Below are 57,671 nucleotides of genomic sequence, written 5' to 3' on the forward strand. Positions count from 1 at the left end.
GCCAGGGCGGACGCGAGAGGTAGCGTTCGGAGATGGCCACGGCCCCTGCGGGACCTCGCCATGATGGCCAGAAAAAACTGGGTGTCCTCTCTATCCACCACTGGCAGAGGCAAACGTCAGGAGTTGCGTTCGGAGATTGCCACGCCCCCCGGGGCCTCGCTCTAACGGGCAATAGAATGATGCTATCGAGGTCCGAGCCCTTTTCCCGCTGGTTTTCGCGTGTCGTTCAGGCGGAACCCGGATTCCTCGCAATGGTCCATCGGTATGTGTTCGGGGCAGGGGATCCGGCAGGCCGACAAACACCGGCTGTCAGCGCATCAAGTCGGAAGGACGGTGGACGTGATACGGAACAGGATCTGCGCATGCCCCATGGTTCTGGTGGCCGTGGCGCTTCTCGTGTTCGGCCTGAGCGGCAACGCGGCCGCCGGGGAACGGGAGGCCGAGATCGTGCAACTGGTGGAAGGCCTGGACGAGGACGAGCTCATCGTCTTTGAGCCGGACGACGCCCAGTACACCGTGACGGTCTTTACCGACGTCAACTGCCCTTATTGCCGCGAGTTCCATCAGCAAATCGACGATTACCTCTTATGGGACATCCGCATTCGCTATGCGGCGTTCCCCGTCATCGGCAACGCCTTCGAGCAGATGGAGGCGTTGTGGTGCAGCGACGACCGGCAGGATGCCATCACCCGGGCCAAGCTGGGCGAGACCATAAAGGCGGAAGACTGCCCGAACCCCGTGGCCGATCATCTGGCCATCGCCCGGGAGCAGCGGTTCCGGGGCACCCCCACCATCATCACCCCTCAGGGCCGGATCAGGTACGGCCTTGTCTCCGCCGCCGAACTCGTGGATATGCTGGAAGCCGAGGCGGCCCGGTAAGCAGCGTCTCAAGAAGGTGGGTGTCCTCATCTTGACCTTGAACAACGAGTAGCCACCGCATCGAGAAGATGGGTGTCCTCTTGTTCCTAAGCCGTTAGTGCGCGTTTTCTGCAGCTACGCGGCTGGCTGCCCGTTCTCTCTGTGCCCGTCGAACCGCATCGGCTGCACGGCGTCCAGCTTCACGCTCTTCCGTGCACACCAGAGGTCGTGCTGATCCTGCATGGCCAGCCAGCTTTCCGGCGATCGGCCGAGCGTTTTGGACGCAGTGCCATCTCGGGACTCACCCCGCTGCGTCCCTGCAGGACGCGCCCCAGGGTGGAAGGCGAGACATCGAGCTTGCTGGCCAGCTGGCGGGCACTCAGCCGAAACGGTTCCAGATAGACCTCGCGAATGAACGCGCCCGGATGCGGAGGGTTGTGCATGGTCATCAGTGGTAATCCTCGAAGCCTACGGCAGTCGTCGCCACAGCGAAGGAAGATGGGCGTCCTCTTTTCCCCTTTTCCCGAGAGAGATTACAAAAAAGGCCCGGTCCATTGAGACCGGGCCCTGGTGTCGACGCTGCCGAAATCAGGTGCCGATCAGGCCGCCATCATTCTTGGTGACTACCACAGTGGCGGGACGGGGCCGGCCACCGCGGGCGCCATCGGGCCAGGAACTGATCGCCTTCGGCTCCTTCGGGTTGCTGTGGCGGTGATTGACGTAGTGGTCTCCACCGCCGCCTGGGTGCTGGATGTTTACGAACAGCGTCGTGCCATCGGGGCTAACGTGTGCGCCAGTGATTTCCGAGCCGACGGGCCCGGTCAGGAATCTGCGCACTTCGCCAGTTTCCGTATCGGCGGCCATCAGCATGTTGTTTCCAAAGGCTTCATAGGCGCCACCCTTGCGCGGATAGATGCCCCCGCCACCCATGTCCGTATTGATCCAGAGAATGCCCCTCGGGTCGAACGCCATCCCGTCGGGTTGTGCAAACATGTCGCCGCGAATGTTTCCGCGTCGGTTGGGGGATTCGTCATTCGGGTTGCCGGCCATGACGAAGATATCCCAGCGGAAGGTATCGGCGGCCGGGTCGTTGCCCGTTTCTTTCCAGCGCAGGATATGGCCCATTACGTTGTCCTCGCGCGGGTTCGGGGCATTCGGGTCCTTGCTGCCGAAGTCGCGGCGAGTTAGTGACCCTTCATCGCCCCGGCGGCCGTTCTGGGTCAGTGCAACGTAGGCCTGACGGGTTTCCGGATGTACGGCGATCCACTCGGGTCGATCCATGGGCGTGGCACCGACGACGTCGGCAGCCTTGCGCGCGTGTACCAGGACGTCGGCCTGGTCCTTGAAGCCGTTTGCCTCGGTCAGCCCGTTTTGTCCGTAGACCAGCGGGATCCATTCGCCGCCACCTTGATCATCGTAGCGAGCGACATACAGGGTGCCATCGTCGAGCAGATCGCGATTGGCCTCGCGGTCCATCGGCTGCCACGGTTTGCTGGAGACGAACTTGTAAACATATTCGAACCAGTCATCGTCGCCCATGTAGTAAACCACTCGACCATCCTTGGCGAGCGTGAACGCCGCATTTTCGTGCTTGAAACGGCCTAGCGCTGTCCGCTTCACAGGCGTGGAGTTCGGGTCGTAAGGATCGATTTCCACCACATAGCCGAAGCGGTTCGGTTCGTTCGGGTTCTTGCCGGTGTCGAAGCGTTCATCCGCATCGGCCCAGCGCCATCGGGGGTTGTCACTGACGCCGTAGCGCTTGTAGGCCTCGGGCACTTCGGCTGTCGGGTGGCGGAAGTAGACATCCCAGTTTTCTTCACAGGCGAGATAGGTGCCCCAGGGGGTGTAACCGTGTGCACAGTTATGAAAGGTGCCAAGGATCTCGCGGCCTTCAGGGTCAGCTTCCGTCTTGAGCAGTTCGGACCCGGCAGCAGGGCCACCGACTCGCATCGGAGTGTATGCAGTCACTCGACGTCCGTATTTGGACGGACGCACGACTTCCCACTGGCCGTCTACCTTGCGCACCTCGATGACCGACACGCCGTGAGCAGCCTGAGATTTGCGGACCTTCTCCGCGGTCAGATTGGCCTGGCCATCTGGACCCTCGCCGTCCCCGTGCAACAGGCCTTCATCGGTGAATTCGTGGTTCATGACCAGCAGGCCGTGGTCAGCGTTGTCCGAACCCAGAGGCAGCGGGAAGAACTGCATGCCGTCGTGGTTCATGCCCGCCTGCTGAGCCTGTTCCTCGGCGGTATTCAGGCCATCCTGGCGGAAGGCCGGGCCGTCGGAAACGGGGTCGCCCCACGCGTAGAGAACGCGTGCGGTGTAGTTCAGCGGTACTCGCACCTGGTCAGCGGTCGAGGTCGAGATGGCGTCAAAACCGAGGCGCCCGCCCCCGGCTGCTTGTGAAGCCACGCCGATCGCGGACGCGGATGCACTCCCCGGGGCAGCGAGGGCGGTGCCGCCTAGGAAGGCGGCGGACGCCAGGCCGATTCCGCCGGCCATAAAGTCTCGGCGCGAAACCCGGCGTTCAATGAGCGTGTCGATCGATTCGTTTTTGTGGCGCATGGTCGTCTCCCGTTAGTACGTACTTGAACGTAACGGGAACGCTAATTGGGGACTGTTTCAGGCCTGTTTCCGCCAGGCGAAGAATGTGTGACTTGATTGGCAACGAGAGTCCGTCAGCCGAAGGGACCGGGCGGCGACAGGAAGGTAGCGGTTGTCCCGTTCTTCTATTCGTTGCGCTTCCAAGCGGGAATGACCGTCGTGGTTTCAGAAGGCCATCGAGGTACGGCCCCGATTTGTCCGACATAGCTATCCACTTGAGTCCTTGTCATCGCCCTCGTCGCTTTCCTCCAGCCCCAGCCGTTGGTGCCACTCGGCGATGCTTTCCTCCGGGAAACCGGAGAAGCATTGACTGGTGTCGTCTGCCTCCACATCCACCCAGTTGGCCTTGCTGTCGAGCAGGATATGGACGTGCTCGGGCGGGGTCGGCAGTTCGCTGTCGATGGCGGAGGCAAAGGGGTGGACGAGGTCGGGCCAGCGCGGATCATAGACCCAGAGAGCACTGGCGCAGTGGCGGCAGAAATGGCGCTCGCCGACGCTCGGCTCGCCGTCGATCACTGCATGGTAGATACCCGTGTGCTCGGCGCCCTCGACCTCCAGCGTCTCGGCGCGTCCGCTCAGGTTGATGGCATAGCCGCCGCCCCCGGCGGTCTTGCGGCATATCGAGCAGTAGCAGCGCTGGTAGGGATACGGATGCGGCGATTCCACGCGAAAACGCACCACGCCGCAGTGACAGGACCCTTCGAGCAGCATGTCCTCTTCTCCCGATGTGGGGGCTTACTGTGAGTCTAGTGCAGGCTCACGACACCCAATAGAAAGCCCGTGGAGCGGTTCCTTGGCCGTTACCAATCGGGTCTGGCGCCATGCGCTCGGATCAGGTGCAAGGGCCGTCCCTCGTTTGTCCTGTGCGGACAAAGCAGCCAAACCGGGCACTTTGGCCGACAAAGTGCTGAATTGTCGGTTTGTTACGACGACGGTTATGGCCTGTATGCGGCGAAAACGGCCGTAGCAAAGGGCGGCGAGGCTCTTGGCGCGCTTTCTGCAATGGGGTTGGGTGGGCCGGCTGAATGCCGGGGAACCATGAACCCCAACCGTCAGGAGTTCGTTCGCATGAAGCACTCACGCTTGTTCGCGGCGGGGCTTGCCGCCTCGCTGGCGATGGCCGGTACCGCATCCCAGGCTGTCGCCGACAATGACGAAATCACCCGTGGCCAGCTAATGGCCGCTTCCTGTATGGCCTGCCACAACGCGGCCGCGGCCGAAAAAGGTGTTCCGGATCTCGGCCGTGTCTCGGCGGGTGTCATCCAGAGCCAGATGCGCGCATTCCGCGATGGCGAGCGTGAGGCGACCATCATGGATCGTCACGCCAGGGGCTACACCGACGAGGAGATAGAAGCCATGTCGGTCTACTTCGCGCGCTTCTGATCACGGGGGATAACAACAATGCATAACTTTACGCGACGTCACTTCCTCAAGGCCTTCGGGATCACCAGCGCGGCCGCCCTGACCGGTATCGGTTTAACCCCTCTTGCTGCGCACAGCGCTGGCAAGGCCCATGTAGTCGTGGTCGGGGGCGGCACCGGCGGTGCCACCGCGGCGCGCTACCTGAAACAACTTTCGCCTGACATGGCCGTCACGCTGATCGAACCCAACGCCACCTACGTCACCTGCTACGGCAGTAACTGGGTGCTTGGCGGCTTCGAGAGCATCGAGGCGATCACGCACGGCTACGACAACCTGCGCGACCGCGACGGAGTCGATGTCATACAGGACAAGGTCATTGGCGTAGACGCCGACAGCCGCACCGTCCGCCTCGAAAGCGGTGACAGCCTGCAATACGACAAGCTGGTCATGTCGCCGGGCATCGACTTCAAGTACGAGGACATGCCCGGCATCGAAGAGGCCGATGCCGAGACGATCCCGCACGCCTGGAAGGCCGGCTCGCAGACCGAGCTGCTGCGGGCGCAGTTACAGGCCATGCCCAATGGCGGGGTCTACGTCATGGTCGCCCCACCCAACCCGTACCGTTGTCCGCCGGGGCCGTACGAGCGCGTCTCGATGGTGGCGTACTACCTCAAGACCCACAAACCACGCTCCAAGGTCATCGTCCTCGACCCCAAGGAGAACTTCGCCAAGCAGGGCCTGTTCGAGGAGGGGTGGGCCGAGCACTACGGAGACATGATCGAATGGCGGGGCGGCGCCAACGGTGGGCGCGTCGAGGAGATCGACGTCAGCGGCAAGACCGCCCACGCGGACGGTGGCCAGGAGCGTGTCCGCGCGGACGTGATGAACTTCGTCCCCGCACAGCGCGCCGGGCAGATCGCCCACGATGCGGGCCTCACCAACGAACAAGGCTGGGCCTCGGTCGATCAGCGGACCTTCAAGTCCGTCATGGACGACAACATCTACGTGATCGGGGATGCCAGCGTGGCGGGTGCCATGCCCAAGTCCGGTCATGCGGCCAACAACCAGGGCAAGATCGTCGCGGCGGCCATCCTGCGCGAGCTATCGGGCCAGGAGCCACTAGAGCCATCCTCGGCCAGCACCTGCTACGGCCTGATCACCCCGGACTACGGCGTCAGCATCGCCGCCGTGTACCAGTACCAAAACGGCGCTCAGGCGGCAGTCGAAGGCTCCGGTGGCGTCAGTCCCCTCGGCCAGACTTCAACCTTCCGCCGCCAGGAGGCCGAACACACCCGCGCCTGGTACGCCGGCATCACCCAGGACATCTGGGGCTAGCACCCAGCACTTTCCCAACCACTCTGATCGGCGCCTCCGGGCGCCGAGTTCGTTTACGGGCAAGCCCGCAGAAAGTGGGTGTTCTCTACTCGGGGCGAACCGGTAATGGGCGCGCGAGGGATTGACGGGAGAGAACCACGCCAGGGTCACACGCATGGAGCGAGCAAGCCTCTCTCCGGATAAGGACGGCGGCACTGGAAGCCTGAAAATTTGCGCGCCATCCTTGCGGATTGAACCCTGGAAAATCATGGGTGTCCTCTTCTTTATCGGTCCGCAGCGTAATCCCCGGGTCCAACGACCACTGCGTTCTTCTTTCGGCACTTTTTAGGCCGGAAATTGGCCGTTTAAGCGCCTGTGTTGCCTCGTACTAGGAGGCTAACGCTCTATATTCCGCGATTTATCGAGGTCCGACCCCGTTTTGCACTTGGACATCTGGGGCTAGGCCCCGGCACTCTCCCAACCACTTCGATCGGCGCCTCCGGGCGCCGAGTTCGTTTCCGGGCAGGTCCGCATTTGGCTTGTAAGCCGTTACCTCCCTGGTAGCGGAAGGTGTTTGCCGCAATGCCCTATCAGCACGCGCGTTGCCTCTTGGTCGATCTCAAAATGAACGCGTATTGTCGAAGTCGGATCGTCAGCCACTCCAACCTTGAGGTGCTTAAGCATTTCGATCTCCCGACCGTCAAAATCAAATCTTCGATAAGCTAAATACTGTTTGTTGTTTGTCACTGTGTCAGACTCCCTTGCCGCGAACTCATTGTTCGTAAAAATGGACCGCGCAGCAGTATCTCCGCCCTGAGTGAAGGCCGATAGATAATCGGTAACGAGTCGCCTGAGCATGTCCAGTAGACGTCGATTCTGCGCAAAATTCCGAACTTCTCTTGCGCTTTCGATTGCCGACGGTAATACGGCCACTCGTTCGGGGTATATCTCGCGTATTAGCTCTAGGCACTCCTCGGGGTTTGGTCCCTTAGGGTCTGCTGTAAAGTGAATCAGCTTGTCGGCTATCTCATTTTCTTCCGCTAATTCGATGGATGGCTCGTTCCTATGGTTGCTGATGTAAACGCTTTGCTTTAATTGCTTCTCGAGCTCCTGTATCTTTTCTTCGCTTTCTAGTAGCGTTAACTCTAACCCTTCTCTTTGCGTGTGCGCTTCATCGAGGTTCGATGTTAGCTCTGACAGCTCTTCATATACCATTCCAAGCTCATCACGTAGTGTATTATCTGGCTTTTCTGCTAGGCCTGCGATACGTTTTTCGAGCCTTATTTTTGCTGATAGGGTTCTAACTCCCTCTGGCCGAATTCTGTTTCGCTGTCTTGGAATGTTGGTGTTGTGGCTTACACGCCCTAATATGAAACTCTCTTTCTTGTGAGGCGTGTCGAGCTCTACGGGTAAGTCTTTCCGTAGAATTCGGTGAGTAAAAATGCGTCCATCACTGTGTGGAACCCTGATTATGTTTATCGCTCCAGCCCAGGCGGCATTTTCTCTCCCAAGAGTCTCCGTCATGTCGTAACGGTTATAATTCTCGGTTGCACCTACAACCTGCGCCAGACCAAATAATATGTTTTGAAGTCTTTCGGGTTGTACTGGGTAATTGCCTTCGTTATCGGGGCTAACAAGGATCAGGGGGTAGTTTCGTGATGGGTTGTTTATGTCGGCTAAGAGCCCTCGGTATGAATCTACGTCGTTGCCAACCCATTTAACGTAAGATCCAATGCTTCCTGGCGCGAATTGTACGTTCGGTTCTTCCTGAACGTTTTGAAAAATGAATTTCACTACTCGGGGTTGGCTAGCTTGTACGGGGTCAGAGACGAGGATGCTTTTTTCTTCTGTGTAGACGACGCACGAAAATTGGGCGGAGCCTGTGCCGTCATCTTTTAGGCCGAGTTCTGTAACCCACTGCCGACCTGCGACTACTGGGTCGGGGTGCTTTAGGACCCAAGAATAAAGGTTTATATTATCGGTAATGGCTTTGTCAGTCCGCAGCCATGCGCTTGGGCTACCTCCGGAGCGTTCGCCGGTGGATGTCGAGTCACGTATCGTAATTCGTTCTCCTAGTTTTTCTGACAGCCATCCCGATATTCCTCGAAGTACTTGGAGAGCTGGGTTGGATCCAACAATCTCAATTTCGTTTGCATAGACAAGCATAATGGCTCTCTCCACTGGTCCGGAGACGTTGATGGTTCATCGATTTTGGGAACGGCGAACGCTAAGGCTCGTGGTGAGGGTCGCCTGAGTGTGGTTGGGTGGTTCGCATGTATAACTGGCCATTCGATTTCTAAAGGTGTTTTGAGTGGGGAGGGTTCGTATCGGTGTAGGCCGTGGTTGGCTCGTGTGATCTGATGGTGGCACGACGAGTTTGGGGTGGCGAGCAGATCGGTCGATGGATGCGCAGTTCTCGTCCGGAGTTGGCGCATCAGGCGAGAAAGGCGACCGATTTAACGAGGGCGTGGGCGCGTAGGCCGGCGCTGAGACGGAGCCGCTCGGTGGAGAGCTGGGTCAACTCCGCCATCAACGTCTGCCCATCGTCCTGGCGGCACACTGCGAGTACGCGTGCGGGCCCGTGATGTCCGGGCGCCTCGTCCAGAGACTCGATGGTGACAGGGATGATGTTGAGAATGGAAACGTCCTGGGGCGGCGACAGGGCGATGGAGACGTCCCGGGCGTCGATGCGCAGGCGGGCCGGGCGGCCGGCGCCGTTGATGGCGCCGGGGGTAGACGGTACGCGGTAGCGGGCCTCGGGCGGGCCGAACGGATGCAGGCCGTGGGCATCGGCCGGGCCCAGTTCGCCTTGCAGGACGGAGACGGCGCCTTCGTCGCGGAACAGGGGGGAGTCGGCGCGGGCCAGCGCCTCGCGCAGGGGTTCCAGGCGTTCGAGCTGGCCGTCGTGCATGAAGGCGACGCGGGTGGCGAGGCGTTCGACCTCGTCCGGGGCGTGGGTGACGAGCAGGCTGGGGATGCCGGTCTCCTCGGACAGGCGGGCGAGGAAGGGCATGATCTCGCGCTTGGTCTGGGTGTCCAGGGCGTTGAGCGGTTCGTCGAGTAGCAGCAGGTCCGGGCTGGTGAGCAGGGCGCGGCCGAGGGCGACGCGCTGGCGCTGGCCGCCGGAGAGCTGGTCGGCGCGGCGCTCCAGCAGGTCGTCGATGCCGAGCAGGCGGGCGACCTCGTCCAGGTGCAGGCGGCGTAGGGGCTCGGGCGTGCGCTTGTAGCCGTAGAGCAGGTTGCCGCGTACGGACAGGTGCGGGAGCAGGGTGGATTCCTGGAACACGAGGCCGACGCGGCGGCGGTGCAACGGGACGAAGGTCTTGCCGGATTGCCAGGCGGTATCGCGAAAGTGCACCTCGCCGCCGGGCGGGCGTTCCAGCCCGGCGATGATGCGCAGCAGCGTGGTCTTGCCGCAGCCGGAGCGGCCGAACAGGGCGGTGACGCCCTCCAGCGGGAAGGCGGCGTCCACGTCCAGCGCGAAGCCGGGGCGTTCCAGCCGGGCCTTGATGCGCAGCGTGTCGGGCTCGGGCCGGGTCACAGGCGCACCGTGTCGAAGCGGCGGTTGATCGCGTAGACGATGAACAGCACGGCGAAGGCGAAGATGAGCAACCCGAAGGACAGGCGGTGGGCGGAGTCGAAGTCCATCGCCTCGGCGTGGTCGTAGATCAGGATGGACAGCACCTGGGTCTCGCCGGGGATGGCGCCGCCCAGCATCAGGATCACGCCGAACTCGCCGAGGGTGTGGGCAAAGGCGAGCGTGGCGGCGACGATGAAGCCGCCGCGGGTCATCGGCAGGATCACGGTCACGAAGCGGTCGATGCGCCCGGCGCCGAGCGAGCCGGCGATCTCCACCGGGCGGCGGCCGAGGTTGGCGAAGGCCTGCTGCAGCGGCTGCACCGCGAACGGCAGGGAGTAGATCACCGAGCCGATCAGGATGCCCTGAAAGGTAAAGGCCAGGTGGTTCAGGCCCCAGCTCTCCAGCGTGCTGCCGACCGGCCCGGCCGGGCCGAGCAGCACCAGCAGGTAGAAGCCGAGCACGGTGGGCGGCAGCACCAGCGGCAGGGCGACGAGGGCCTGCACCGCGGTGCGCACGCCGGGGGAGCCGCGCCCGTTGGCCAGCCACCAGGCGATCGGCGTGGCGATCACCAGCAGGATCAGCGTGGTGTAGAGCGCGAGCTTGAGGGTGACCTCGATCGCCATCCAGTCCGTGGGGCTCAGGTCCAGCATTCTGCTATCCGCTCCCGGGCATCTCGAAGCCGTAACGCTGCATGATCTCGCGGGCGGTGTCGCGGCCCATAAACCCGGCGAAGCGGTGTGCGGTGTCCTTGTCCGCGCCGCGGCGGGTGATCACGAAGCCCTGGGTCAGCGGTTCGTGCAGCGCGTCGTCGATCAGGTAGTGCGGGTGCTCGGCGAGATCGGGGAACTCCGCGAGCGACAGCGCGATGATGCCGATGTCCGCGCCGCCGGCCTGCACCATGCGCGCGGTCTGGGCGATGTTGTCGCCGTTGACGATCTTCGGCTGCAGCGCGTCCCAGACGCCGGCGGCCTTTAGCGCCTCCTGCGCGCGCACGCCGTAGGGGGCGTGGGTGGGCGAGGCGATGGCCACGCGGCGGATGTCGTCGCGCGTCAGGTCCTCCAGCGTCAGCTCCGAGGCATCCATGCGGTTGCTCCACAGCACGATGCGGCCGATCGCGTAGACGGACGGCTCGGTGACGGCGGCACCCTCCGCGTGGAGCCGCTTCGGGTAGGCGATGTCGGCGGAGAAGAAGATGTCGTAGGGCGCGCCGTTCAGGATCTGTGTGGTCATGCGCCCGGAGGAGCCGTAGGTCACGCGCACGCGGTCGTCCGGATAGGCCTCGCGGTAGGCCTCCACGATCTCGTCCAGGGCGAAGCGCAGGTCGGAGGCGGCGGCGATGGTCAGCGGGCCGGAGGCGTGCGCCAGGCCGGGCAGCAGCAGGACGAGGGTCAGGAGGAGGGCGCGCAGGTGCATGCTGTGGGGGCTTCCCGGTGGTTGGGTCCAGGTGGGTTCGGGTGGTTCCATTCGCGATTACTCGCTGCGCTCGCCCTTCGGGCCGGCCTTCGGCCGTTCAACGCAGCTTCGCTGCTTTTGTGCTTCGTCGCGGTGCTCCTCGCAGTGACGGTGAAGCTGGGGATATGCGGGTCGTTATATTTCAGTTTGCATATCGCCAGACAGAAGCCTACACCGGAACGGCCTCCGGCTGCCAACGGTTTGGCAGACCCCGCCGCGTGTCAGGCGATATGCACGATGCCGACCACGGCGCCGGTCATCAGCGTGGCCAGCGTGCCGGCGACGATGGCGCGGATGCCCAGGCTCACGATCTCGCTGCGCCGCTCCGGCACCAGCGCGCCGAGGCCGCCGATCAGGATGCCGAGGCTGCCCAGGTTGGCGAAGCCGCTCAGCGCATAGATCAGGATCAGCTCGCTGCGCGCGGACAGCGCATCGTCCCCCAGCTCCGCCATCTGCAGGAAGGCGACCATCTCGTTGAGGATGGTCTTGACCCCCAGCAGCGAGCCGGCGGTGGTGGCCTCGGCCCAGGGGATGCCCATCAGCCAGGCCAGCGGGGCGAAGACCCAGCCCAGGATGCGCTCCAGACTCAGCGCGGCCCCGGCGACCTCGGGCAGCGCACCCAGCATCACGTTGACCAGCGCGACCAGGGCGATCACCACGATCAGCAGCGCGATGATCTGCAGCAGCAGTTCCAACCCGCGCAGGGTGCCGCGGGTAATCGCGTCCATGGCGCTGGTCGCGCCCTCGGTCTCGGGGAGCAGATCGCCGGCGGTGGAGGGCGCGGTCGGCGGGATCATCACGGTGGCGATCAGCAGCGCGGCCGGCAGGCTGATCAGCGAGGCGACGATCAGGTGGCCCAGCGCATCGTCCAGCACCGTGCCGATGATGGTCGAGTACAGCACCAGCATCGTGCCGGCGAGCGTCGCCATGCCCACGCTCATCAGCGCGAACAGCTCGCTGCGGTTCATCTGGCGCAGATACGGGCGGATTACCAGCGGCGATTCGACCATGGAGAGGAACACGTTCGACGCCGTGCCCACGCCCAGGGCACCGCCAATGCCGAACGCCCGCTGCAGCACCAGCGAGGCCCCGCGGATCAGCACCGGCAGCACGCGCCAGTAGAACAGCAACGCCGACAGGGCCGAGAGCACCAGCACCAGCGGCAGCGCCTGGAACGCGAGGATGAAGTTGTTGGCCGGGTCGTCGACCGCGAACGGCGGGTCGTCCCCGCCGATATAGCCGAACACGAATGAGGTGCCGGCCTGGGTGGCATCGGTTAGCGCGATCACGACCTGGTTCAGCCACAGGAACGCATGCTGTGCGCCGGGGACGCTCAACAGCAGTACGGCAATACCGAACTGCAGCGCCAGCCCGGCCAGCACCTCGCGCCAGGGGAAGCGTGTCTTGTGTTCGCTCAGCAGCCAGGCGATGGCCACGAATACGAGCAGTCCCAGCCCGGCTTGCAGTGCGAGCATGCGCCTTCCTTTATTCTGTGACGGCGTTCAAAAACCGCACAGGATACCGGCTTTGGGCCGGATGCCAATGGGGGCGGGCGCAGGGGCGTGCACATTGGTAGGGTAGGCCCATTACACGGCGCTCACATGGGGCACAAGGAGCAGGGGTGACGCAGTCCGGCGAGCTAGAGCCAGGGATGGTGGTGCTGCACGGCAACCATCTGGAGTCGCTGCGTGCCCTGGTGGTCGAGTGGATGCAGCGTGCGCCGCTCGGCCCACTGGAGAACGAGACCCTGCTGGTGCAGAGCAACGGCATGGCGCAGTGGCTGCGCTATGCCCTGGCCGCGCACCCGGATGCCGACCCGCCCGGCTGCGGCATCGCCGCCGCGCTGGATATGCAGTTGCCGTCGCGCTTTGTCTGGTCGGCCTATCGCGCGGTGCTCGGGCTCGAGGCCGTGCCGCTGGAATCCCCGTATGCCAAGCGCCCGCTGATCTGGCGTCTGATGCGTCTGCTGCCGGAGTGTCTGACGCGCCCCGAGTTCGCCCCGCTGGCGCGCTTTCTCGCCGATGACGACCCGCGCGACGGCGGCGATCTGCGCAAGCGCCACCAGCTCGCCGAGCGCCTGGCCGACCTGTTCGACCAGTATCAGGTCTACCGCGCCGACTGGCTGACCTCCTGGGCCGCCGGGCGCGATGTCCTGCGCGACGCGCGTGGCCGCGAGACGCCGCTTTCGGAGGACGACCGCTGGCAGGCCGCGCTGTGGCGCCTGCTGCGCGAGGACATCGGCGAGGGCGCGGCCGACACCAGCCGGGCCACGGTCCACGCCCGCTACCGCGAGGCCGTGCAGAGCCTGAGCGAGCGCCCGGCGGGGCTGCCGCGGCGGCTGATCGTGTTCGGTATCTCCTCGATGCCCGGGCAGATCCTGGAGGCCCTGGAGGGGCTGGCCGGCGTGTGCCAGATCCTCGTCTGCGTGCACAACCCCTGCGAGCACTACTGGGCCGATATCGTCGCCGACAAGGACCTGCTGCGCGCGACGCGCCAGCGTCAGGCACGCAAGGCCGGCATGCCCAGCGTGCTGGACGACGCCGAGCTGCACCAGCACGCGCACCCGCTGCTGGCCGCCTGGGGCAAACAGGGCCGCGACTACATCGGCCTGCTGGACGAACACGACGACCCCACCGCCTACGACGCCGTGCTGCAGACCCTCGCCTGGAAACGGGTCGACTACTTCGAGCCGCACGGCGGCGACTGCCTGCTGCACCAGTTGCAGGAGGACATCCGCGAGCTGCGCCCGCTGGGCGAGACCCGCGAGGCCTGGCCGGCGGTGGCGACGGACGATGACTCCATCCAGTTCCATATCGCCCATGGCCCGCTGCGCGAGGTGGAGATCCTGCACGACCGCCTGCTCGCGCACTTCGACGCCGACCCGGACCTGCGCCCGCGCGACGTGATCGTGATGGTCCCGGACATCGACGCCTACGCCCCGCATATCGAGGCCGTGTTCGGCCAGCTGCCGCCGGACGACCCGCGCTACATCCCCTACACCCTGTCCGACCAGGGGCCGCGCGGGCGCGACCCGGTGCTGATCGCGCTGGAGCGCCTGCTGTCGCTGCCGGAGAGCCGGATGGGCGTGGCCGAGGTGCTGGACCTGCTGGACGTGCCCGCGCTGCGCCGACGCTTCGGGATTGCGGAAGAAGACCTGACCACGCTGCACCGCTGGGCCGAGGGCTCGGGCGTGCGCTGGGGGCTGGATGCCGAACAGCGCGCGGGGCTCGGCCTGCCGGAGGGGCTGGAGCAGAACACCTGGCGCTTCGGCCTGCGGCGGATGTTGCTGGGCTATGCGTCCGGGGGCGCCGGGGCCTGGCAGGGGCTGGAGCCGTTCGACGAGATCGGCGGGCTGGATGCCGTGCTGCTGGGGCCGATGGATGACCTGATCACCGCGCTGGCCGATGCCTGGGGCTGGCTGCGCCACGCCCATACCCCCGGCGAATGGAACACCCGGCTGCGCGAGCTGCTGGATACCTTCTTCGCCGGCGAGACCGATGCCGAGCTGTTCACGCTGGGGCGCCTGCGCGAGGCGCTGGACCAGTGGCAGGCCGACTGCGCAGAGGCGGAACTGGACGACTCCCTGCCGCTGGGCGTCGTGCGCGAGCAGTGGCTGGCCAGCCAGGAGGACAGCGGGCTGGGCCAGCGCTTCCTGGCCGGTTCGGTCAACTTCGGCACGTTGATGCCGATGCGCGCGATCCCGTTTCGCATCGTCTGCCTGCTGGGCATGAACGACGGCGACTATCCGCGCAGCCCGACGCCGGTGGACTTCGACCTGATGCGCCGCGACTACCGCCCCGGCGATCGCTCGCGGCGCGAGGACGATCGCTACCTGTTCCTGGAGGCGCTTCTGTCCGCGCGGCGGCAGCTGCATGTCAGCTGGGTCGGCCACAGCGCGCGCGACAACGAGTCGCAGCCGCCCTCGGTGCTGGTCGCGCAGCTGCGCGATCACCTGGCCGCTGGCTGGCGGCTCCAGGGCGCGGAGGAGGTCGATGAGCCGACCAAGGACGACCCACTACTGGGCCACCTGACTACCGTGCACACCCTGCAGCCGTTCTCGCCGGCCAACTTCCCGCCCGACCCGGCACACGCCCGGCACTACACCTACGCGCGCGAGTGGGAGGCGGTCCACCACGCCGACGAGACCCCGGCGCAGGACGCACTCGAATTGCCGCCGCCGGACGAAGCCGACGACGAACGTGTGCTGGGCCCGGATACGCTGATGCGCTTCCTGCGCGACCCGGCGGAGGCGTTCTTCCGCCACCGGCTGGGCGTGGTGTTCGATCGCGAGGAGGCCCCGAGCGAGGACCTCGAGCCGTTCACCCTGGCCGGGCTGGAACAGTGGCAGGTGCGCGAGGCCCTGGTCGCGGCCGCGCTGGATCATGGCGAGGACCCCGAGACCTGGGGCCCGGTGCTGGAGGCCGAGGCCGCGCGGCTGCAGCGTGCCGGCGCGCTGCCGCTGGGTGCGGCCGGCGAGCTGGAACGCGAGGCGATGATCGCCGAGGCCGCGCGTCTGCTGGAGCGCATCGGCCTGCGTCTGGCCGCCTGGCCGGAACGGCTGCCGCCATCGCCCGCCGTGCGTCTGGGGCAGGGTGGCTGGACGCTGGAGGGTGCCGCCCCGCCCCTGCGCGGCGGGGCCGGGCAGGCCGTGCTGCTGGACTACACCGTGAGCCGGCTGAAACAGAAAAAGGACTGGCGCGTGGACAAGGTGGCCAAGCCCTGGCTCGAACACCTGCTGGCAAACCAGGGCGCGGGCGCAGGCGGCCCGGTCGCCACCGAGGTGATCGGGCTGGATACCGGGATGCGCCTGCCGGGCGTGGGGCCGGAGCAGGCCCGCGAGCACCTCGGGGCCCTGGTCGAAGGCTGGATGGCCGGGCTGGAACGCCCGCTGCCGGTGGCCTGCGCCACCGCCTTCGCCTGGCTGCAGGCCGAGGCGAAGGACGACCCCGATCCGCTGGCGCGGGCGCGCAAGGTGCTGGTCGGGGACGACTTCAGCCCCGGTGAATGGGCGCGCAGCCCGGCCCTGGCGCGTGCCTGGCCGGACCCGGAGGCGCTGCTGCAGGATCCGGCGTTCGGGCACTGGCGCGATCGGCTGTACCGGCCGCTGTTCGAGGCGCTGGCCGCCGGGGAGGAGATGGAATGAGTACAGGCGCGCAGCCGCTGGAGCTGATGGAACTGCCGCTGCACGGCAGCCGCCTGATCGAGGCCAGTGCCGGCACCGGCAAGACCTACACCATCGCCGCGCTGTATCTGCGCCTGGTGCTGGGCCACGGCGAGCTGCCGGAGGGCACCGGCGAGCTGACCCCGCCGCAGATCCTGGTGATGACCTTTACCGAGGCGGCCACCCGCGAGCTGCGCGAGCGCATCCGCGCGGTGCTCGCGCGCGGGGCGCGCATCCTGCGCGGCGAGCCGGCCCCGGCCCACGAGGCGTTGTGGCCGGCGCTGCTGGACGCCTACCCGGAGCCGGCCGCACGCGCCGGGGCCGCGCGGCGGCTGGAGCTGGCCGCCGAGTGGATGGACGAGGCGGCGGTCTCGACCATCCACTCGTGGTGCTATCGCATGCTGCGCGAGCATGCGTTCGACAGCGGAAGCCTGTTCAACCAGCGCCTGGAGGCGGACCAGAGCGAGCTTCAGGCCGAGGCGGCACGCGACTACTGGCGCCGCTTTGTCTACCCGCAGCCGGCGGATCACCTGAAGCTGCTGCGCCAGGCCTTTGGCGAGGGGCCTGACGAACTGCAGGCCCGGGTGCGGCCGCTCCTGGGCCACCTGACGGACACGGCGGGGCTGGAGCCCTACCGCACGCCGGACGGGCTGTATGCGGAGCTGGCCACGCGCCTCGCACGCCTGGCCGAGCTGAAGGCCGTCTGGCGCGAGGATGCCGCCGAGGTGGAGCGACAGTTCCGCGAGTTGCTGGCGAACGTGCTGCTCGGCACGAAGTACCAGAAGCCGGACGAGTTGATCGAAGTGATGCGCGCCTGGGCCGAGGACCCGGCCGCACTGCTGCCGGACAAGGTCGGCACGACGCCTGTGCTGGAGCGCATGTGCGCGGCGGGGATGGCCGAGCGGCTGAAGAAGGGCAAGTCCCTGCCGGACGACCTGCACCCGGCGTTTACCGCGCTCAATGCCGCCGCCGAGGTCTGCGCGGACGACAGCGAACGCCTGCTGCAGGCGGCGGCGGTGGAGATCGATCTCCAGTTCCGCCAGGCCCAGCGCGTGCGGGTGCAGATGGGGTTCAACGACCTGCTGCTGCGCCTGCGCGATGCCCTGGAGGGGCCCGGCGGCGAGGCGCTGGCCGAGACGCTGCGGCGTCAGTTCCCGGTCGCCCTGGTGGACGAATTCCAGGACACCGACCCGGTGCAGTACCGCATCCTCGAACGCGTCTACCGCATCGAGGACAACCCGTCCGAGCAGGGCCTGCTGCTGATCGGCGATCCGAAGCAGGCGATCTACGGCTTTCGCGGCGCGGACATCCACAGCTACCTGAAGGCGCGTCGCGCGACCGCCGGGCGTCACTACACGCTGCCGCGCAACTTCCGCTCGACCGCGCGCCTGGTCGGCGCGGTGAACCGCCTGTTTGCCCATGCCGACGGCTGGTCGGAGGGGGCGTTCCTGTTTGGCCAGGGCGATGACGGCGAGCTGCCGTTCCACGCGGTGGATGCCCAGGATCGCGGCGAGCGCCTGGAACAGGACGGCGCCGAGGTGACGGCGCTGACCCTGTGGTGCATGGACCCGGGCACACCGGTCGGCACCGGTGTCTATCGCGAACAGATGGCCACGGCCGCGGCCGAGCAGATGGTGCGCCTGCTCACTGGCGGGACGGACGGGACCTGCGGCTTTCGGGATTCAGACGCGCTGCGGCCGGTGCGTCCGCGGGATATCGCCGTGCTGGTGCGCAGCAAGGTGGAGGCCCGCATCATGCAGGAGGCGCTGCGCGCGCGGGGGGTGCGCAGCGTGTACCTGTCCGAGGGCGAATCGGTGTTCGTGACCCCGGAGGCGGGCGACCTGCTGCGCTGGCTGCGGGCCTGTGCCGAGCCGACCAGCGAGCGCCTGCTGCGCGCGGCGCTGGCGACCCCGACACTGGGGCAGTCGCTGGCCGACTTGCACCGGCTGACCACCGACGAACTGCGCTGGGAGCACCGCGTCGAGCAGTTCCGCGAGTATCGCCGCCTGTGGCAGACGCGTGGTGTGCTGCCGATGCTGCGCCGCCTGCTGCATGACTTCGACGTGCCGCGCCGGCTGCTGGCCAGTGCCGACGGCGAGCGCGCGCTGACTAACCTGCTGCACCTGAGCGAACTCCTGCAGCGCGCGGCCGCGGAGCTGGATGGCGAGCAGGCCCTGATTCGGCATCTGGTGGAGCACCGCGAGGGCGAGCGCGCGACCGCGGAGGAGCAGGTGCTGCGCCTGGAGAGTGATGAGGACCTGGTCAAGGTGGTCACGCTGCACAAGTCCAAGGGGCTGGAGTACCCGCTGGTGTTCCTGCCGTTTGTCTGCGCGTTTCGCGCGGTCGACCCGAAGAAGGATGTGCCGCGTATCGATCGCCCGCCGGGCGGCAGGCCGCGCTGGATCTTTCGTATGGATACACGTGCCCAGGAGCGCGCCGATCGCGAGCGCCTGGCCGAGGACCTGCGCCTGCTGTATGTGGGCATGACCCGTGCGCGCCACGCCTGCTGGATGGGGCTGGTGCCGATCGTGTCGGGGCGAAGCAAGGAGAACGAGCTGCACCGCAGTGCGGTCGGCTATCTGCTGAATGGCCCGGAACCGATGCCGAACGGCGAGCTGGAGGACCGGCTGCAGGCGGCCCGTGGCGACGAGGCGGCCATTGCGATCGAACCCCTGCCCGAGATCACGGGCGCGGGCGTGCGGCTGGCACAGCAGACGGCCGCCCCCGGGCGGGCGCGTACCCCGACACGCCCGGTACGCGAGCCCTGGTGGGTGGCCAGCTACAGCGCCATTGCGCACCCGGACGAGGCGGATGCGCCGGCGCCGCTGGTCGCCGACCCGGTGGCCCCGGATTCCGCGCTGGAGGACATGCTGCGCGAGAGCGCAGTCGGCTCCGGGGCCGGGTCCCAGGCCGGGCACGACCCGACTCGGGCGCTGCCGCTGCCCGAGGTACCGGTGGCTGGAGGGCTGCACGACTTCCCGCGCGGGCCGGCGCCGGGGACCTTCCTGCACGGCCTGCTGGAGTGGGCGGCCGAGCAGGGCTGGTCGGCCGTCGTCGCCGATCGCGCCCGGCTGGACGACGAGGTGCAAAAGCGCTGCGAACAACGCGACTGGGGCGACTGGACCCCCGTCGTGCAGGACTGGATGCGGCGGCTGATCACGGCCGAGTACGCGCTGGCCTCCGGTGGCGCGTTCCGCCTGGACGGACTGGGCGTGTATCAGCCGGAGCTCGAGTTCCTGTTCGAGACGCGCTGGCTGCAGAGCCGCCGGCTGGATGCCGCCGTGCGCGAGCAGTTGCTGCCCGGACAGCCCCGGCCGTCGGCGGGCGACCGGTTGCTGAACGGGATGCTCAAGGGCTTTGTCGATCTCGTCTTCGAGCACGAGGGCCGCTATTACGTGGCCGACTACAAGTCCAACTGGCTGGGGCCCGGCCCCGAGGCCTATGTGCCCGAGCGCCTGCGCGACGCCGTGCTGGAACACCGCTACGACCTGCAGCTGGTGATCTACACCCTGGCCCTGCATCGCCAGTTGCAGGCGCGGATGCCGGGATACGACTACGACCGCCACATGGGGGGCGGGGTGTACCTGTTTCTGCGCGGGATCGATGCGCCGGGGCGCGGTGTGTTCCATGACTGCCCGCCGCGGGCGCTAATCGAGCAGCTGGACGGCTGGTTTGCCGAGGGGCCGGACCGGCCGCAGGAGGCCCGGGCATGACGGCGGATCGCGCATTGCAGGACACCGGGGCGCTGCTGGATCTGCTCGAGGAGTGGGAGCATGCGGGCTGGCTGCGCGGCGTCGACCGCGTGCTGGTGCGTTTTCTGCGCGAACAGGTGCCCGCCGCACCGCCACTGACACTGCTGCTGGCGGCGCTGACCAGCCACCAGGCCGGGCGCGGGCATGTCTGTCTGGACCTCGACGGCCTGCTGGAGGCCCCGGACCGGATGCTGTCGTTGCCGCCGGAGGGCGCGGAGCGGGGACTGCCGCGGCCCTCGGATGTCCTGCGCGGCCTGGACCGTGCGGCACTCGACACCGCGCTGGAAGGCCATCGAATCTGCGGCGTCGACGCGGACACGGGGACCCCCCTCGTGCGGGCACAGGACCGGCTGTACCTGCGCCGCTACCGCGAGGCCGAACGCCGGATCGGGGAGGCGGTGGCCGGACGCCTGCGCGAGCAGCCCGCCTGGCGCGACGGGCTGGATACGGATGCGCTGCGCACCTGGCTCGATCGGCTGTTCGGTCCGGCCGAGGAGGGCGACGGCGAACCGGACTGGCAGCGTCTGGCCTGCGTACTGGCGGCCGGGTCCGCGTTCAGCGTGATCACCGGCGGGCCGGGTACCGGCAAGACCTACACGGTGTTGCAACTGCTCGCGCTGTTGCAGGGCCTGCAGGGGGAGGGCGAGCCGCTGCGCATCCGCCTGGCGGCGCCGACCGGCAAGGCCGCCGCGCGGCTGAATGCCTCGGTCGCGGGGGCGGTGGATGCGCTGGGGCTGGAACGCTTCCCCGGTGGCGAGCGCCTGCGCGCCGCGATCCCGCGCGAGGTAGTCACGCTCCACCGCCTGCTGGGCGCGCGACCCGATACCCGGCGCTTCCGCCACGATGCGCGCAATCCGCTGCCGGTGGATGTGCTGGTGGTGGACGAGGCCTCGATGGTGGATCTGGAGCTGATGGCCAGCCTGATGGCCGCGGTGCCGGCGCATGCGCGGCTGGTCCTGCTGGGGGATCGCGACCAGCTCGCCTCGGTAGAGGCCGGGGCGGTGCTGGGCGAGCTGTGCGCGCGGGCGGACGGCGGGCATTACACACCGCAGACGGCGGCCTGGCTGCGCGAGGTAGCCGGGCTGGCGCTGCCGGCCGGCTACGTGGACGAGGACGGGCGGGCACTGGACCAGCACGTGGCGATGCTGCGCCGCAGCCGGCGATTCGGCGCGGACAGCGGGATCGGTCGTCTGGCCGCGGCGGTGAACGACGGCACGGCCGAGGTGGCGGGCCACCCGGGCGAGGATGTACACGCGGCGGTGCTGCAGGGCCCGGACGATCCAGCCCTGCTGCGGCGCGCGCTGGACGGGGCCGGGCATGCCGAGGCGGCACCGTTCGGGGTCGTCCGCTATCTGGAGCATTTGACGGCCGGACGCCCGGCATCCCGCGATGCGCGCGGCACGTGGGAGGAATGGGCGCGCGGCACGCTGCGCGAGCACGGGCGCTTCCAGTTGCTGTGCGCCGTGCGCGAGGGCCCCTGGGGCGTGGACCGGATGAACCGCCGCGTTGCCGGGGCGCTGACGGCGAGGGGTGTATTGCAGGCGGAGGGCGTCTGGTACGAGGGGCGCCCGGTGATCGTCACGCGCAACGACTACGCGCTGGGACTGATCAACGGCGACATCGGCGTGACCCTGCGCGTGCCCGCCTGGCTGGCCCGGGGTGATGCCGAACCGGGCGCGGACGATGCGGCGGAAACCGCCCTGCGGGTCGCCTTTGTCGCGGCGGACGGGCATGTGCGCTGGATGATCCCGCAGCGCCTGGAGTCCGTGGAGACGGCGTTCGCGCTGACGGTGCACAAGTCCCAGGGCTCGGAGTTCGAGCATGTGGCCTTCCTGCTGCCCCCGCCGGAGAGCCCGCTGCTGACGCGCGAGCTGGCCTACACCGCGATCACGCGCGCGAGCGGCTGGCTGAGCCTGTTCGAGCCACAGGCGGGGGTGCTGCAGCAGGCGAGCCGGCAACCGACCCGGCGCAGTGGCGGCTTGCTGACCTGGCTGTAGCGGCCCTTTCTGGAGTGGGTGCGCAATAACAAGGGTTGTTTACGTGCGACATCGGGGCACGCTACCGTGGTTCCAAGCACCGTCATGGCGCCGTTTCGGCCGGGTAACGATCGTATGCCGGCCCATATTTTCGACGACTGCGACTTTTTGGCGTGACGGAAATCACAGTTTTGCGCCCCTGACGGGGGTGGACTCCGGGCGCGCCCGGATCAGCGGGAGAAGCATTCATGCACCACCTGCGACTGGCCGCCCCCCTTTCGGCCCTGAGCATTCCTCTACTGGCCCTTTTGCTGGCCCTTGTCCTGCCCGGTTGCGCGGCGGAATCCGACGACGAAGACGATGCTGAACCCGAGGCGGTCGAGGTGCCGGTACGGGAGATGGAGAGCGAACTGGTCTCGATCTCCCGAACCTATACGGCGCGCACCCGCAGCCCGCGCGAGGTGGAGGTGCGCGCGCGGGTCGCGGGCGTGCTGGAGAGCCGGCGCTACGAAGAGGGCGAGATGGTGGAGCGCGGTACCGAGCTGTTCCGCATCGACCCCTCGCCCTATGCCGTCCAGGTGCGCAGCGCGCAGGCCAGCCTTGAACGCGCCGAGGCCGAGAAGCGCCAGGCCGAGCGCGAGTGGGAGCGCGTGCTGGACCTGTACGAGGACAACGCCGCCAGTGGCCGTGAGCGCGATGAGGCCCGCTCGCAACTGGAGCTGGGTGACGCCGCGGTCGCTGAGGCCGAGGCGGCGCTGGCGGAGGCCCAGCTGGATCTCGACTACACCTCCGTGACGGCGCCGCTGGAAGGGGTTGCGGGGCTGGAGGAGCGCCCGGAAGGCAGCCTGTTGCAGGCGGGTGACCTGCTGACCACCGTGACCCAACTCGACCCCATCCGTACCGACTTCGCGATCCCCGAGGGCCATCTGACGGCCTATGGGCCGCAGATCCGTTCCGGCGTTGGCCTGACCGTAGTGCTGACCCTGCCGGATGGCTCGTTGTACCCGCATCAGGGGCAGATCGACGTGACCGAGGCCGCGGTGGACGAGGCCACGGGCATGGTCGAGGTACGCGCGCTGTTCCCCAACCGCGAGGTCCAGTTGCTGCCGGGGCAGTTCGTGCGCGTGACCCTGAGCGGGCTGATGGCGGGGCATGGCATGCGCGTGCCGCATGCCGCGGTCATCGAGGGCTCTGACGGGGCCGCGGTGTATGTCGTCGACGCCGATGACATCCCGCATGTGCGGCCGATCCAGATTGGCATGGACCTCGACGAGGACTTTCTGGTCACCGCCGGGCTGAGCGATGGCGACCGGATTGTGGTCCGGGGCGTTGAGGGCGTCGAGGAGGGCGAACGGATCGATCCCCGGGACGCCCCGCGCGAGACGGAAGAACCCGTGTCGCCGGGCGTGCTGCCGGAGGTGGCGCCGGATCTGCTGGACGAGGTGATGGATCCGGAGACCGAGGCCGATGCGGTCGAGGAGATCCTGGATGGGCTGGGCAATGGCGCCGAGCCGGGTCTGGATGATTCTGACGCCGACGAGGCGTCCGACTAATGCTGCGCTTCTTCATCGGCCGGCCGGTACTGGCCTCGGTCATCTCGATCCTGTTCGTGCTGGCCGGGCTGTCTTCGGCCCTGCTGCTGCCGGTGGATCAGTATCCGGACATCCTGCCGCCGAAGGTGATCGTGACCGCCAGTTATCCGGGCGCGAGCGCCGAGGCGGTGGCGGAGACGGTGGCCGCCCCGATCGAGGCGACGGTCGATGGCGTGGACAACATGGCGTACATGCGCTCGAAGTCCACCGATGATGGCGACATGGAGCTGATCGTCACCTTCGAGGTGGGGACCGACCCCGACATCGCCGCGATCAACGTCAGTAACGAAGTCGAGGGCGCGATGGGGCGCCTGCCGGAGACGGTGACCGGCGCCGGGATCGCGGTGGAGAAACGTGCCCCGTCGATGCTGCAGATGATCACGTTCACCTCGTCGGACGGCAGCCTCGACAACCGCTTTATCAGTGACTACGTCTGGCGCAACGTCTATGCCGAGCTGCGGCGCGCGCCGGGGGTTGGCGACCAGACCTTCTTTGGCGCGCAGATCTATTCGATGCGGATCTGGCTGCAGCCGGACCAGATGGCGGAGTACGACCTGACCGCCAGTGACATCCGCTCCGCGATCCAGGAGCAGAACGAGCAGTACGCAGCCGGCCAGTTCGGGGCCGAGCCGATGGACAACGCGATCGACTTTACCTACGCGGTGACGACCCCCGAACGGTTCTCCGAGGAGGAGGAGTTCGAGCAGGTGATCCTGCGCAGCGCACCGGACGGCTCCGCGTTGCGGCTAGGGGATGTGGCGCGCGTGGAGCTGGGCGCGCACTTCTACAACTTCGAGGCCAAGCACAACGGCCAGTCCACGGTGCCGGTGGGGATCTACCTGGAGCCCGGCGCCAACGCGCTGGAGACGGCGCGCGGGGTGCGCGAGATCCTGGAGGAGCTGGAGCCACGTTTCCCGGACTCGCTGGAATACTCGATCCCGTTCGATACCACGATCTTCATCGATCAGTCGGTGCAGCGCGTACTGCTGACCCTGGTGCAGGCGCTGATCCTGGTGGTCGCGGTGGTGTATCTGTTCCTGCAGACGTTCCGGGCCACGGCCGTCCCGATTATCGCGGTACCGGTGTCGCTGATCGGTACGCTGGCTGGAATGTACGTGCTCGGCTTCTCCGCGAACATGCTGACGCTGTTCGGGCTGGTGCTGGCGATCGGGATCGTGGTGGACAACGCGATCATTGTGCTCGAGAACACCGAACGGCTGATGCGCGAGCAGGGGATGAAGGCGGTCGATGCGGCCTATCAGACCGTGGACGAGGTGGCCACGCCGATTATCGCGATGACGCTGGTCACCATCGCGGTGTTCGTGCCGGTGGCCTTTATCGGCGGCTTCAGCGGCCAGATGTACCAGCAGTTCGCGATCACCATCGCCGTGTCGGTGGGGATCTCGGGGATCGTCGCGCTGACCTTGAGCCCGGCGATGTGCGCGCGGCTGTTGTCCGACAAGCCACGCCGCCCGGCCTTTCCGTTTCGCTGGTTCAACAGCGCGTTCGACCGCTTCACCGCCGCCTACATGGTGGGGGTGCGCTTCCTGCTGCGGCGCAATTTCGTCGGCATGGGCCTGTTCGCGCTGCTGCTGGTGGCGATCGTGGTGCTGTTCCGGATCGTGCCGGGCGGGCTGGTGCCGCAGGAGGACCAGGGCTATGTGTTCGCGGCCGCCGAACTGCCCGCTGCGGCCTCGCTGCAGCGTACCCGTGACGTCATGGATCGCCTGGGCGAGGAGGCGCTGGAGTACGACGACACCGCGGATGTCGTGGCCTTCTCCGGGATGGACCTGCTGTCGGACGGCATGAAGACCTATGCCGGTGCGGCCTATGTGACGCTCAATGACTGGTCCGAGCGTCGCGGCGATGATCAGAGCAGCGATGCGGTGATCGACCGTCTGGTCGCCGATGGCGAGCGCCAGCCGGAGGCGACGATCCGCGCGTTCAATCCGCCGCCGATTTCCGGGATCTCCACTACCGGCGGATTCGAGGCCTACCTGCAAAGCCGGGTCGGGGATGACTCGGAGACCATGCGGGCGCGGGCCGAAGAGATCATTGAGGCAGCCGCGGAGCGCCCGGAGCTGGCGGATGTGCGTACCTCGCTTAATGTCGAGGTGCCTCGTTACGACGCCGATGTGGATCGCGAACGCGCCTTTGCGGCCGGAGTGCCACTCGGAGACGTGTTCGATGCGATGCAGAGCACCTTTGGTGCGGTCTACATCAACGACTTCTCGCTGTTCGGCCGGGTGATGCAGGTGCAGATGCAGGCCGAGGCCGATTATCGCCGCAGCCCGGATGACCTGGACCGCATCTTTGTGCGCTCGGATGCCGGCGACCTGGTGCCGCTGTCCAGCCTGGTGTCGGTCGAGCGGGTACAGGGGCCGGACGAGGTGGAGCGCTTCAACGTGTTCCCGGCCGCGCGGATCATGGGCGATCCGGGACCCGGCTACAGCTCGGGCGATGCGATACAGGCGCTGGAGGAGGTGGTCGACGAGACCCTGTCGGACGACTACCTGCTGAGCTGGACTGGCGCGGAATATCTGGAGCAGCAGGCGGCCGGGACCTCGGTGCTGGCCTTCGTGCTGGGCGTGGTCTTCGTGGTGTTGATCCTTGCCGCACAGTACGAGCGGTGGAGCCTGCCGCTGGCGGTCTTGATGGCCGTGCCCTTTGCGGTCTTCGGGGCCCTGGTGGCGATCTGGCTGACCGGGCAGGAGAACGGGATCTACTTCCAGATCGGCCTGCTGGTGCTGATCTCGCTGGCGGCCAAGAACGCGATCCTGATCGTCGAGTTTGCGCAGAACAAGCGCGAAGAGGGACTGAGCCTGTTCGATGCCTCGGTGGAGGCGGCCCGGCTGCGTTTCCGGCCGATCATGATGACGGCGATGTCGTTCATCCTTGGCGCGGTGCCGCTGGCGCTGGCCTCCGGGGCGGGGGCGAACAGCCAGCACGCGATCGGTATCGGCATCATCGGCGGCATGCTGAGCGCGACCTTCCTCGCGCTGCTGTTCGTACCCCTGTTCTATTTCGTCATTTCCAGTGGCCTGGAGCGCCTGCACAAGCGCCCGCGCGACACGGACGACTCGAAGGAGGCCGGAACGCATGCGTAGGACGTTGTTGGGGGTTTCTGCGGCCGCGCTGCTGGCGGGCTGTGCAGTCGGGCCGGATTACGAGCGCCCGGAGGTCACGCTCCCGGACGAGTGGCCGGAGGAGATCGGTGACCAGATGGATGCCGACTACGCCGATGCCGAGTTCTGGTGGGAGATGTTCGAGGACCCGCTGCTGGATCGTCTGGTGCGCGAGGCGCTGGAGAACAACGTGGATGCCGAGATCGCCGCGGCGCGGGTGGTACAGGCACGCGCGGTGCTGGGCCTGAGCCGTGCCGAGCAGTTTCCCCAACTGGAAGGCATGGCGTCGGTCGAGCGCGACTACCCCGCGGGGGATGCCGACCCGGAGACCGAGATGACGATTGGGGCCCTGCTAAGCTACGAGGTCGATCTCTGGGGCCGGCTGTCGCGTTCGGAAGAAGCGGCCCGCGCGCAGCTGCTGAACACCGCGTTTACCCGTGATGCCACCCGTTTGGCGGTCGTGAGTGATGTGGTCAGTACCTATTTCGACTATCGCGCCACGCAGGAGCAGATCGAGACCACCGAGGCGACGATCCTGTCCCAGATCGAGGCCCTGGAGCTGGAGCGCTCGCGCCTCGAGAGCGGTGCCACGACGGATCTGACCGTGCGCCAGGCTCAGGCCGAGCTGGAGACCAGCCGCGCGGGCCTGCCCGACCTACGCGCCGATGCCGCACAGCAGCGCCGGGCGCTGGCAGTCCTGGTGGGGGATACCGAGGCGGTGGTCGAGGGCCTGGAAGGGCTCGGTGACGAGGGCCTGGAGGATCTGCCGGACACGATCTCCGGACTGCCGCACTCGGTGCCGTCGGACCTGATGATCCGCCGGCCGGATATCCGCGCGGCGGAAGCCAGCCTGATTGCGGCCAATGCCGATATCGGTGTGGCCCGCGCGGAATGGCTGCCCAGCCTGAACCTGGCCGCGCTGTTCGGGCAGGAGGTCAGCCGGGTCAGTCAGTTTTCCTCCAGTGATTCGTTCTTCTGGGAGTTCCTGGCGGAGTCCACGGTGCCGATTCTCGATTTCGGCCGTCGGCGCGCCACCATTGAAGGCGTGGAGGCCGAGCGCGATATCGCCGAGCTGGAATACCGCGCGGCGATTCAGGAGGCCCTGGAGGAGGTCGCCAACACCTGGAGCGTGCTGAATGCAGCGCACGAACGGGTGGAGGTGCGCCAGCGCGAGGTCGGGGCGCGGGTCGAGGTCCTGGATCTCGCGGAGCGCCGCTATCTGGGCGGGTTCGTGGGGTATCTGGAGGTGCTGGATGCGCGGCGGGCCCTGCTGGATGCGCGCCTGACGCTGACCGAGGCCTCGCGCGATCGCCTGGCGGCCACCGCGACACTGTTCCGCGCCCTGGGCGGTGGCTGGGATAGCGCCGCCATTCCGCATGATGTGCTGGAGGACGGCGATCCGGATGTCGCCGAGGCGGAGGCCGAGGAACAAATCATCGTTCCGGCCGATTCGGAAGACTGACCGCCAGGACGCCTATTGCCGATCGCGCAGGGCATCCTTCATGCGGTAGAGGGCGTCCAGGGCCTCGCGCGGGCTCATCTCGTCCGGCTCCAGGGTGTCGAACAGGGCCTTCAGGGCTCGTTCTTCCGAGGGCCAGTCTTCGGCAACCGACTCGGGGGCCGCGGTCGCGGTGTCCGGGGCGGCGGCGAACAGCCCCAGTTGCGGCGAGTCCGTCGCGGCCGCCCGATCCTCCAGTTCGCGCAGGTGTTCCCGCGCGAGCTTGAGTACGTCGGCCGGGACGCCGGCCAGCTGCGCGACCTGCAACCCGTAACTCTGATTCGCCGGACCCTCACGGACCTGGTGCAGGAACACGATGCTGTGTTCGTGCTCCATGGCGTCCGTGTGCACGTTGGCCACGGCCGGCTCGCGCTCGGCCAGCGCGGTCAGTTCGAAGTAATGCGTGGCGAACAGGGTCAGCGCGCGGTTGTGGCGCGTCAGGCGCTCGGCGCAGGCCAGGGCGAGCGCCAGCCCGTCGAAGGTGCTGGTGCCGCGGCCGATCTCGTCCATCAGCACCAGGCTCTCGGGGCCCGCGTTGTGCAGGATGTTCGCGGCCTCGGTCATCTCCACCATGAAGGTCGAGCGTCCGGAGGTCAGGTCGTCGGAGGCGCCGATGCGGGTGAAGATGCGGTCCACGGGGCCGATCTGCGCACGCGCGGCCGGCACGAAGCTGCCCATGCAGGCGAGCAGCACGATCAGCGCCGTCTGGCGCATGTAGGTGGACTTGCCGCCCATGTTGGGGCCGGTGATCACCAGCAGCCGCCGCGTCTCCGGGTCCAGCTCGGTGTCGTTGGCGACGAACGGGGTGTCGAGCCCGGACTCGACCACCGGATGCCGGCCCTGCTCGATCTGGATGCCGGGTTCGCCGACCAGCTCCGGGCAGTGCCAGTCGAGGCGGGCCGCACGCTCGGCCAGGCAGGCGAGCACGTCCAGTTCGGCCACGGCGTCCGCGATCGTACGCAGACGCGGCGCACGCGCCTGCAGGTCGGCGATCAGGTCGTCAAACAGCGCGCGCTCGCGGAGCATGGCCTGTTCGCGGGCGGAGAGGATCTCGTCCTCGAAGCGCTTGAGCTCCTCGGTGGTATAGCGCTCGGTGTTCTTCAGCGTCTGGCGGCGCATGAAGCGGCCGGGGAGCTCGGCCGAGCGGCTGCGCGAGACCTCGATGTAGTACCCGTGCACGCGGTTGTAGGCGACCTTCAGCGTGGGGATGCCGGTGGCCTCGCGCTCGCGGGCCTCGATCTCGCGCAGGAAGGTGTCGCCGTCGCTTTCCAGCGCGCGCAGGCGATCCAGCTCGGGGTCGTAGCCCGCGCGGATCATGCCGCCGTCGGTCACCCGCAGCGGTGGTTCCTCCACCAGGGCCGCGGCGAGCCGCGCGGTCAGCTCATCCTCCGGCGCGAGCGCGGCATGCAGCGCGGACAGGCGCTCGGCGGCATCGGCCAGCGGCGCCAGGGCGGTGTGCAGGGCCGGCAGGCGCTCCAGGCTGGCGAGCAGGGCGGTCAGGTCGCGCGGGCGCGCGCTGCCCAGCACGATGCGCGAGAGGATGCGCTCGCTGTCGGCGCTGCCGGCCAGGGCGTCGCGGATCGGGGTGACGGCCTCCTGCTCCAGCAGGGCGGTGATCGCGGTCTGGCGCTCGCGGATGATCGCTCGCTCGCGCAGCGGCTGGTGCAGCCACTGCATCAGGCGGCGGGCGCCCATCGCGGACTGGGTCGTGTCCAGCAGGGCGAGCAGGGAGCCGCGGCGTTCGCCCGTCAGGGTGCGCGTGAGTTCGAGATTGCGGCGGGTGGCCGGGTCCAACACCAGCATCTGGCTGCGCTGCTCGTGCGCCAGGCTGGTGATGTGGGCGAGATCGCCGCGATGGCGGTTCTGCACGTAGGCGAGCAGGGCCCCGGCGGCAGCGATGCCCAGGTCCAGCCCCTCGCAGCCAAAGCCGGACAGGTCGCGGGTGCCGAAATGGGTGATCAGCAGGCGATGGGCGGACACGGCGTCGAAATGCCAGTCGGCGTGGCGCTGGGGGGCGAAGGACTCGGTGCCCGGGATCGCGCCCGCCTGATCCGGCATCAGCAGCTCCACCGGGTCGAGCCGCGCCAGTTCGGCGGCCAGCTCGGTTTCGTCGCCGACCTCCAGTACGCGGAACTGGCCGCTGGCGAACTCCAGGCTGGCGATGCCGTAGCCGGTCTTGCGGCCCTTTACGGCGGCGGAGGCGGCCGGGCAGACGGCGACCAGGCGGTTCACCTGGCGGGCATCCAGCAGGGCCTCCTCGGTAACCGTGCCCGGAGTCACGATGCGCACGACTTCGCGCTTGACCGGGCCCTTTTGCGCGCCCACCGCACCGGTCTGCTCGCAGATCGCCACGCTCTCGCCCATCTTCAGCAGGCGGGCCAGGTAGCTCTCCAGCGTGTGCACGGGGATCCCGGCCATCGGGATGGGCGCCCCGGCTGATTCGCCGCGCCGGGTCAGGGTAATGTCGAGCAGCCCCGCGGCGCGCTCGGCGTCGTCGTAGAACAGCTCGTAGAAATCCCCCATGCGGTAGAGCAGCAACGTATTCGGGTACTCGGCCTTGATGGCCAGGTACTGCTGCATCATCGGGGTATGGGCGGAGAGGGGCTCGGCGGTGCTCATCGGTTCGGCTGCGGTCGATCCGGGCTTGGGGAAACACTGATTAATGTACACGTTCGCGCTCGAGTCGCTTTTGCGTGCGAACAAGGCGCGGTGACTGCCGTGCAGTCATTCTGCACAAGGGAACCGCAACGCCGTTCCCACGCAAAAGCGGCCGAGCCCCTTGGGGTTGGCACCCCAGGTTCCCCGATTCTGCGTTGCGCCGCTTGCGGGTAGAACCACTACCCGCTGCACGACGCGCCTTGTCTCGGAAAACCTGGGGTACCAACGCGAGCGTGTACATTAATCAGTGTTTCCCTGCCGTGCAGTATACGGATGCGCGGGCCCGTGTGGCAGGTGCACCATCACGAGACGTGATGTGCCACACTCGGGTGGAGTCATGGAGGATGCGCATGCTGGGAGAAGATGACCGCCGGGGCTTCCGGCGCATGCAGGTCGACACCCCCGCACGAGTGACCTGGATGGCGACTGGTGCGGCGGACGAGGTGCGGCTGGAGGACCTTTCGGCCAGCGGCTGTGCCTTTCGCTGGCCGCATGCACCGCAGGCGGGCGAGCGTGTGAGCATCGCGGTCAACAGCCCGGACGGGCGACTGCCCTCCCTGGAGCGGGCCGGCCAGGTGGTGCGCAGCGAGCCCCTGGGCGAAGAGCGGGTGATCTGGCGTGTGGCCATAGCCTTTGACAGCGAGGGATGATCCGGACATGGAAGCGGAATCGACTCTGATTGCAAGCCCGCGCGAGGCTGATCTGGCCGGGCTCTCGGCGCTGGTCTACGACCTGGGCGAGCGGCTGCTCGCCAGCGAACGCAAGCTGTGCACCATCGAGTCCTGTACCGGCGGCGGGATTGCCCAGGCGATTACCGATGTCCCGGGCAGCTCGGGCTGGTTCGAGTGCGGCTGGGTGGCGTACTCCAACGCGGCCAAGACGCGGATGGTCGGGGTGCCGGCCGAACTGATCGAGCAGCATGGCGCGGTCAGCGAGGCCGTGGCGCGCGCGATGGTCGAGGGCGGGCTTGCCCACTGCGATGCCGACCTGGCGCTGTCGGTGACCGGCATCGCCGGGCCCGGTGGCGGCAGCGCGGACAAGCCGGTGGGTACGGTCTGCTTCGGCTGGCAGGAGCGCGGGCGGGACGCGCGCGTCGAGACCCTCCATTTCGATGGCGAGCGCCACGATGTACGCCTGCAGGCGATGCTGCACGCGCTCAGTGCGTTGCTGGCGCACGAGGCGGCCTGACGCGTCGACCATTCCCCGGGGCATCGCGCCCCGGTGATCCCCTTCGAGCCGTGAACCCGGGTTGGGTCGCTCCCCGCCCTGTGGGATACTGCGGCCCCGTATCCGCCCCGCAACGGATCGGAAACCATCGCTGCAAGTATCGGGAGGCATACCGTGGACGAGAATCGCAAGAAGGCCCTGACCGCCGCACTGGGGCAGATCGAACGCCAATTCGGCAAGGGCGCGGTGATGCGCATGGGCGATCAGCAGGCGGTGGATGTGCCGGCCGTGTCCACGGGCTCCCTGGCGCTGGATATCGCGCTCGGGATTGGCGGCGTCCCGCGCGGGCGCGTGGTCGAGATCTATGGCCCGGAGTCCTCGGGCAAGACGACCCTGACCCTGCAGGTGGTGGCCGAGGCGCAGAAGCTGGGCGGCACCGCCGCGTTCGTGGACGCCGAGCACGCGCTGGACCCGACCTACGCCGAGAAGCTGGGCGTGAACGTCGACGACCTGCTGGTCTCGCAGCCGGATACCGGCGAACAGGCGCTGGAGATCGCCGATATGCTGGTGCGCTCCGGCGCGGTGGACGTGGTCATCGTCGACTCCGTGGCCGCGCTGACGCCCAAGGCGGAGATCGAGGGCGAGATGGGCGATTCGCACGTCGGCCTGCAGGCGCGGCTGATGTCGCAGGCCCTGCGCAAGCTGACCGCCAACATCAAGCGCTCCAACACCCTGGTCATCTTCATCAACCAGATCCGCATGAAGATCGGCGTGATGTTCGGCAGCCCCGAGACCACCACCGGCGGCAACGCGCTCAAGTTCTACTCCTCGGTGCGCATGGACATCCGCCGCATCGGCGCGATCAAGAAGGGCGACGAGGTGATCGGCAACGAGACCCGCGTGAAGGTCGTCAAGAACAAGATGGCACCCCCGTTCCGCGAGGCCTACTTCGAGATCCTCTACGGCGAGGGCATCTCGCGGGTCGGCGAGATTATCGAGATGGGTGTGAAGGAAGGCCTGATCGACAAGGCCGGCGCCTGGTACAGCTACAACGGCGAGCGGATTGGTCAGGGCAAGGAAAACGCCCGCCAGTACCTGAAGGACAACCCGCACATCGCCGAGGAAGTCGAAAAGACCCTGCGCGAACGCCTGCTGCCGAAGCGAAACAAGGCTGCGGTGGAGGACGAGCCGGTCGATGCCCCGGTCGAGGAGCAGGGCTGACCCGGCTGATCCGGACGCCGCACTGGAGGCCGGGCTCCGGCTGCTGGTGCGGCGCGAGCACTCCGCGCTGGAGCTCGCGCGCAAGCTGGCCGAGCGCGGGTTCGAGCGCGACGCGGTGGATGCCGCTCTTGAGCGTGCGCGCGAGCTCGATTACCTGAGCGACACCCGCTACGCGGACTTCATCGCCCGCCACCGCACCGAGCAGGGCTACGGCGAGCAGCGCATCCGTGCCGAACTCGCCCATAACGGCATCGGCAGCGACACCGTCAATGCCGCCATCGACGCCCTGGAGGTCGACTGGACCGACCAGGCCCGCGGCCAGCTCGAACGCCACTTCCGCCACCCCCCCGAGACCCGCGAGGACGAGGCCCGCTACCTGCGCCACCTCGCCGGGCGCGGTTTCCCCGGCGGTGTCGCCCACCAGGCCCTCGCCGCCTGGAAAGACGACGCTGGTGGTTCCTGACCGATTGCTTCGTCGCGTTGCTCCTCGCAATGACGTTCCTCCAAACCCGTCATTGCGAGGAGCAACGCGACGAAGCAATCTGTGTCCAGAACCACCCGGCCCAGACGCCGAGTGATCCACCAGCGGTTGCCACTGCCCCTTCAGGCCGTCGCAATGACGTGCTGGTATCGAGGACACGCGAGTGTCACCGGTGGTGAAGGGCCGAAAGGATTCTCGGCCGCTGAGTACCAATGTGCAGTCGCCCACGGAGGGAGCGATGAAACAACCCTGTGTCTACATGATGAGCAACCGTCGTGACGGGACCCTCTACGTGGGTGTGACCAGTAACCTTGTGCAGCGGGTCTGGCAGCATCGTTCGGGAGAGGTATCCGGGTTCACCAGCCGCTACGGTCTGCATCGGCTCGTCTGGTTCGAGCAATGCGTGGAGATGGAATCCGCGATCGAACGCGAAAAGCAGTTGAAGGCGGGTCCGCGGCGCAGGAAGGTTGCGCTGATCGAGCAGGTGAATCCCGGGTGGCGGGATTTGTTCGACGACATTGTGGGTTGAACGCGGCTGGGGAGGTACTTGCCGATTGCTTCGTCGCCACGCTCCTCGCAATGACCGCGATCATGGTGCGTCATTGCGAGGCGTTGGAGGGGCCGTGGCAGTCGTTGGTGGGTCACTCGGCGCTCGGATCAGGTGGCCGTGGATGCCGATTGCTTCGTCGCGTTGCTCCTCGCAATGACGTCGTCATTGTCCCGTCATTGCGAGCGCAGCGAAGCAATCGCTCTACGGAACCACCTGATCCCGATTCTGGCCAGGCTCAGCCGATTGCCACACCCTCTTCGGAGCCTGGTGATGATAGGCAACATGGCCCGAAGGCGGGGGCGGCAATACGCGGGTTGGGGGCTTGCGTGATAGGATTCCGGTTTTGACCCCATATTCAATCGGAACCGCATGAAAAGCGCCGACATTCGCCGGAGTTTCCTCGAATTCTTTGAAGGGCATGGTCATACGATCGTGTCTTCCAGCCCACTGGTACCGGGCAACGATCCCACGCTGCTGTTCACCAACGCGGGGATGGTGCAGTTCAAGGATGTGTTCCTCGGCCGCGAGAAGCGTTCGTACAACCGCGCGGTGTCCAGCCAGCGCTGCGTGCGCGCCGGCGGCAAACACAACGATCTGGAAAACGTCGGCTATACCGCGCGGCATCACACCTTCTTCGAGATGCTGGGCAACTTCAGCTTCGGCGACTACTTCAAGCGCGATGCCATCCACTACGCCTGGCAGTTCCTGACCGAGACCATCGGTCTGCCGCCGGAAAAGCTGTGGGTCACGGTCTACGAGACCGACGACGACGCCTACAACGTCTGGGCGAACGAGATCCAGGTTCCAGCCGAGCGCATCGTGCGCATCGGCGACAAGCCAGGCGGCGGTTCCGACAACTTCTGGCAGATGGGCGACACCGGCCCCTGTGGCCCCTGCACCGAGGTCTTCTATGACCACGGCCCGGAGGTCGAGGGCGGCCCGCCCGGTTCCCCGGACGAGGACGGCGACCGCTATATCGAGATCTGGAACCTCGTGTTCATGCAGTACGACCGCGACGCGGACGGCACGCTGAACCCGCTGCCGCGCCCGTCGGTGGATACCGGCATGGGCCTCGAGCGCTTGGCCGCGGTGCTGCAGGGCGTGCACTCCAACTACGAGATCGACCTGTTCCAGGACCTGATCGCGGCCGCCGCGCGAGTGACCGGGGCAAAGGAGCAGGACTCCGCCTCGCTGCGCGTGATCGCCGACCACATCCGTTCTATCGCCTTCCTGATCACCGACGGCGTGCTGCCGTCGAACGAGGGCCGCGGCTACGTGTTGCGCCGCATCATCCGCCGCGCCGCACGCCACGGGTTCAAGATGGGCGCGCAGGACGCCTTCCTCTACCAGATGGTCGGCGATTTGGTGCGCGCGATGGGCGAGGCCTTCCCGGAGCTGGCAGAGGCACAGGCCCGGGTCGAGCAGGTGCTGGAGAAGGAAGAGCGCAAGTTCCTGGAGACGCTCGACAAGGGCATGAAGATCCTGGAAGACGATCTGCGTGACCTGAAGGGCACGGTGATCCCGGGCGAGACCATCTTCCTGCTGTATGACACCTACGGCTTCCCGGTGGATCTGACCGGTGACATCGCCCGCGAGCGCGGTCTGGAGCTGGACATGGCGGGCTTCGAGTCCGCGATGGCGGATCAGCGCGCCCGCGCCCGTGCGGCCAGCCACTTCTCCATGGACGACGGCGGCCTGCCGCAAGTCGACGTCGAAACCACATTCTCCGGCTACGAGACCGTCGACGACGAGGGTCGCGTGGTCGCGCTGTACCAGAACGGCGAGCCGGTCGAACGACTCGAGGTCGGCGCCGAAGGCCTGGTGGTACTGGACCGCACGCCGTTCTACGGCGAGTCCGGCGGCCAGGTGGGCGATGTCGGCACGCTCAGTGGCTCCGGCGTGCGCTTCCAGGTCGCCGACACCCGCAAGCAGGGCGCGGCACATATCCACGTGGGCCAGGTGCGTGCCGGCACGCTGGAGGTCGACCAGACGCTGCAGGCCGCGGTCGAAGGCCCGCGTCGCGAGAACATTCGCCGCCATCACTCGGCGACCCACCTGCTGCACAAGGCCTTGCGCGACCAGCTGGGCGACCACGTCCAGCAGAAGGGCTCGCTGGTGGACCCCGATCGGCTGCGCTTCGACTTCACCCACATGGAGCCGCTGACCGACGAGCAGCTGCGCTCCATCGAGGCCCAGGTGAACGCGGAGATCCTGGCCAACGACGCCACCGATACCCGCGTGATGGACATCGAGTCGGCGATGGAGTCCGGCGCGGTCGCGCTGTTCGGCGAGAAGTACGGCGATCAGGTCCGGGTGCTGAAGATCGGCACCTCCGTGGAGTTGTGCGGCGGCACGCATGTGGACCGCACCGGGGACATCGGGTTGTTCCGCATCACCTCCGAGGGCGGGGTGGCCGCCGGTATCCGCCGCATCGAGGCGGTCGCCGGCGAGGTCGCGCTGCGCTGGGTCGACCAGCAGCTCGGGTATCTGGATGCGATCGCCGACCGCCTGCGCGCCGGGCGTGGCGAGGCGGCCGACAAGGTCGCTCAGCTGCAGGAGCGCTCGCGCGAACTGGAAAAGCAGATCGAACAGCTCAAGGGCAAGCTGGCCAGCCAGGCCGGCAGCGATCTGGCCTCGCAGGCGCAGGAGGTCGGCGGCGTGCAGGTGCTGGCCGCGAAGGTCGAGGGCGTGGAGCCCAAGGCCCTGCGCGACATGGTCGACCAACTCAAGCAGAAACTCGGCAAGGCGGTGGTGGTCCTGGGTACCGCGACCGGCGAGGGCAAGGTCAGCCTGGTGGCGGGTGTCACCAAGGCCGAGACCGGCCAGTTCAAGGCCGGCGATCTGGTCGGTCATGTCGCCGCGCAGGTGGACGGCAAGGGCGGTGGCCGCCCGGACATGGCGATGGCCGGCGGCCAAAGCCCGGACAAGCTTGAGGCCGCGCTGGCCTCGGTCGCCGACTGGGTACGCGAGCGCGCCTGAAGACCATCCGTCACCGCGGGGCCAGCGCCGCGGGGATGTCTGTCCGCCACCCTCGGGGCGCTTTACGCGCGTGCCCGTGGGTTCTCGCAATGAAGAACTGAATGATGTTTAATGCGCCGCCTTTCCGGGTGGCGGTGAATGGAATCGTGCAATGGCGTTGCTGGTACTGAAATTCGGGGGCACCTCGGTGGGCACCACCGAGCGCATCCAGGCGGTCGCGGAGCGGGCGCTGAAGCTGCGCGAGGAGGGCCACCAGGTGGTGATCGTCGTCTCCGCGATGAGTGGCGAGACGGATCGTCTGCTGGGGCTCGCGCATGCGCTGAACCCGCGGGCCGATGGCCGCGAGCTGGACGTACTCCTATCCACCGGCGAGCAGGTGACGATTGCCCTCCTGTCGATGGCGCTGGAGGCGCATGGTTGCCCGGCGCGATCCTATACCGGCGCCCAGGTCACGATTCGCACCGACAGCGCGCATAACAAGGCGCGTATCCGCAGTATTGACGATGCCCGTGTGCGCGCGGATCTGGAGGCCGGCCGTATCGTCGTTGTGGCCGGTTTCCAGGGCGTGGACGAGCACGGCGCGATCACCACGCTGGGCCGCGGCGGATCGGATACCACGGCGGTCGCGCTCGCGGCCGCGCTGAAGGCCGACGAGTGCCGGATCTATACGGATGTCGATGGTGTGTACACCACCGACCCGCGCCTGGTGCCGAATGCGCGACGCCTGCACAGCATCACCTTCGAGGAGATGCTGGAGATGGCGAGCCTCGGGTCCAAGGTGCTGCAGATCCGCGCGGTGGAATTTGCGGGCAAGTACAACGTCCCTCTCAGAGTGCTGTCCTCGTTCGAGGAAGGACCGGGGACCCTGATTACCACGGAGGAGGATGCGCAGGTGGAACAGGCGCTGGTTGCGGGTATCGCGTTCAATCAGAACGAGGCCCAGCTGACGGTTCAGGGCGTCCCCGATCAACCGGGGGTCGCGCATCGCATCCTCGGCCCGATCGCGGACGCCAACATCGAGGTGGACATGATCGTGCAGAACGTGGGCGCGGATCAGACCACCGACTTCACCTTTACGGTTCATCGCAACGACTACGACAAGGCGCTGGCGATTCTGCAGGATGCCTGCAGGGCGCTGAGTGCGCGTGAGGTCTCCGGGGACACCCACATCGTGAAGATCTCGGTGGTCGGCGTCGGTATGCGCTCGCACGCGGGGATTGCCAGCAAGATGTTTGAGGCGCTCTCGCGTGAGACGATCAACATTCGGATGATTTCGACCTCCGAGATCAAGATCTCGGTGGTCGTGGATGAGAAGTACCTCGAACTTGCAGTACGCGCTCTGCATGATGCCTTTGAACTTGAGCAGGAACCTGTCGGTCAACAGGAGGACGGTTAAGGATGACAGACCGTAAAACGGTTACCGGACGACCGACTGCGTCCGACACAGGCACTGCGGAGAAGAGCATGCTCATTTTGACTCGACGTGTGGGCGAGACCCTCATGATCGGCGAGGACGTTTCCGTCACCGTCCTGGGGGTCAAGGGCAATCAGGTTCGTATCGGGATCAACGCGCCTCAGGACGTTGCTGTCCACCGCGAGGAGATTTTCCAGCGCATCCAGCGCGAATCCAACGTAGCGGGCGACGATCAGGGTTCGTCCGGCGGTGGGTCCGCCCCGGGGGGGAGCGTGGCCGCTTCCTCGCGCGACGACTGACAGAGGTTGCCAGGCCCGGCGGCCCCAGTGGCCGCCGGGCCTTTTCTTTATGGGCACAAGTCCGTATCCTGTGCCGCGCATTCCGGAGAGTTGGCCGAGTGGTCGAAGGCGCTCCCCTGCTAAGGGAGTATGGGTCAAAAGCCCATCGAGGGTTCGAATCCCTCACTCTCCGCCAGATCCAGAAAGGGGCCCGAGTGGCCCCTTTCGCACGTCTGGCCCCCGCGGGTTCGGGATTCGAACCCGAGATATCGAAAATGATGGTTCGACGGGTGACGCGTAGCGGCACCCGAACGTCGCCGCAGGCGACGGCCCGAAGGGCGAGGCGCGCGTCGCGCCGAGTAATCCTCACTCTCCGCCAGATCCAGAAAGGGGCCCGAGTGGCCCCTTTCGCACGTCTGGTCCCCGAGGTATCGGGATTCGGACCCGAGATACAGAAAAGGTGGTTCGACGGGTGACGCGCAGCGGTACCCGAACGTCACCGCAGGTGACGGCCCGAAGGGCGAGGCGTATTGGTTGGGGGCTCTAAGGGGCGGAATGACGATAGTCGGCGCGCTGGAAGGCGTTTTCCGGGCTCAGTGACAGCGTGTACCGCCAAGCCCATCGCTGACGGTTTTGCTGAATGCCTGCACGCATTGGGGGTTCCACGCTCCCGAGCGTGCTAATCTTGTGCGAAATGGTCGACTTATAAAGGCCGGATCGGCCAAAGCGGATTTCCTATGTCTCTGACCCCCACTGTCCTGTTCAGCCTGCTGGCGGACGACACCCGCTTGCGTTCGTTGCTGCTGATTCACATGGAGCGCGAGCTCTGTGTATGCGAGCTGATGACTGCGCTGGAGATCTCGCAGCCGAAGGTCTCGCGTCATCTGGCCGCGCTGCGCCAGCAGGACGTGGTGACGACCCGGCGCGAAAGCAACTGGATCTACTATCGGCTGCATCCGCAACTGCCGGAGTGGGCCCGCGAGGTGCTGGCGTCGACGGCCGAGGCTTCGCGCGTCAATGGCACGCTGCGCGAGGATCATGCGCGCCTGCAGACAATGTGGCGTGATGCCGATCTGGGGCTCCCGGTTTCCCGGCGCTCGTCGGAGGCCTGATCAGCGGTCTTCGGTGGGAGGCATGGCAATGCCGGCTTCCCGCAACCACTGACACAGGCGGATCAGCGGAAGACCCACCAGGGCGGTAGGGTCCGAACCCTCCATGCGCTCGAACAGGCTGACCCCCAGGCCTTCCGACTTGAAACTGCCGGCGCAGTCCACGGGATTGTCCAGCGCGACATAGGCCCGAATCTCGGCGTCCGACAGCCGGCGGAAGCTGACGACGTATTCCACGTCCTCTACCTGCGCCTCGCCGCTGGAGGCATCCAGCAGGCACAGCCCGGTGTGAAAGGTGACCGTGCCGCCGGACAGCGAGGCCAGCTGTTCGCGGGCGCGCTCGGGATTGCCCGGCTTGCCGAGGATGTGGTCCTGATGGCTGGCGCTCTGGTCGGAACCAATGATCAATGCGCCCGGGTGGGTGCCAGCGACTGCTCGGGCCTTGGCCTCGGCGAGGCGCTGCACGAGGGCCGCCGCGTCTTCGTCCGGGAGCCGCGTCTCGTCGACCTGCGGGGCCGCCGTCGCGAACGGCAGATGCAGCCGCTGCAACAGCTGGGCGCGATAGGGCGAGGTCGAGGCGAGGACGATTTCACGCATGGGGCTTACGCATCCGGGCTGTCGATCTCGATCAGGGCATCGTCCGGGTTGGCGGCCGCACCCTTGGCCACGTTTACCGCGCGCACGGTGCCGGCGATGGGCGCGGCGATCTCGGACTCCATCTTCATCGCCTCGAGCACCAGCACCGGCTGGCCGGCCTCCACGGTGTCGCCCTCGGCCACCAGGACGTCGATGATCGTGCCCGGCATGGACGTGGTGACATCCCCCGGGCGGGTGGCGCGGCGGGATTTCTTGCCCGTGCGCGGCGACTCGGCGCCACCGCTACCGCCGCCGGCGGTGTCGATGGTGTCGAGCGTCTCGATCAGGACCTCTTCCGGCATGCCGTCGATGGTGACGTACATCGGCCGCGTGTCCTCGCGGTGGTGGCCGCTGCCATTCACGCGGATATGGTACGACTCCCCGTGGAAAGTGACGTTGAACTCGACCGGCGCCGGGCAGCCCGCCTGGGTGTTCTCGGGCAGGTTCAATGGTTCCGGTTCCAGTGTCCCGTCGCGGCGCTGCTCGAGGAAGGAACGTCCCACCTCGGGAAACAGCGCGAAGGTCAGTACGTCCTCCGGCCCCTGCGCGAGGTCCCCGATCTCCCGGGTCAGGTGGTCCATCTCCGGCTTCAGGAGGTCCGCCGGGCGCACGTCGATGACCTCGGCGTTGCCGATCGCCTTGCGCTGGATCACGCGGTTGATCGGCCCCGGCGCGCGGCCGTAGTGCCCGGTCAGGTACTGCTTCACTTCGTTGGTGATGGTCTTGTAGCGCTCCCCGGCGAGGACGTTCATCACCGCCTGGGTGCCGACGATCTGCGAGGTCGGCGTGACCAGGGGCGGGTAGCCGAGGTCCTCGCGTACGCGCGGGATCTCCTCCAGCACGGCATCAAAGCGATCCAGCGCGTTCTGGTCGCGCAGTTGATTGGCGAGGTTGGAGATCATGCCGCCCGGGACCTGGTTCACCTGCACCCGGGTGTCGACGCCGGTGTATTCGCTCTCGAAGCGCTGGTACTTCTTGCGCACCTGGTGGAAATACAGCCCGATCTTCTGCAGGGCCACGAGGTCCAGGCCGGTGTCGTGCCCGGTGCCGGACAACGCCGCGACCAGGCTCTCCGTGGGGGGGTGGCTGGTGCCCCCGGCGAAGGCGGAGATCGCGGTCTCGATGTGGCGGCAGCCCGCCTCGATCGCCTGCCAGTGGCACAGCTCGGACAGACCCGAGGTGGCATGCGCATGCAGGTGGATCGGGACATCCAGTGCGTCGACCAGCTCGGTTACCAGTTCGCGGGTGGCCGTCGGGGTCAGCAGCCCGGCCATGTCCTTGATCGCGATGCTCTGCGCCCCCATTGCCACCAGCTCGCGGCCGAGGGCAACGAACTGGGCGGCGGAGTGTACCGGTCCGGTGGTGTAGCACAGCGTGCCCTGGGCATGGCCGCCGGCCTCGCGGGTGGCCTCGATCGCGGTGCGCAGGTTCCGGGCATCGTTCATCGCGTCGAAGATGCGGATGATGTCGATGCCACCGGCCACGGACCGCTCGACGAAGGCGCGCACGACATCATCGGCATAGTGGCGGTAGCCGAGCAGGTTCTGCCCGCGCAGGAGCATCTGCAGCGGGGTGTTGGGCAGCGCGGCCTTGAGCTGGTGCAGACGCTCCCACGGGTCTTCCTTGAGAAAGCGCACGCAGGCGTCGAACGTGGCCCCGCCCCAGGCCTCAAGGGAGTGGAAGCCGATCGCGTCCATCTGCTCGCAGATCGGCAGCATGTCCTCGGTGCGCATGCGCGTGGCGATCAGGCTCTGGTGGCCGTCGCGCAGGGTGACATCCGTAATGTGAACTCGATCCATGGCTAGTCCGGTGTTCGGGCGGGGCAGTGTTTCCCTAAAGCCCGTGGTGGGCGGCGATTGCGGCGGCGATCGCGATGGCCAGATGGCGGTCGGAGCGCTTGGCCGGTAGCTCGGTCAGTTCTGGGTGCTCGGCGATGAAGCCGGTATTGAAATCCGCGCGGCGAAAATCCGGGTGGTTCACGATCGCCAGGTGATACGGGATGGTGGTCTTGACCCCGAACACGCCCATGTCGCGCAGGGCCCGGTTGCTGCGCGCCAGCAGGTCGTCCCACTCCAGCGCCCAGCAGATCAGCTTGGCGCACATCGAATCGTAGTGCGGCGGGATCTCGTAGCCGGTGTAGATCGCGCCGTCGGTGCGCACGCCCGGCCCACCCGGGGCAAAGTAGCGCGTGATGCGACCAAAGCTCGGCAGGAAGTCGTTGGTTGGGTCTTCCGCGTTGATGCGAAATTCCATGGCGAAGCCGCGCCGGGTGATCTGCGACTGGTTGTAACGCAGGGGTTCGCCACTGGCGATGCGCAACTGCTCCTGCACGATGTCCACGCCGGTGATCATCTCGGTCACCGGATGCTCGACCTGCAGGCGCGTATTCATCTCCATGAAATAAAACGTGTCATCGCCGTCCATCAGGAACTCGACGGTACCGGCGTTCTGGTAGCCGACGGCCTGGGCGGCGGTAACGGCCAGTGTGCCCAGGTGCTCGCGCTGGGCCTCGCTCAACTGCGGCGAGGGGGCGATCTCCACCAGTTTCTGGTGGCGCCGCTGCACGGAGCAGTCGCGCTCGTACAGGTGCACGGCATTGCCCTGCGTATCCGCGAGGATCTGTACCTCGATGTGGCGCGGGTTGACCACGGCCTTTTCCAGGAAGATCTCGGTGCTGCCGAACGCACGGGTCGCCTCCGAACGCACGCGGTCGAAGTTGCGCCGCAGGGCGTCCGCGTCGTCGCACAGGCGAATGCCACGCCCGCCGCCGCCACTGGTCGCTTTGAGCATCACCGGATAGCCGATGGCCTCGGCGGCCTCCAGTGCGGCCTCCAGGGTTTCCAGGTTGCCCTCCGACCCTGGGGTGACCGGGACCCCGGCCTCGATCATTGCCTTTCGCGCGGCCACCTTGTCGCCCATGCGGCGGATGACGCTGGCGTCCGGGCCGACCCAGGTGAGCCCGCGCGCGTCGCAGGCCGCGGCGAAATCCGCGTTCTCCGAGAGAAAGCCGTATCCCGGGTGTACGGCGTCGCATCCGGCCGCGCGGGCCACACTGAGCAGCCGGTGGATGCTCAGGTAGCCACCCATGCTGTCGGGGCCGATCGCGTAGGCCTCGTCCGCCTTTTTAACGTGCAGGGCGTGGCGGTCGGCGTCGGTATGCACCGCGACCGAGGTAATCCCCATCTCCGCGCAGGCCCGGATCAGGCGTACGGCGATCTCGCCCCGGTTGGCTATGAGCAGCTTGCGGATCAAACGGAAGGCCTTGGGAAGGTCAGTGAAAGCCCGAGTATCGGCATGCAGTCGAAGGCCTGCAAGTTTCTGTTTCGCTTTGACAGAACGGCCCTCTCGCGCGTATATTCCGCGCCCTTGTATTTGAGTGTTCTATGAGTCGTATTCCCGTATCTCTCGACCCGTGGCAGCCACGGGCCCGGCACCAGGAATTCGAAGGCGATTTGTCTGCGGAGGACCTGCCGCGCCTGCGGGAAGAGGCGCTGGCCGAGCACCCGCTGCGAGTCCATGTCCGTTTCGGGCTGGAGCGCGGTGCGCTGGACGAGGTGCGGCTGGCCGGTGTGATCACCGGCGAGCTCTGGCAGACCTGCCAGCGCTGCCTGCAGCCGATGGCCTGGGAATTCCGGCTGGAGACCGATGCGGTGATCCTGCCGGCGGGCGGCTCCGTAGAAGGCCTGGGCGCGGACGAGGACATCCTCGAACTCGAGGACGACGGACGGCTGCACCCGGCGGTCTGGGCCGAGGACGAGGTGCTGCTGGCCTGGCCGCTGGTGCCGCGCCACGTGGACTGCGAGCCCGCAGTGGAACCCGAGTTTGTTCCCGGGCAGCGCGAGGACAACCCGTTTGCGGTGCTCGAGCAGCTAAAGGGCAGTTCGAGCGACGGCGACGATCGGTAGGCCGGGCGGAGCAGGGCGCCGCCCGGCTCGAAACGCTATACTTGCGCCCGTTTTTGATTCGGGCTAACCCCGCACAGGCGGGATTTGATTAATCTGGAGATTCATCATGGCTGTGCAACAACGCCGCAAGACCCGTTCCAAGCGCGATATGCGCCGTTCCCACGACGGGCTGAAGGGCGCGACCCTGTCCACCGATCCGACCACCGGAGAGGTCCATCGCCGGCATCACGTGACCCCGGACGGGTTCTACCGTGGTCGTCAGGTGATCCAGCAGGACGTCGAAGTCGAAGACGACGAAGACTAAGCTCGGCGTGATGACCTTGCTGGGGCCACGGCTGCGGCTGCACCGTGGCCTTTCCGCGTTTAATCGGGCCCGGTCGTTGGGTGTCTCGCGGGCGCGCGCATGAGCCGAGAATTCACCATCGCCCTGGACGTGATGGGTGGCGACCATGGGGCCCCCGTGGTGTTGCCGGCCGCCCGCCGTTCGCTGAAGGTGGCGGACGACTTCCGCCTGCTGCTGGTGGGGGACGAGGCGACGATCGAATCCGGTCTTGCCGACTGGACGCCTGCCGAGCGCGAGCGTGTGGAAATCGTGCATGCCAGCCAGGTAGTCGGCATGGAGGAGTCGCCGGCTGTCGCCCTGCGCACCAAGCGCGATTCCTCGATGCGGGTCGCCATCGATCAGGTCAAGAAAGGCACGGCCCAGGCTTGTGTGTCCGCCGGTAACACCGGCGGGCTGATGGCCACTGCGCGCTATGTGCTGAAGACCCTGCCGGGGATCGATCGTCCGGCGATCGCGACCGCGCTGCCGTCGCTTTACGGCCATACCCACATGCTGGATCTTGGCGCCAACGTGGACGTCGAGGCGGCACACCTGTACCAGTTCGCGGTGATGGGCTCGGTGCTGGCGAATGCGGTGGACGGGCTCGAGGCCCCCAAGGTGGGACTGCTCAATATCGGGTCGGAGGCCATCAAGGGTAACGATCGGGTACGCGAGGCCGGGCGCATGCTGGAGGAATCCAGTCTGAACTATGTCGGCTTCGTCGAGGGCAACGACGTCTACTGCAGTGATGTCGATGTGGTCGTCTGCGACGGCTTTGTCGGCAACGTCGCGCTGAAGGTCAGCGAGGGCGTGGCCAAGATGATCTCGACGAACATGAAGGCCGAATTCCGTGCCTCGCTGTACTCGCGTCTGGCCGGACTGTTTGCCCTGCCCGTGCTGCGCCGGTTGCGCCACCGCTTTGACCACCGACGCTATAACGGGGCCTCGCTGCTGGGGTTGCAGGGCGTGGTGATCAAGAGCCACGGCAGTGCCGATGCCCTGGCATTCGAATACGCGATCCGCATCGCCCGGGTCGAGGCGGAGGCGAACATCTCCAGCCGCATCGACAAGCAGCTGGGTCAGCTACTGGGGCAGGAGCACGCGCAGTGAAGCATGCACGCATCAGCGGGACCGGGAGCTACCTGCCCGAGAGGATCCTGACCAACGCCGATCTCGAGGCCATGGTGGATACCTCGGATGCGTGGATTCAGGAGCGCACCGGGATTCGCGAGCGCCACATCGTGGCCGAAAACCAGGTGACCTCCGACCTGGCGCTGAAGGCCGCCGAGCGCGCGCTGGATGCCGCGGGCATCCGCCCTGCCGACCTGGACCTGATCATCGTCGCCACCACGACCCCGGACCAGATTTTCCCCAGTACCGCCTGCATCCTGCAGGCGAAGCTGGGGATCGGCGGCTGTCCGGCATTCGACGTGCAGGCAGTGTGTTCCGGTTTTGTCTATGCACTCGCCACGGCCGATCGCTTCATGCAGAGCGATGAGATCCGGCATGTGCTGGTCGTCGGGGCCGAGACGCTCTCGCGCATCACCGACTACACCGACCGCGGCAACTGCATCCTGTGGGGCGATGGCGCGGGCGCGGTGGTGCTGTCGCGCTCGCCGGACCCGGGCATCATCTCCACCCACCTGCACGCGGATGGCCACCACAAGGGCCTGCTGGAGGTCCCGGGCGGGGTCTCGCAGCCCGGCGACAACCCGGATCTCGAGTTTATCCGCATGGAAGGCCGCGCGGTCTTCCGGGTCGCGGTCAACACCCTGGACCAGATCGTCGACGAGACACTGGAATACAACGGGATCGAGAAGTCCGAGCTGGACTGGCTGGTCCCGCACCAGGCCAACATCCGCATCATCCAGGCCACGGCCAAGAAGCTGAACATGTCCATGGATAACGTCGTGGTCACGGTCGACCGGCATGGCAACACCTCCGCCGCGTCGATTCCGCTGGCGCTGGATACCGCCGTGCGCGACGGGCGTATCAAGAAGGGCGACCTGATCCTGACTGAGGCCTTTGGCGGCGGCTTTACCTGGGGCTCCGCGCTGATCCGGATGTAGCGCGCGCCGCTTCGCGATTCCATTCCTGTGGGAGCCTGCTTGCAGGCGAAGCCCCTGCCAAAGACTGATACGAAGCGGTTCGCCGAAAGACGGGAGTCGACGACATGGGTCGCGAGATCGAACGCAAGTTTCTGCTGGCCAGTGATACCTGGCGCGAGGCCGTGGTGCGCTCGCAGCGCATGCGCCAGGGCTATCTGTGCGGCAATGATCGCGCCTCGATCCGCGTGCGCGTGGACGAGGAGGGCGCGAACCTGAACATCAAGAGCGCGACCCTGGGGGTCGAGCGCGACGAGTACCAGTACGCGATCCCGGTCGAAGAGGCCCATCGCCTTCTCGACACCCTCGCGGGTCCGCAGGTCGAGAAGACGCGCTACTGGGTGGATGTGGACGGCTGGGAATACGAGATCGACGTGTTCGAGGGCGCCAATGCCGGCCTGATCGTCGCCGAGCTGGAATTGCCCGCAAGCGATGCCGACTTCCCGCGCCCCGAGTGGCTGGGCGAGGAGGTCTCGCACGACCCGCGCTACTACAACACCGAGCTGGCCCGGAACCCCTACCGCGACTGGCCCGATGCAAGCTGATTCCTTTCCCGTGTTCGATCCGGACTGCCGGCGCTGCCCGCGCCTGGCCGGTTTTCTGGAAGACGTGCGGGCGAAGCACCCGGACTACCATGCCGCTCCGGTGCCCTCGTTTGGGCCGCTGGATGCCCGCCTGCTGATCGTTGGACTCGCCCCGGGGATGCACGGGGCCAACGCGACGGGGCGGCCCTTCACCGGGGACTACGCCGGGGTGCTGCTCTACGAGACCCTGCACCAGTACGGCTTTGCGACCGGCCCCGAGAGCGTGAGCGCGGACGACGGGCTGCAACTGCTGGACTGCCGGATCACCAATGCGGTCAAGTGCCTGCCGCCGCAGAACAAGCCCACCACCGAGGAAATCCGTACCTGCAACGGTTTCCTGGCCGCGGAGATGGATGCGATGCAGCCCCGGGTGATCCTGGCGCTGGGCAAGATCGCCCATGACGCGGTGCTGCGGGCCCGGGGTCTGCCGCTGTCCAGCCTGCGCTTTGCCCACGGCGCCGAGCATGCACTGGATGGCATGCGGCTGATCGACTCCTACCACTGCTCCCGCTACAACACCCAGACCCGCCGCCTCACCCCGGCCATGTTCGGCGAACTCTTCGCCCGCATCCGTACCCACCTCGAGTAGAAAAGCCTGTTTGGTCCGGCTGCTCGCGATGGCGTGGGGCCCAAAGGTGTCGAGGTACCAACGTGCGAAGGGCATTGAACGCCCTCTGCTGACATCTCTCACGCCCAGTTGCCCTGCAGGTTTGGCCGACTCCCTTGGCCGTTCCGGTATCCTGAAGCTGTCATGAGTGCCTCCGACACCAGTTTCGATTCCAAGGCCTTCCTGAAGACGCTGACGCAGTCGCCCGGCGTCTATCAGATGCTGGATGCCAGCGGCGGCGTGCTGTACGTCGGCAAGGCGCGCAATCTCAGGAGCCGTGTGGCCAGCTACTTTCGCGGTTCGGATGATCGCGGGCCGCGGATCCGGTCGATGGTGCGCCAGATCGCGGACATCCGCGTCGCGGTCACGCACACCGAGGCCGAGGCCCTGCTGCTCGAGGCCAACCTGATCAAGCGCCACCGGCCGCGCTACAACGTGCTGCTGCGCGACGATAAAAGCTACCCCTACATCTTCGTGTCCGGTCAGGAGTACCCGCGTCTGGGTTTTCACCGGGGCGCGAAAAAGAAGGGAGTGCGCTATTTCGGTCCGTACCCGTCGGCCGGGGCGGTGCGCGAGAGCCTGGCGCTGCTGCAGAAGCTGTTTCAGGTGCGTCAGTGCGAGGACAGCGTGTTCGCGCACCGCTCCCGGCCCTGCCTGCAGTATCAGATCGGGCGCTGTACGGCGCCCTGCGTGGGCTACATCACGCCCGAGGAGTATGCCCGCGACGTCGAGTCTTCCGTGCAGTTCCTGCAGGGCAAGAGCGAGGTGGTGATCGCCGATCTGATGCAGCGCATGGAGGCGGCCTCCGAGCGTCTCGACTTCGAGCATGCGGCCCGGCTGCGGGACCAGATCGCGCGGCTGCGCCAGATCTCCGAGCAGCAGTTTGTCTCCGGCGGCGAGGGCGATGCCGACGTGATTGCGCTGGCGCAGGAGGCGGGCGCGGTGGCTGTGGAGATCTTCTTCGTGCGCGGCGGCCAGAACCTGGGCAACCGCGAGCTGTTCCCGAACGTGCCGGAGGCCACTGACACCGGGGAGATCATGGCGGCGGTGCTGGCGCAGTACTACGCCGAACGCGAACCGCCGGCGCGCGTGCTGCTGTCGCACGAGCCGGAAGGCGCGCCGGCGCTGGAGGCCTTCCTGATGGAGCGCCGCGGGGGCCGCAAGGTCCAGGTCGCCTGGTCGCTGCGCGGGGATCGCGCGCGCTGGCTGGATATGGCGCGGCGCAATGCCGAACTGGCGCTGAAGACCCGCATTGCCAGTCAGGCCGGACAGACCGCGCGCCTGGACGCCCTCGCCGCCGAACTGAATCTGGAGAATCCCCCGAAGCGCATGGAGTGCTTCGACATCTCGCACACCGGCGGCGAGCGCACGGTCGCTTCTTGTGTGGTGTTCGGGCCCGAGGGGCCGATCAAGTCCGACTACCGGCGGTTCAACATCGACGGCATCGAGCCCGGCGACGATTACGCCGCGATGCATCAGGCCCTGAGCCGGCGCTTCGCGCGGCTGAAGAAGGGGGAAGGGCAGGAGCCGGACATCCTGTTCATCGATGGTGGCAAGGGGCAGGTTACGCAGGCGCTCAATGTGCTGGCGGACCTCGGGCTGGATCACATCCGCGTGATCGGCGTCGCCAAGGGCGAGGAACGCCGGCCGGGTATGGAAACTCTGATATTGAGCGGGGTGGAGGCCCCCTCTATACTCCCCGCGCACTCGGGTGCGCTGCACCTGATCCAGCAGATTCGCGACGAGGCGCACCGATTCGCGATCACTGGGCACCGTGCGCGCCGTGCCAAGGCGCGCAAGGAATCGACCCTGGAGTCGATCCCGGGGCTGGGGCCGAAGCGCCGCAGCGCGTTGCTGCGCCACTTCGGGGGGCTGCGCGGAGTGGCCCGGGCCGGCGTCGACGAGCTGACCAAGGTGCCGGGCATCCACCGGCGGCTCGCGCAGGCGATTTACGACCAGTTTCACTAGGGAAACACTGATTCATGTACACACTCGTGTTGGTACCCCAGGTTTTCCGAGACCAGGCGCGGTGCGCAGCCGATAGTGGTTCTACCGGCCCGTTATTGACCGATTCGGGCCGCAACGCAGGATCGGGGAACCTGGGGTGCCAAACCCGAAGGGGCTCGGCCTCCCGTTGTTATCAGAAACGGGCGCGCGCACGGCGTTGCGGCTCCCTTGTGCAGAATGACTGCACGGCAGTCACCGCGCCTTGTTCGCACGCAAAAGCGACTCGAGCACGAGCGTGTACATTGATCAGTGTTTCCCTGGGGCTGACCAGCAGATGATCCGTGAACTCCCCAACTGGCTGACCTGGTCGCGGATCGTCATGATCCCGCTGCTGATCGTCGTGTTCTACGCGCTGCCGATGCCCACGGCCGGCATCGTCGCGGCGATCGTCTTTGCGCTCGCCGCGATCACCGACTGGGCGGACGGCTACCTGGCCCGGCGCTGGGAGGTGACCAGCCGCTTCGGTGCGTTCCTCGACCCGGTGGCGGACAAGTTGATCGTGGCCGCCGCGCTGGTCCTGGTCGTGGATCACAACCCGGGCGTGGGCTTGGCGCTGGCGGCGGTCGTCATTATCGGGCGCGAGATCGCGATCTCGGCCTTGCGCGAATGGATGGCCGAGGTCGGCGCCAGCGCGAAGGTGGCCGTATCCTGGGTCGGCAAGGTCAAGACCACCGCCCAGATGGTGGCGATCTTCCTCCTGCTGTGGGCGGAGCCGGTCGCCGGGCTGCCGATTTTCGCGATCGGTGAATGGCTGCTGTATCTGGCGGCCATCCTGACGTTGGTCTCGATGGTGCAGTACATGCTGGCGGCTGCGCGCGGGCGCTGATTGGCCGCACGGAAACACCGGCGGGGTATTGACGTTCGCCCCCGGTGCGGTAGAATACGCGCCGTTAACGAAGAGCGGGAATAGCTCAGCTGGTAGAGCACAACCTTGCCAAGGTTGGGGTCGCGAGTTCGAATCTCGTTTCCCGCTCCAACAGATTCCTGAAACCCCGGTTCGGCCGGGGTTTTCTGTTTCGGCCGCCGCCTGTCGCATCACGCGGGCATCATGCGGACCGGGACCCACCCGATACAGGCTGGGTGGCAGAGTGGTTATGCAGCGGACTGCAAATCCGTGTACGCCGGTTCGATTCCGACCCCAGCCTCCATCATCGCGCTTCGCGCCAGGGCCGCCTTCGGGCGGCCTTTTCTTTTGCCGGTCTGGCGTGCCAGCGCGGATCGAAATCAGTATGGAAATTCTCGTCCCAATAAGGGTTACAGGGTCTATGCTCTTAACTCGATAACCACAACGAGACGGGGACGCGAGATGCTGATTGTTGGCCTGATTATCGTCGTGGCGGCACTGGTGTTTGCCACCGTGAAGCTGCGAGTCCACCCCTTCCTTGCCCTGTTGCTGGCGGCCTTCGTGATGGCACTGATCGGGGGTATTGCCCCGAAAGAGGCGATCAGCGTCATCAACGACGGCTTCGGCGGTACGCTCGGCTATATCGGGATCGTGATCGCGCTGGGTACGATCATCGGGGTGATCCTGGATCGCACCGGGGCGGCGATCGTGATGGCGGAGGCGATCATCCGGGCGCTGTCGGATCGATTCCCGAACCTTACGGCCACGATCATCGGCTACATCGTGTCCATCCCGGTGTTCTGCGACTCCGGCTACGTAATCCTGAACTCCCTGAAGAACGCGCTGGCGAAGAAGGCGGGCGTGTCCCTGGTGGCGATGAGTGTGGCACTGGCGACGGGTCTGTTCGCCACGCACAACTTCGTCCCGCCGACCCCGGGTCCGATCGCCGCGGCCAGCAACATCGGGATCGCCGATGCGCTGGGGCTGGTGATCCTGTTCGGCCTGTTGGTGGCCGCCGTGGCGGCGGCAGTGGGCTGGCTCTGGGCGAGCCGCTATACCCACGCGAACGACGACGAACTGCTCGAGCCGGACCCGATCGAGGAGGCGACTGGCCAGGAGGTGAAGAAGCCGGAGCCCGATCTGGCCCATCGCCCGTCCACCCTGGCGGCATTCATGCCGATCCTGGCGCCGATTGTACTGATCTCCATCGGTTCGATCGCGTCGCTGGCCACGCGCGATGCCGATCCCGGCATGTTCGCGGAGGGGCTGATCTTCCTCGGCCAGCCGGTGGTCGCCTTGGCGATTGGCGTGGTGTTCGCCCTGCTGCTGGTCAAGGGTGGTGACAAGCGCGGGCGTTTCCACCAGATGACGGTCGATGCGGTCCTGCTCGCGGCGCCGATCCTGCTGATCACTGGGGCCGGCGGCGCGTTTGGCTCCGTGCTGCAGGAGACCCCGATTGGTGACCAGCTCGGCGACATGCTGACCGGTCTTGGACTGGGGCTGTTGGTGCCGTTCCTGCTCGCGGCTGCGCTGAAGTCGGCCCAGGGTTCGTCGACGGTTGCGCTGGTGGCCGCCTCGAGCATGGTGGCACCACTGCTGCCCTCGCTGGGCCTGGACTCCGACATGGGCATGGTGCTGGCGGTGATGGCTGTCGGTGCCGGCGCTATGACTGTCTCCCACGCGAACGACAGCTTCTTCTGGGTGGTGACCCAGTTCAGCCGCATGAAGGTGTCGACCGCCTACAAGGCCTATACGACCGCCACGCTGTTGCAGGGTGTGAGCGCGATGATCGTGATCTACCTGCTGGGGCTCGTCTTTGTCTGAGCTGAGGCGGGTCGTGCTGTGTCCGGACAGCTTCAAGGGCAGTCTGGATGCGGCAGACGTGGCCCAGGCGATGGCTCGCGGTGTACATGCCGCGAGTCCATCCACCCGCATCCGGGCGTTGCCGATGGCGGATGGAGGAGAAGGGACGGCGGAACTGGTCAGCCATACCATGGGTTGGGCCTGGCATTTGTCCGATGTCCGTGATCCGCGTGGGCAGCATGTCTCGGCGGGCTGGGGGTGCGATGCCGTCACCCGACGCGCGGTGATTGATGTCGCCTCGGCCTGTGGGCTGGGCCTGGTGCCCGAGGCCGAGCGCGATCCGTGGAGGCTCGATACCCGCGGCGTGGGGCAGCTGATCCTTGCCGCCCTGGATGCCGGTGCCCGGCATGTGCTGATCGGCCTCGGGGGCAGCGGCACGGTGGATGGCGGTGCCGGGATGCTGCACGCACTGGGGGTCCGCTTTCGGGACCGAGAAGGGGCCGAGCTGGATCCTGTCCCGGACCGGCTGGAGCACCTGGAAAGTGCCGATTTCTCTGGTCTGGAGCCACGGCTTGCGGGACTCCGCATCACGGTGCTGAACGATGTCGACAACCCGTTGACGGGCAACCGGGGTGCTGCGGCGGTGTTCGGCCCGCAAAAGGGCCTGGCCACGAAAGACGTGCCACGCATGGATGCCTACATGGAGCGGCTGGAACGCGCGATTGACGAGGCGGGGGAGTTGCGCCGCCCGGGCGCCATGCCCGGGGCGGGGGCTGCCGGCGGACTGGGCTTTGCACTGGCCTGTGTCCTGCGCGGGCAGTCACGCATGGGGGCGGTGTACCTGGCGGATCTGATCGATCTCGATGCGGCGATCGCCGGGAGCGATCTGGTGATCACGGGCGAGGGGCAGGTCGACGGCCAGACCGCGCATGGCAAGGTCGTGGCCGAGGTGGTTCGGCGGGCACGGCGCTGCTGTGTGCCGGTCGTCGCCGTGGCCGGTTCGATCGATGCCACCCCGGAGGAACTCGAGGCGGTGGGGCTCGTCGACGCGCGCGCCCTTTGTGATGGCACGATCACGCTGGAGCAGGCGATGGGCGAGCCCGGGCGCTGGATCATGGAGCGTACGCGCGCACTGGTGGAGGCGCGAGGGGCGCGATCGGTCTAACGAACGGATAACAACGGGCGGTCCGTGGCCTGGCCATCCATGGCACTATGCGGTACCGAACGCACAGGGGCGCGTCGTGCCTGATTGGAAACCCAGAACCAGGAGCAAATGGACGCGATGGCGCCGTGCGGTCATGCCTGTCCTGCTGGCGGTGTCCCTGTGCCTGCCCGCCGGGGCCGGCGCGGATGACCCCCTGCGCATAGGGCTGTACGAGAACGTGCCCAAGGTCGGCACGGGTGACGATGGGGCGGCAGGGGGCGTGTTCGTCGAGTTGCTGGACGCCATCGCGCGACGCGAGCACTGGCGGCTGGAGTATGTCTCGTGCGAGTGGTCGGCCTGTCTGGAGGCCCTGGAGGCGGGCGAGATCGACCTGATGCCGGATGTCGCGCTGACGCCGGAGCGGCGCGAGAGCCTCGCGTTTCACTCGATCCCGGTGGCTCAGGCATGGAGCCAGGTGCTGGCGCCGATCGATTCGGGGCTGGATCGCATCGAAGCGCTGGAAGGCCTCCGCCTTGCGGTGCTCGATGGATCGATTCAATACGACTACCTGCGCGAGTACGCACTGGACACCGGCCTGGACTGGACCCTTGTGACCCGTGGCGACATGGAATCCGTGCTGGCTGCTGTCGCGTCGGGCGATGCCGACGTGGCGATCACAAACAACTTCTATGCGCGGCGTCATGCACGCCAGCATATGCTGGTGGAAACCCCCGTCACCTTCGACCAGGTCGGTCTTTACTACGCCGCTGCTCCTGGGCGGCAGGATGACCGACTGGAGGTGATCGACGCCTACCTCCAGCGCTGGAAGGGCGACGCGGGGTCGCCCTATCAGCACGCGATGGAGCAGGCACTGGAACCACCCCTCGGGGAGGGGGAAATCCCGACGTGGGCCTGGTCGGCGCTGGCGTCCGCCGCAGTGATCGCACTCGTCCTGGGGCTGATGGCGGTCTGGTTGCGACGCACCGTGCGCGCGCAGACACGTGCCCTGCGCGAGGCCAACCAGCGTCTCGAACACCTGCTCGAGAGCGGCCCGGTCGTGCTGTACCAACTGAATGCGCTCGATTTCAAGCCGCTTTGGGTGAGTGGCAACTTCGAGCGGCTGTTTGGATTCAATTCCAGGGTGGCGCTGCAGCCGGGCTGGTGGGAGCAGCAAGTCCATCCGGAGGACCGGGCCACGGCCATGCGCGAAAACCGGCGTTTGCAGGAGGAACGCCACATGGTCCGTGAACTGCGCCTGTTCGATGGCTGGGGCAAGCTGCGCCATATTCGCGACGAGATGCGGATCATTCCCGGCGGCAATCAGGGACAGCGCGGGGCCGAGGTGGTCGGCAGCTGGACGGATCTCACCGCCAGCATGGAGCAGAAAGAAGCGCTGCGGCAGATGGCCCATTACGACGCGCGTACCGGCCTCCCGAACCGCGTGCTGTTGCACGACCGGCTGGGACACACCCTGGAACGCGCGATGGCCGATGGTCTTGCGCGCTGGGTGGTGCTGATCGACCTGGATCGCTTCCGCAATGTTAACGAGACCCTGGGAACATCGGCGGGCGACCGCGTGCTGGAAGGTTTGGCGGAACGGCTTGGGGGGTTACTGGGGCCGCATGATACGGTGTCTCGCGTAGGAGCAGACGAGTTCTGCCTGATTATCGAAAACCCGCCGATGGATGGCGGCGCCGAGGCCTTCCTCGAGCAGCTGCTGGAAACCTTGCGCGAACCCTGCGCTATCGGTGGGCGTACGCTGGTCACCACGGCGAGCGTCGGGCTGGCGACGTTCCCCGAACATGGCAACACGCGTGACGAATTGTTGACCGCCGCGGAACTCGCAATGGCGGCCTCGCGCAGCGTTGGCGGGGACACCTGGCATGTCTACGAGCCCGGAATGGGGGCGCAGACGGAACATCGTCTGTTCCTGGAAAACGACCTGCGTAGCGCCATCGCCAACGACGAGCTGCTGCTCTACTTTCAGCCGCAGCTGGAGATGCAGTCGGGCCGGCTGGTGGGGATGGAGGCGCTGGTACGCTGGCGTCATCCCGTTCGCGGAATGGTGTCCCCCGCGGAGTTCATCCCGCTGGCGGAAGAGACGGGGATGATCCAGGCCATTGATCGCTGGGTGTTGAACGCGGCCTGTGCCCAGCTGGCGCATTGGGACCAGGACGGCCGATGCGTGCCGACCGTGGCCGTGAACCTGTCCGCGCGCGAGCTGCATGACGAAACTCTGGTGGCGGCGATCCAGGAGATCCTGGAGCACCACGGTCTGGAGCCCGACCGGCTGGAGCTGGAACTGACCGAGACCATGATGATGGAGCAGCCAGAGCGGGCGCTGGCCGTGCTGCACCGCCTGGAAACGCTCGGCGTGACGCTGGCCATGGATGACTTCGGTGCGGGCTATTCCAACCTGGCGCATCTGCGTCGCTTGCCGCTGCGGCGGCTGAAGATCGACCAGTCACTGGTCCGCGATATCGGGCACTCGCGCAACAACGAATCGATTATCCGCGCCATCATTGCCCTGGCGGACGCACTGGGGCTGGACCTGATTGCCGAGGGTGTGGAAGAGGCGGGCCAGCAAGCGTTCCTGCTACGCGAGGGCTGCCGTTTCGGGCAGGGCTACCTGCTGGGCCGTCCGGCCCCGGCCGATAATGCCTTGCAAGGCATCGGCGCATAGTCTGCTGCGAGGGCGGGACGGGACCGTAAACCGGATTCAGGATCGGGCAGTTCGACGCCCGAAGTCGGATTCCGCCTGTAGCAGGTCCGCGAGGGGGGAGGGGTGCCCGAACAGGAAGCCCTGCATCATCGGGCAGCCAAGGCGGCGCAGATACTCCTGCTGGGCTGCGGTCTCCACGCCCTCCGCGACGATGTTCATCTGCAGGCCGCGCGCCATCGATACGATCGCGTTAACGATACAGGCCTCCCCGTCGGTACAGATGGTGAGGGTGAAGCTGCGATCAATCTTCAGGGTGTGGACCGGCAGCTTCTGCAGATAGCTCAGCGACGAATAACCGGTGCCGAAGTCATCCACCGCCACCTGGACGCCGGCTTCGCACAGGCGGTTGAGTTTGGCCACGGTATCGTGGGTGTCGCTCATCAACAGGCTTTCGGTGATCTCGATCTCCAGCAGTTCTGCGGGGAAGCCGGTCTCGACCAGCAGTCCCAGTACGCCGTCGACAAAGTCGTCGCGCTCGATCAGCACCGGTGACAGGTTCACCGCCAGACGCAGGTTGGGTACGTGTTGATGGGCTTTGCGTATGTCGCTGAGGGCGTTGCGCAGGGTCGCGCGATCGAGGTCGACGATCAGACGTGTGTCTTCGGCGACCGGGATGAATTCGGCTGGGCCCAGCATGCCGCGATCGGGGTGATTCCAGCGAACCAACGCCTCGACGCCCAGGAGCTGTCCTGTCTCGCCATCGACCTGCGGCTGGTAGAGGATGTGGAACTCTTCGCGCTCCAGGGCCTTGCGCAGGTCCTGCTCCAATTGCAGGCGGTGTGGCGTGTTGCCGTGCATCTCCGGTGCGAACAGGCGGATGCCGTTCTTGCCCGTGTTCTTTTCCCGGTACATCGCGAT

41 protein-coding genes, 3 tRNA genes and 1 pseudogene (1 of these 45 running past the window's edge) are annotated in these 57,671 nt (G+C 66.8%); 32 read left to right on the plus strand and 13 right to left on the minus strand.

The genetic code is table 11. The features are described from left to right. Positions 1-369: 369 nt before the first annotated feature. A complete protein-coding gene (locus F467_RS0107510; RefSeq protein WP_018138497.1) occupies positions 370-879 on the plus strand; it encodes a DsbC family protein in 510 nt (169 codons plus the stop codon). 114 nt (positions 880-993) lie between these two features. Here F467_RS0107510 and F467_RS13175 read toward each other — a convergent pair. The 3 genes and pseudogenes from F467_RS13175 to F467_RS0107525 all read right to left on the minus strand — a co-directional run bounded on the left by F467_RS13175 (position 994) and on the right by F467_RS0107525 (position 4,176). Beyond that, a pseudogene (locus F467_RS13175) lies at positions 994-1,307 on the minus strand (HigA family addiction module antitoxin). A 139-nt stretch (positions 1,308-1,446) separates the two neighbouring features. Beyond that, a complete protein-coding gene (locus F467_RS0107520) occupies positions 1,447-3,426 on the minus strand; it encodes a PhoX family phosphatase (protein ID WP_018138499.1) in 1,980 nt (659 codons plus the stop codon). 246 nt (positions 3,427-3,672) lie between these two features. Further along, positions 3,673-4,176 carry a GFA family protein gene (locus F467_RS0107525; protein WP_018138500.1) on the minus strand — a complete coding sequence of 168 codons (504 nt, stop codon included), beginning with the start codon at positions 4,174-4,176 and terminating at the stop codon, positions 3,673-3,675. Positions 4,177-4,533: 357 nt separating this feature from the next. Here F467_RS0107525 and F467_RS0107530 point away from each other — a divergent pair, with 357 nt between their 5' ends. Continuing rightward, positions 4,534-4,848, plus strand: coding sequence for a c-type cytochrome (locus tag F467_RS0107530; RefSeq protein ID WP_018138501.1), 315 nt, complete (start codon positions 4,534-4,536; stop codon positions 4,846-4,848). 18 nt (positions 4,849-4,866) lie between these two features. After that, positions 4,867-6,162, plus strand: coding sequence for an NAD(P)/FAD-dependent oxidoreductase (locus tag F467_RS0107535; RefSeq protein ID WP_018138502.1), 1,296 nt, complete (start codon positions 4,867-4,869; stop codon positions 6,160-6,162). A gap of 528 nt (positions 6,163-6,690) precedes the next feature. Here F467_RS0107535 and F467_RS13805 read toward each other — a convergent pair. From F467_RS13805 to F467_RS0107560, 5 genes are all read right to left on the minus strand, one after another. Further along, positions 6,691-8,307, minus strand: coding sequence for a hypothetical protein (locus F467_RS13805; RefSeq protein ID WP_231362272.1), 1,617 nt, complete (start codon positions 8,305-8,307; stop codon positions 6,691-6,693). A gap of 268 nt (positions 8,308-8,575) precedes the next feature. Beyond that, positions 8,576-9,682 (minus strand): molybdenum ABC transporter ATP-binding protein, encoded by a 1,107-nt coding sequence (gene modC / locus F467_RS0107545; RefSeq protein WP_018138504.1) that lies wholly within the window; start codon positions 9,680-9,682, stop codon positions 8,576-8,578. Next, positions 9,679-10,371, minus strand: coding sequence for a molybdate ABC transporter permease subunit (gene modB, locus F467_RS0107550; RefSeq protein WP_018138505.1), 693 nt, complete (start codon positions 10,369-10,371; stop codon positions 9,679-9,681). Before modB ends, modC begins: the two co-directional genes overlap by 4 nt. 4 nt (positions 10,372-10,375) lie before the next feature. Further along, on the minus strand, positions 10,376-11,134 hold the full coding sequence (gene modA, locus F467_RS0107555) for a molybdate ABC transporter substrate-binding protein (protein WP_018138506.1): 759 nt from the start codon (positions 11,132-11,134) through the stop codon (positions 10,376-10,378). Between the two features lie 260 nt (positions 11,135-11,394). Then, a complete protein-coding gene (locus F467_RS0107560; RefSeq protein WP_018138507.1) occupies positions 11,395-12,648 on the minus strand; it encodes a NupC/NupG family nucleoside CNT transporter in 1,254 nt (417 codons plus the stop codon). Positions 12,649-12,794: 146 nt separating this feature from the next. Between F467_RS0107560 and recC the strand changes: the two genes are divergently transcribed. The 6 genes from recC (at position 12,795) to F467_RS0107590 (ending at position 28,241) form a co-directional block, all read left to right on the plus strand. Further along, entirely contained in the window at positions 12,795-16,316 is a 3,522-nt protein-coding gene (gene recC, locus F467_RS0107565; protein WP_026182204.1) for an exodeoxyribonuclease V subunit gamma, read from the plus strand. Further along, the gene (gene recB, locus F467_RS0107570; protein ID WP_018138509.1) at positions 16,313-20,047 is read left to right on the plus strand and encodes an exodeoxyribonuclease V subunit beta; all 3,735 of its coding nucleotides are present in this window, start codon (positions 16,313-16,315) and stop codon (positions 20,045-20,047) included. Before recC ends, recB begins: the two co-directional genes overlap by 4 nt. After that, a complete protein-coding gene (recD, locus tag F467_RS0107575) occupies positions 20,044-22,083 on the plus strand; it encodes an exodeoxyribonuclease V subunit alpha (RefSeq protein ID WP_018138510.1) in 2,040 nt (679 codons plus the stop codon). The genes recB and recD overlap by 4 nt, the downstream gene beginning before the upstream one ends. A gap of 227 nt (positions 22,084-22,310) precedes the next feature. Beyond that, positions 22,311-23,615 carry an efflux RND transporter periplasmic adaptor subunit gene (locus F467_RS0107580; RefSeq protein ID WP_018138511.1) on the plus strand — a complete coding sequence of 435 codons (1,305 nt, stop codon included), beginning with the start codon at positions 22,311-22,313 and terminating at the stop codon, positions 23,613-23,615. Continuing rightward, complete coding sequence (locus F467_RS0107585) at positions 23,615-26,761, plus strand: efflux RND transporter permease subunit (protein ID WP_018138512.1); 3,147 nt, start codon at positions 23,615-23,617, stop codon at positions 26,759-26,761. Before F467_RS0107580 ends, F467_RS0107585 begins: the two co-directional genes overlap by 1 nt. A 7-nt stretch (positions 26,762-26,768) precedes the next feature. After that, the gene (locus F467_RS0107590; protein ID WP_018138513.1) at positions 26,769-28,241 is read left to right on the plus strand and encodes an efflux transporter outer membrane subunit; all 1,473 of its coding nucleotides are present in this window, start codon (positions 26,769-26,771) and stop codon (positions 28,239-28,241) included. Between the two features lie 12 nt (positions 28,242-28,253). On the opposite strand, the gene mutS is transcribed toward F467_RS0107590, so the two are convergent. After that, positions 28,254-30,896, minus strand: a complete 2,643-nt coding sequence (gene mutS, locus F467_RS0107595) for a DNA mismatch repair protein MutS (RefSeq protein ID WP_018138514.1) — start codon at positions 30,894-30,896, stop codon at positions 28,254-28,256. Positions 30,897-31,285: 389 nt separating this feature from the next. Here mutS and F467_RS0107600 point away from each other — a divergent pair, with 389 nt between their 5' ends. The 10 genes from F467_RS0107600 to F467_RS0107645 all read left to right on the plus strand — a co-directional run bounded on the left by F467_RS0107600 (position 31,286) and on the right by F467_RS0107645 (position 40,137). Further along, positions 31,286-31,585, plus strand: coding sequence for a PilZ domain-containing protein (locus F467_RS0107600; RefSeq protein WP_018138515.1), 300 nt, complete (start codon positions 31,286-31,288; stop codon positions 31,583-31,585). Positions 31,586-31,592: 7 nt separating this feature from the next. Then, positions 31,593-32,123, plus strand: a complete 531-nt coding sequence (locus tag F467_RS0107605; RefSeq protein WP_018138516.1) for a CinA family protein — start codon at positions 31,593-31,595, stop codon at positions 32,121-32,123. 153 nt (positions 32,124-32,276) lie between these two features. Beyond that, the gene (recA, locus tag F467_RS0107610; RefSeq protein ID WP_018138517.1) at positions 32,277-33,323 is read left to right on the plus strand and encodes a recombinase RecA; all 1,047 of its coding nucleotides are present in this window, start codon (positions 32,277-32,279) and stop codon (positions 33,321-33,323) included. After that, positions 33,298-33,786 (plus strand): regulatory protein RecX, encoded by a 489-nt coding sequence (locus F467_RS0107615; protein WP_018862893.1) that lies wholly within the window; start codon positions 33,298-33,300, stop codon positions 33,784-33,786. Before recA ends, F467_RS0107615 begins: the two co-directional genes overlap by 26 nt. A gap of 256 nt (positions 33,787-34,042) precedes the next feature. Further along, the gene (locus tag F467_RS0107620) at positions 34,043-34,333 is read left to right on the plus strand and encodes a GIY-YIG nuclease family protein (RefSeq protein ID WP_018138519.1); all 291 of its coding nucleotides are present in this window, start codon (positions 34,043-34,045) and stop codon (positions 34,331-34,333) included. A 390-nt stretch (positions 34,334-34,723) separates the two neighbouring features. Further along, entirely contained in the window at positions 34,724-37,333 is a 2,610-nt protein-coding gene (alaS, locus tag F467_RS0107625) for an alanine--tRNA ligase (RefSeq protein WP_018138520.1), read from the plus strand. Between the two features lie 151 nt (positions 37,334-37,484). Then, positions 37,485-38,729: an aspartate kinase gene (locus tag F467_RS0107630; protein WP_018138521.1), complete on the plus strand. Its 1,245-nt coding sequence runs from the start codon at positions 37,485-37,487 to the stop codon at positions 38,727-38,729. Positions 38,730-38,797: 68 nt separating this feature from the next. Further along, the gene (gene csrA / locus F467_RS0107635) at positions 38,798-39,046 is read left to right on the plus strand and encodes a carbon storage regulator CsrA (protein ID WP_012982990.1); all 249 of its coding nucleotides are present in this window, start codon (positions 38,798-38,800) and stop codon (positions 39,044-39,046) included. 84 nt (positions 39,047-39,130) lie between these two features. Beyond that, positions 39,131-39,221, plus strand: a tRNA-Ser gene (locus F467_RS0107640). A gap of 541 nt (positions 39,222-39,762) precedes the next feature. After that, positions 39,763-40,137, plus strand: coding sequence for a metalloregulator ArsR/SmtB family transcription factor (locus F467_RS0107645; RefSeq protein WP_018138522.1), 375 nt, complete (start codon positions 39,763-39,765; stop codon positions 40,135-40,137). Here F467_RS0107645 and F467_RS0107650 read toward each other — a convergent pair whose 3' ends face one another. From F467_RS0107650 to F467_RS0107660, 3 genes are read right to left on the minus strand one after another with little or no spacing between them, the layout of a single operon-like run. Continuing rightward, on the minus strand, positions 40,138-40,731 hold the full coding sequence (locus tag F467_RS0107650; protein ID WP_018138523.1) for a nucleoside triphosphate pyrophosphatase: 594 nt from the start codon (positions 40,729-40,731) through the stop codon (positions 40,138-40,140). Positions 40,732-40,736: 5 nt separating this feature from the next. Continuing rightward, positions 40,737-42,569 carry a sodium-extruding oxaloacetate decarboxylase subunit alpha gene (oadA, locus tag F467_RS0107655; RefSeq protein WP_018138524.1) on the minus strand — a complete coding sequence of 611 codons (1,833 nt, stop codon included), beginning with the start codon at positions 42,567-42,569 and terminating at the stop codon, positions 40,737-40,739. A 34-nt stretch (positions 42,570-42,603) separates the two neighbouring features. Further along, positions 42,604-44,022, minus strand: a complete 1,419-nt coding sequence (locus F467_RS0107660) for an acetyl-CoA carboxylase biotin carboxylase subunit (protein ID WP_018138525.1) — start codon at positions 44,020-44,022, stop codon at positions 42,604-42,606. A 131-nt stretch (positions 44,023-44,153) separates the two neighbouring features. Here F467_RS0107660 and F467_RS0107665 point away from each other — a divergent pair, with 131 nt between their 5' ends. From F467_RS0107665 to F467_RS0107725, 13 genes are all read left to right on the plus strand, one after another. Continuing rightward, positions 44,154-44,675: a DUF177 domain-containing protein gene (locus F467_RS0107665; RefSeq protein WP_026182205.1), complete on the plus strand. Its 522-nt coding sequence runs from the start codon at positions 44,154-44,156 to the stop codon at positions 44,673-44,675. Between the two features lie 106 nt (positions 44,676-44,781). Continuing rightward, positions 44,782-44,979 (plus strand): 50S ribosomal protein L32, encoded by a 198-nt coding sequence (gene rpmF / locus F467_RS0107670; protein ID WP_012982981.1) that lies wholly within the window; start codon positions 44,782-44,784, stop codon positions 44,977-44,979. A gap of 99 nt (positions 44,980-45,078) precedes the next feature. Beyond that, positions 45,079-46,107, plus strand: coding sequence for a phosphate acyltransferase PlsX (plsX, locus tag F467_RS0107675; RefSeq protein WP_018138527.1), 1,029 nt, complete (start codon positions 45,079-45,081; stop codon positions 46,105-46,107). Further along, positions 46,104-47,066: a beta-ketoacyl-ACP synthase III gene (locus F467_RS0107680; protein WP_018138528.1), complete on the plus strand. Its 963-nt coding sequence runs from the start codon at positions 46,104-46,106 to the stop codon at positions 47,064-47,066. The genes plsX and F467_RS0107680 overlap by 4 nt, the downstream gene beginning before the upstream one ends. A 104-nt stretch (positions 47,067-47,170) precedes the next feature. Beyond that, positions 47,171-47,647 carry a CYTH domain-containing protein gene (locus tag F467_RS0107685; RefSeq protein WP_018138529.1) on the plus strand — a complete coding sequence of 159 codons (477 nt, stop codon included), beginning with the start codon at positions 47,171-47,173 and terminating at the stop codon, positions 47,645-47,647. Then, positions 47,637-48,275, plus strand: coding sequence for a uracil-DNA glycosylase (locus F467_RS0107690; protein ID WP_018138530.1), 639 nt, complete (start codon positions 47,637-47,639; stop codon positions 48,273-48,275). The genes F467_RS0107685 and F467_RS0107690 overlap by 11 nt, the downstream gene beginning before the upstream one ends. 162 nt (positions 48,276-48,437) lie before the next feature. After that, the gene (gene uvrC, locus F467_RS0107695) at positions 48,438-50,261 is read left to right on the plus strand and encodes an excinuclease ABC subunit UvrC (protein WP_018138531.1); all 1,824 of its coding nucleotides are present in this window, start codon (positions 48,438-48,440) and stop codon (positions 50,259-50,261) included. A gap of 313 nt (positions 50,262-50,574) precedes the next feature. Then, entirely contained in the window at positions 50,575-51,126 is a 552-nt protein-coding gene (gene pgsA / locus F467_RS0107700) for a CDP-diacylglycerol--glycerol-3-phosphate 3-phosphatidyltransferase (protein ID WP_018138532.1), read from the plus strand. A 74-nt stretch (positions 51,127-51,200) separates the two neighbouring features. Further along, positions 51,201-51,276: transfer RNA gene (locus F467_RS0107705), tRNA-Gly, on the plus strand. A 98-nt stretch (positions 51,277-51,374) separates the two neighbouring features. After that, positions 51,375-51,448 (plus strand) — tRNA-Cys (locus tag F467_RS0107710). A 158-nt stretch (positions 51,449-51,606) separates the two neighbouring features. Next, on the plus strand, positions 51,607-52,968 hold the full coding sequence (locus F467_RS0107715) for a GntP family permease (protein ID WP_018138533.1): 1,362 nt from the start codon (positions 51,607-51,609) through the stop codon (positions 52,966-52,968). A gap of 13 nt (positions 52,969-52,981) precedes the next feature. Then, positions 52,982-54,112 carry a glycerate kinase gene (locus tag F467_RS0107720; RefSeq protein WP_018138534.1) on the plus strand — a complete coding sequence of 377 codons (1,131 nt, stop codon included), beginning with the start codon at positions 52,982-52,984 and terminating at the stop codon, positions 54,110-54,112. Between the two features lie 133 nt (positions 54,113-54,245). Next, positions 54,246-56,774 (plus strand): EAL domain-containing protein, encoded by a 2,529-nt coding sequence (locus F467_RS0107725; protein WP_018138535.1) that lies wholly within the window; start codon positions 54,246-54,248, stop codon positions 56,772-56,774. A gap of 36 nt (positions 56,775-56,810) precedes the next feature. Here F467_RS0107725 and F467_RS0107730 read toward each other — a convergent pair whose 3' ends face one another. Next, positions 56,811-57,671: the 3' portion of an EAL domain-containing protein gene (locus tag F467_RS0107730; RefSeq protein WP_018138536.1), read on the minus strand. It continues 1,260 nt past the right edge of the window; 861 of the gene's 2,121 nt are visible here — the last part of the coding sequence; the start codon falls outside the window, past its right edge — the gene reads right to left on this strand; it ends in the stop codon at positions 56,811-56,813.

The organism is Thioalkalivibrio sp. ALJ12 (genome assembly GCF_000378305.1).
GTDB lineage: Bacteria > Pseudomonadota > Gammaproteobacteria > Ectothiorhodospirales > Ectothiorhodospiraceae > Thioalkalivibrio.

Excerpts from the sequence above, each read along its gene's own strand:
- F467_RS0107580 (WP_018138511.1), top strand. The coding sequence starts at position 22,311 with ATGCACCACCTGCGACTGGCCGCCCCCCTTTCGGCCCTGAGCATTCCT.
- F467_RS0107630 (WP_018138521.1), top strand. The coding sequence starts at position 37,485 with ATGGCGTTGCTGGTACTGAAATTCGGGGGCACCTCGGTGGGCACCACC.
- F467_RS0107725 (WP_018138535.1), top strand. The coding sequence starts at position 54,246 with ATGCCTGTCCTGCTGGCGGTGTCCCTGTGCCTGCCCGCCGGGGCCGGC.
- F467_RS0107690 (WP_018138530.1), top strand. The coding sequence starts at position 47,637 with ATGCAAGCTGATTCCTTTCCCGTGTTCGATCCGGACTGCCGGCGCTGC.
- F467_RS0107615 (WP_018862893.1), top strand. The coding sequence starts at position 33,298 with ATGCCCCGGTCGAGGAGCAGGGCTGACCCGGCTGATCCGGACGCCGCA.
- recD (WP_018138510.1), top strand. The coding sequence starts at position 20,044 with ATGACGGCGGATCGCGCATTGCAGGACACCGGGGCGCTGCTGGATCTG.
- modA (WP_018138506.1), bottom strand. The coding sequence starts at position 11,134 with ATGCACCTGCGCGCCCTCCTCCTGACCCTCGTCCTGCTGCTGCCCGGC.
- F467_RS0107650 (WP_018138523.1), bottom strand. The coding sequence starts at position 40,731 with ATGCGTGAAATCGTCCTCGCCTCGACCTCGCCCTATCGCGCCCAGCTG.
- mutS (WP_018138514.1), bottom strand. The coding sequence starts at position 30,896 with ATGAGCACCGCCGAGCCCCTCTCCGCCCATACCCCGATGATGCAGCAG.
- F467_RS0107600 (WP_018138515.1), top strand. The coding sequence starts at position 31,286 with ATGCTGGGAGAAGATGACCGCCGGGGCTTCCGGCGCATGCAGGTCGAC.
- uvrC (WP_018138531.1), top strand. The coding sequence starts at position 48,438 with ATGAGTGCCTCCGACACCAGTTTCGATTCCAAGGCCTTCCTGAAGACG.
- alaS (WP_018138520.1), top strand. The coding sequence starts at position 34,724 with ATGAAAAGCGCCGACATTCGCCGGAGTTTCCTCGAATTCTTTGAAGGG.
- F467_RS13805 (WP_231362272.1), bottom strand. The coding sequence starts at position 8,307 with ATGCTTGTCTATGCAAACGAAATTGAGATTGTTGGATCCAACCCAGCT.
- F467_RS0107620 (WP_018138519.1), top strand. The coding sequence starts at position 34,043 with ATGAAACAACCCTGTGTCTACATGATGAGCAACCGTCGTGACGGGACC.
- plsX (WP_018138527.1), top strand. The coding sequence starts at position 45,079 with ATGAGCCGAGAATTCACCATCGCCCTGGACGTGATGGGTGGCGACCAT.
- F467_RS0107605 (WP_018138516.1), top strand. The coding sequence starts at position 31,593 with ATGGAAGCGGAATCGACTCTGATTGCAAGCCCGCGCGAGGCTGATCTG.
- csrA (WP_012982990.1), top strand. The coding sequence starts at position 38,798 with ATGCTCATTTTGACTCGACGTGTGGGCGAGACCCTCATGATCGGCGAG.
- F467_RS0107510 (WP_018138497.1), top strand. The coding sequence starts at position 370 with ATGGTTCTGGTGGCCGTGGCGCTTCTCGTGTTCGGCCTGAGCGGCAAC.
- F467_RS0107665 (WP_026182205.1), top strand. The coding sequence starts at position 44,154 with ATGAGTCGTATTCCCGTATCTCTCGACCCGTGGCAGCCACGGGCCCGG.
- recB (WP_018138509.1), top strand. The coding sequence starts at position 16,313 with ATGAGTACAGGCGCGCAGCCGCTGGAGCTGATGGAACTGCCGCTGCAC.
- F467_RS0107645 (WP_018138522.1), top strand. The coding sequence starts at position 39,763 with ATGTCTCTGACCCCCACTGTCCTGTTCAGCCTGCTGGCGGACGACACC.
- rpmF (WP_012982981.1), top strand. The coding sequence starts at position 44,782 with ATGGCTGTGCAACAACGCCGCAAGACCCGTTCCAAGCGCGATATGCGC.
- oadA (WP_018138524.1), bottom strand. The coding sequence starts at position 42,569 with ATGGATCGAGTTCACATTACGGATGTCACCCTGCGCGACGGCCACCAG.
- F467_RS0107535 (WP_018138502.1), top strand. The coding sequence starts at position 4,867 with ATGCATAACTTTACGCGACGTCACTTCCTCAAGGCCTTCGGGATCACC.
- pgsA (WP_018138532.1), top strand. The coding sequence starts at position 50,575 with ATGATCCGTGAACTCCCCAACTGGCTGACCTGGTCGCGGATCGTCATG.
- F467_RS0107685 (WP_018138529.1), top strand. The coding sequence starts at position 47,171 with ATGGGTCGCGAGATCGAACGCAAGTTTCTGCTGGCCAGTGATACCTGG.
- F467_RS0107560 (WP_018138507.1), bottom strand. The coding sequence starts at position 12,648 with ATGCTCGCACTGCAAGCCGGGCTGGGACTGCTCGTATTCGTGGCCATC.
- modB (WP_018138505.1), bottom strand. The coding sequence starts at position 10,371 with ATGCTGGACCTGAGCCCCACGGACTGGATGGCGATCGAGGTCACCCTC.
- F467_RS0107530 (WP_018138501.1), top strand. The coding sequence starts at position 4,534 with ATGAAGCACTCACGCTTGTTCGCGGCGGGGCTTGCCGCCTCGCTGGCG.
- F467_RS0107715 (WP_018138533.1), top strand. The coding sequence starts at position 51,607 with ATGCTGATTGTTGGCCTGATTATCGTCGTGGCGGCACTGGTGTTTGCC.
- F467_RS0107525 (WP_018138500.1), bottom strand. The coding sequence starts at position 4,176 with ATGCTGCTCGAAGGGTCCTGTCACTGCGGCGTGGTGCGTTTTCGCGTG.
- F467_RS0107520 (WP_018138499.1), bottom strand. The coding sequence starts at position 3,426 with ATGCGCCACAAAAACGAATCGATCGACACGCTCATTGAACGCCGGGTT.
- F467_RS0107585 (WP_018138512.1), top strand. The coding sequence starts at position 23,615 with ATGCTGCGCTTCTTCATCGGCCGGCCGGTACTGGCCTCGGTCATCTCG.